This window comes from Paraburkholderia sp. IW21 (genome assembly GCF_041321145.1).
In the GTDB taxonomy this organism is placed as follows: Bacteria; Pseudomonadota; Gammaproteobacteria; order Burkholderiales; family Burkholderiaceae; genus Paraburkholderia.
On sequence record NZ_JBGGWA010000006.1, the window covers coordinates 346,030 to 403,700 of the forward strand.

Genomic DNA, 57,671 nt, shown 5'->3' on the forward strand with positions numbered 1-57,671 from the left:
GAAGCGGCAGTCGGCGAAAACGACGGCTAGGAAAGAACGGGAGGATCGCGAGGCCGGCCCGATGGAAACGCGGCGGCGTAAGGGACAAACGGGGGCGGTGCCGATACTTGCGCATCCGCCAGCAGTATTCTGGCAAAAAGGCCTGCCGGAGGGACGCTCGGAGCCGGTACTTGGTGAGCGATTAGATCGCAATACCCGCACGCCGCGAGCGGGTTCGGGGACACATGGTGTGCAGCGGGAGCGTCACTGTCGACTGCCGAACAAATGGCACCGACCGGCACATCGGCACGGGACGCAACGATCAACTGACTCACGAGCGGCGCGAAAACCACAAGCCACATGGCGATGAGGCCAAGCCATGCGACAGTGTGTTTGCGGATGCGCAGCTTCATGGTAGTCAAAAAATTTTCAGGATTCTATCCATGGGATAGCGGACGTGTACAGTGTTTTCCGCATGTCGGCTATCAGCTGGAAGGTCCTGGATTCTCTGGATGGATAGCTTGTCGGGTGCCTCAGCATCAGGAGTATTTCGAGCGGAACAGAAGGTACTCGAAATCAGATCGAAACGTTGATCGGCCGAGAGGGTTTGCGAAACTGTCGGTGCGAGCGTTGCCATCGCGATTGCAAGCAATCTGAGAATGCCGCCAATCTTCCAATGGAAAAGACGAGGCATGACCTTGACGGAGTTGCCGAACGATTAGTGTGATGCAGACGATTATCGCGTGCGCCGTCCACGGCTCCGATGGGTAGATGCCCTACAAAGGTGTTGGGAAGAACGGGTATGTCTTTCCGTTGCGCCGCGCGTCCACTTTAGTAGGCGGCTTTTGTTTGACACTGGCAATTCAATCCGGGTCTCTGGGCGCCTGGGCCCGTCGCGACGTCGATGACGACCTCGGCCTATGCCCTTCTCAGGCCTGGGTGGAGTTCCCTACCCACGCGGGAGAGTATTGACCCATACCGTGCTTTGTCGCTTGCCTGCACACTGCAGTTAAGCGGAGGTATGACCGGCGCCGACATCCGCTGACCCGCAATACTCCACTTGGTGAGATCATGGAACTGACTCACGCTTCTTCCGCTCGCCCCAAAATCGGTCCCGGTTCTGCGGCTGATTCCGATCTGTTCGACGAACGCCCGTTCCTGAAGCGCCTCGGCATCACTGACTGGCTGTTTGCGCTGGCGATGGTCGCGGGCGCGGGGTTCGCGCTGTCGCGCTATCACCCGTTCATGAATTACTACGACAAGCTGGTGCTGTGCTGCGCCGTGCCGGTGTTCGTCGTGCTCGGCTGGCGCTGGAAGCCGGTGCGTCCGCTGATGGTCGGCATCGCGGCACTGTCGCTGTTGGCGATTCAGATTTACCACGGCGATCTGACGCGCGCGGATAGCGCGTTCTTTCTGAAGTATTTCCTGTCGAGCCAGTCGGCGATTCTGTGGATGTGCGCGCTTTTCGTGTTCGCTACAGTGTTCTACTGGATCGGCTTGCTGTCGCGCTCGCCGACCGGCGCCGCGATCGGTTCGAAGATGACATGGGCCGCAGTGGTGATGGGCTTCGTCGGTCTGATGGTGCGCTGGTACGAGTCGTACCTGATCGGCGCGGACGTCGGCCATATTCCAATCTCGAACCTGTATGAAGTGTTCGTGCTGTTCAGCCTGATCACCGCGCTGCTCTATTTGTACTACGAGCAGCACTACAACACCCGCGCACTGGGCGCATTCGTGCTGCTGGTGATCAGCGCGGCGGTCGGCTTCCTGATGTGGTATTCGGTCTCCCGCGACGCGCAGCAGATCCAGCCGCTGGTTCCCGCGCTGCAAAGCTGGTGGATGAAGATCCACGTGCCGGCGAACTTCATCGGCTATGGCAGTTTTGCGCTGTCGGCGATGGTCGGCGTCGCGTATCTGGCAAAAGAGCGCGGCGTGCTGGCGGACCGCCTGCCGTCGCTCGACGTGCTCGACGACCTGATGTACAAGTCGATCGCCGTCGGTTTCGCGTTCTTCACGATCGCAACGATCCTCGGTGCGCTATGGGCGGCGGAAGCCTGGGGCGGTTACTGGAGCTGGGACCCGAAGGAAACGTGGGCGCTCATCGTGTGGCTGAACTACGCGGCCTGGCTGCATATGCGCCTGATGAAGGGGCTGCGCGGCGCAGTCGCGGCATGGTGGGCGCTGACCGGCCTGCTGGTGACGACCTTCGCGTTCCTCGGCGTCAATATGTTCCTGTCGGGGCTGCATAGCTACGGCAAGCTGTAAGTCCGGCCTCCCCCACCATCAGGAACAAAACGTCTCTTCACGACTGCGCCGGAAATTCACTTTTCCATGGCAGGCCAACAAGACTGCTCAAGCGAAACGTCGATCGTTTGACCTACCGCATCAATAGGAGGCTAACCCATACAAATCTGAGTCATGCGTGCACAGAATGAAATTGCGTGAAAGCCCTGTTGTCGTTAATGACGCCGTGCAGCGAGCAGCCCCGTCTTGTTAAGGAAGAGTGCGACTCGGTGTGACAGCGCAGAAGGAGAAACGATTATGACGGACGCTCTTGCCGGCAACCGGACGTTCTCTTGTATGCTTCGCCGCGCCTGGATCGCCGGGCTGGCAGCGCTCTGTTTGCTGCAGGCTTCTGCCGCCCTCGCGTTGCCCATATTCGCGCGCCAGACGGGGCAAAGTTGCGTGGCCTGTCACGCCGGTGGCCAATTTCCCGAACTTACACCCTATGGGCGACAGTTCAAGTTAAACGGTTATACCTTTGGCGAACGCACTATTCCGATCGCCGCTATGGCGACTGCCGATCTGAGCAAAACAAGGAACAACCTCGACTCAAACGGGATGCCCATCAATCCCAAAGATGGCCTGCCGATATTCGATGCGGCCAGCATTTTCCTCGCGGGGAAAATAACCGACAAGATTGGCGGCTTCTCACAGTTCACGTATTCGAATTACGATCACCAGGACGCCAACGGCCGATGGCAGGGTCACTGGGGATCGGACAACACCGACTTCCGCTACGTGGACAGGATCATCGGGGATGCCAACGACGTTGTGCTTGGCCTGACCCTCCACAACAATCCGACCGTGCAGGACGTCTGGAATAGCGCGCCGGCCTGGAGCTACCCCTATATTTCCTCGTCGATCAGCCCGGTTGCGCGCATCCAGAACCTGCCGATCATTGAGGGAGGATTGGCCCAGCAGGTCGTAGGCATGGGCGGCTACCTGTACTGGAACAAAACGATTTACGCGGAGTTGACGGCCTACAGCACCGCCGACGGCATCTGGTCGTTCCTGAGTCATGGCAACAAGCCCGGGGACCTGGCCCACCCGCAGATCTATCTGCGCGGCTATAACCCATACGCGCGCATCGCCCTGACTCACGACTGGGGGCCACATAGCGTCATGTTCGGCATGTTCGCCTTGAACGTGAACGTCTATCCCAACGACTCAAACGCGCTCCCCATATTCGACCAGGGTGTGACCCGCTATCGCGACTATGGCCTGGATGCACAGTATGAGTACCTGCTGGAGCCGCACACGATCACCGCACAAGCGCGCTATGTTCGAGAGAACATCCATGACCCTGACAATCTGGTTTTAGGCGATAGCACGTCGGGAAATCTGAACACGCTGCGGCTTAAGGCATCGTACGTCTATCAGTCGAAGTACGGAATAAGTCTGTCCTTCTTCAATACAACGGGCAGCCCCGACAGCGCGGCGTACGGCGGCAGCGCGAACTTCTCCCCTAACACGCAAGGCTGGACGCCCGAGATTTTCTGGATCCCGGTGCAGTACGTTCGGATTGGCTTGCAGTACACGCATTTCACCAAATACCTTGGCGTCACGACTAACTACGACGGTAATGGGCGCCACGCAAGAGACAACGACACGCTGTTTCTATACGTCTGGGCGGCGTCCTGGTGACACGTGCTTCGACATTATTGGCTTGCCCGGTCTCGACCGATTTTTCGTCACCTGAAGGGATCCTTCAGACTCACGGAATAAAAGCGCGGGCGAGTCGTTTAACGGTGAATGGATCGCGCAGTGTCTTGTCATGCAGCGGCGTCGGTCCCCAAAGCGGTAACGGCAGTTGGAGGCTCGTGACATGAAAAAAGTAGCGCAACTCATCTCTCTCGGGATGCTGCTTGTCGGATCGGCTTGTCACGACATCGAGCGGTCCCGATCGGTCGACAACCCCGCTGTCGCCGGAAAGACGATCGCCTTGCAAGTGTGCTCGAACTGCCATGGCGTGAACGGCGTTTCGGTGTCGCCCACCTTTCCCAAACTGGCGGGGCAGCAGCGAGAATACCTGATGAATCAACTGGCGGACTTCAAGACTCATAGCCGGGTCGACCCCAACGCCAAACGATTCATGTGGGGCTTCACTCATTTGAGCGACGGGCAAATCGAAGAGATAGCCACGTATTTCGCGAGCCAACACGCGATTCTGGGTGAGCCCGGCGATCCCATGCTCATCGACGAAGGGCAGAAAATTTATACTTCCGGTCTTTCGGACAAAGGCGTGGTCGCATGCGTTTCCTGTCATGGTCAGCGCGGCGAGGGGGCGGGCCCGTTTCCGCGCCTTGCCGGTCAGCATGCCGACTACATCGAGAAGCAGTTATTGATCTTCCAGCACAGCGACGACAGGCCTCGCGGCGCACCTATGAAGGCGGTCTGCACAAACATGTCGGAACACGATATGCGTGCCGTTGCTGCTTTCGTGGAGGCGTTTCCGCAGGCAAGCGGAATAGCGACAACCGAGCCCACCGACCAATGAGCGATCCACGATTTCCCGGCCACTCGTTTTGCGTGCCGCCGCGGTGGTGGGCACACACGGCGCGCTCGCACGCACGGCAGATCTCTACCCATTTCTGTCTGCGAACGTTCCCACTTGTTCCTGCGCTTGATCCGCGCAAGAATGTTTTCACGGGTCAGGATGTTCCCTGATTCACCGTCGGAGAGGTCGCCATGAGACGCATATATTTTCTGCTACCGAACGCGCAATGTGCGCGGATGATTGTGGACGAACTTCTGTTGCAGCGGATCGAGTGGCGTCATATCCACGTTATAGCCAACCATAATGTGCGGCTCGACGATTTGCCGGAAGCCACGCTTGTGCAGCGCAGCGACTTGCTGCCTGCGCTCGCACGTGGCACGGCGGCGGGTTGCGCGACGGGAATGCTGGCTGGGCTGGTTGCATTGGTCTTTCCGCCTGCGGGTCTGACCATTGCGGGCGGCGCTGTTGTAGCGATCACGCTCGCGGGCGCAGGCTTCGGTGCCTGGACGGCCACCATGATCGGTATCGATGTGCCGAGTACCCGGTTGAGGCGCTTCGAACACGCAGTCGAGCGGGGGGAACTGCTGATGATGATCGACGTCTCGCACGATCGCGTGGAGGAGATTGAGAAGATGATCAAGCTTCACCACGCGGAGGCAGATATCCAGGGAACGGATCCGACCATTCCTGCGTTTCCGTAATCTCTCTGTTCGCCCGGAACGAGAACCACCAACGAGGGGCCTGCCCGGCCCCCGCGCCAACGATCAGTAAGCGCCCATATAGTCGCGCTTGCCGATATCGACGCCGTTATGGCGCAGAATCGCGTAAGCCGTCGTGACGTGGAAGAAAAACTGCGGCAGGCCGTAGTTTTGCAGATAGGCGCTGCCGACCAGCTTCTTCTCTTTCGGCGTGCCCGGGCGCAGGACGATTTCCCTGCTCTCGCTACCGTCGAATTGGGCGGCGTCGAGCGTACCGATGTAGGCCAATGCCTTGGCGATAAGCGCTTGCAGGTCGGCAAACGTGACTTCGGTGTCGGGCCACGAGGGCACGTCCACACCGGCCAGCCGCGAGCTGATGCCCTTGGCGAAATCAGCGGCGATCTGCACCTGGCGCACGAGGGGGAACATGTCCGGGAACAGGCGCGCCTGCAGCAGCGCGTTCGGATCGATATTCTTTTCGGTGACGTGTGCTTCGGCTTTCTTCAGCACCTCGGACATTGCAGTCAGCATTTGCTTGAAAACTGGGACGGATGCGCTGTAGATGGAACTCGTCATGATCACTTTTTCGGTCGATGTTGGATGCCGGTGCGGAAAATGCCGCCCCGGCCGGTTTAACGTTGGCTGATTGAACGGATTAGCTAACGGAGGAGCGCTTCAGGCGTGCGGGAATCGCTGGACGGCGGCGACGGTATCAGCCGGATCCAGCCGTCGTGCGACATGCCCGCAGCGGGGGAAGATTACCACCGTGCTACCGGGAATATCCATGCGCGCGTGCGGCGCGGTCGAGAAAGGCGACCTTCCGCATGCTCATCGCCTTGCTGATTCACAGAAGCCGCTTTGCTTCGGCGACGACATGCCGAACCCATTGGCGATGCCCTGCCCGAGCGGACCCAACGCGAACTGGAGAGGTGAGGCGCGCGCTCAGGTCACTGCGCGAGCCGCGGCGTGACGTACGCGCCGTAATTGGGCCCCACGCCGGATGCGGAGGAAGGGATTCTGTAACCGCCGACGAAGTGCCCCTGAATGTATTTGCCGCTGCCCCCCACGGACGCATCGATGTGGAACGCAGCGAAAGCGACGATGGGAACGTACGTCTTGCTATTGATCTGGGTCGCGACAGGCATGACGACCGTGATGTCGAGCGGCACCGAGTTGTAGAGCGTCGTTTTCGCGCCGGGTTCGATCCAGATGCTGTCGCCAATGCTCAACGGCGACGGATTGCCGTTCGAAATCAGTGTCCTGATGGTCGGCACATTGTTCGCGTTGGTCAGGAACGACGTCCACTGCCCGCCCGAGCACACGCTGCCGTAGACCTGGCCGTTGGTGATCCGGAATTCGTAGGGCTGGCCTGTCGATGGATCGATCATCGGTTGATTGGTCGTCGCATTCCAGTATTGGTCGAAGATGCATTGGTCCAATACCACCGGAAATAGCCCACCCGAGCCGATCGTGCCGGGCGCGGCTGCCACCGCGACCGCTGTGGCGCTGCCGGGCGCACTCACCAGGTTCAACAACCCGCCAAGAAACAGGGCGATCGCGCCTCCGTTCTGGTTGACCGAGCGCGTCACGGAAACTTGCACAGCGGGCGCATCGTCGATGCCCGGCGAAATCGTCGTTGACTGAAGCCCTGCCGGACTGCCGGACAGGTTCCAATAGCCGGTCAGAATCGTGCCCGCTTTCAGCGTTTGGCCGTCGGAGCGGTTCAACAAGACGCCGTTGCTGGCAGCGGTTTTCGCGAGCGCCCAGTTCGGCCCGCTGCTGGTGGTGGCCAATAACGCGGACGCGCCGGCGAGAGCCGCGGCGTCCGCGTCGTTTTGCAGTTCGTTGCGCGCCACGCTCACCCGTGCGAGGTCGACGGCGAAAGCACCGAAGCTCAGCAAGACGACGAGGAACAGCAGAAAGAGGAGTGCGATAGAGCCGTGTTGCCCGCTTACCCGCCGAGGTTCCCGATTCCGGGAGAGCGCGGCACCGTGGGATCGGGCTGGTCTCACTCGTAGCCCATTACGGTTTTGGCCGTCAGCGTGACGGGGCCGGTCAGTGAACTGAAGGCCGAGCCGAGAACGAGGCCCTGATATTGATAACTGACCGTGACCGTCAACGGGTTGCCGGGAGACGTGCCGCCGGATTGGTCCACGGTGACGGTGGGCGTTGTCGCCGTGCCACCCGTCACCAGATTTTTTTGCATGTAGTTCAGCGCGACATTGCTAATCTGGCTAGGCGACAATTGTGGAATGCGCACAACCACACCGGCGCGGGTCGCCTCCCGACAGGCATTGGTGATGACCGCCTTGTCGCACAGCAGGAGGCTGACGTCGATAATGCCGAACAACACCAGCATGAGGAACGGAAAGACCAGCACGAACTCGAGTGCGACCGCTCCGCGCTCGCCGACACGCGTCGCGCGAGGCGCCCCTCCTCGGGCACCCGATCGTTTGGCGCCGGCGGCATGCGAATTCATTTCGGCATCCCGATGGTGAGGGGGGCGACGCCTGTCACTGTCGTCGCCGTGGCCGCCGTGGCCGCTGGATCGGCATGCGTTGCCCCTGCGCTGTAGCTGGCAAACCTGTCGCGCAGCACCTGATAAAAGCGCAGGTCATCTTCCGCCGTAGAAGGCGGAAGGTCGGCGAGCAGAATTCTCTTCGCGGCATCGGCATTCCCCAGCAGGCCATACGCAAGGGCGAGATTCTGGCGCGCCTGAATCGGAGCGTCCGGCAGGCCCGCGACGTCGAGCAGGGTATTCGCGGCTTCGCGTGGCTTGTTGTCGAGAACGAGCGAGAGGCCGAGATTCACACGCAAGCCTTGTACTTCCGGATGGACCGCCAGCGCCGCGCGATAGACCGCTTGCGCGTCGGCATGGCGGCCCTGCAGGTCCAGCACGGTGCCGAGGCCCTCGCAGACCACCGGATTGTCAGGCTGAGCGGTGAGCAGCCCACGGTATAGTGCCGTTGCATCGCCAAGCCGGCGCTGCCGCAGCGCGACCCGCGCGAGACCGAGTTGCGCGGCCGGCCGCACTGGCGTCTGCAACGCTGCCTGCTGGTAAAGCGCGCGCGCGCGCTCCAGGTCGCCGGCCTGATACATGGCGTCGCCCAGGCCCAGCTGAGCATCGAGCGAGCCGGGGTGCGCCGCGAGGGTGCGTTCGAATAGCGTGGCGGCGAGTTCGAAGTCGCCGGCCTGCAACGCACTCTCCGCGATGCGCAGGTCGCTCGCTCCGGGCGTGTTGCGTTGCGAGGAGATGGGCCGGGGGTTGAAGCTCCCTCCGCTGACGCAGCCGGTCAGCAGACCACTGCCGAGCAGCAGCGAGATCGCAAGGGTATGCCGGAGGTTTGCAAGATTTTTCATTTGAAGACCGCTATCAGGCGAATCACCGCGGGACCGGCCGCAATCAGGCCGACCGTGGGCAGAATGAACAGCATCATGGGCAGCGTCATCTTGGTCGCGAGTTTCGCGGCCTTTTCCTCGAGCGCCATCATCTGCGCGGTCCGCTCGGCTCGTGACAGCATGCGCAGCGATTGGGTAATGGGCGTGCCGTATTGTTGTGACTGAACCAGGGTGGTGACGAGCGCGCGCACCGACGGCAGGCCGATCCGTGCCGCGAGGTTGCGCAGCGCGACAGCACTATCGCCGCCGATCTGCAACTCGTCGCCGGTGGTGGCAAACTCGTCGGCGAGCGGCGGACAGATCGTCTTCAGTTCGCGGGCCACGCGCTTCACGCCCACCACAAGACTGTTGCCGGCATTGGTGCAAATCACCAGCAGGTCGAGCGCATCGGGCAGACCCGAAGCGATTGCCTTCTGTCGGCGGCTGATCATGGAACCCAGTGCGAACTCCGGCAGTATCATCCCGACAATGAACATGCCGCCCATCATCAACGCGCGAAACACAAAATACTCGCCGATTCGCGGCACGAACGGACCCAGAACAATGGCCGCCAGCGCCAACAGGGCGCCGACCAGAAGTTTGATGCCTATCATGACCGAGATCGCCTTGCGCTCGCGAAAGCCGGCCCGGACCAGTTGCTCGCCCAGCTTGGTGCGCTGCGCCGAATCTCCCAACGGCACGCGTTCGCCCAGCGACGCGAAGCGCTTCAGGAGCCGTTGCCAGAGGTCCGCCACCTGTTCGTCCGTGCGCAACGCGTGCTGCGCGTCCGCGCGCATCGCCGCGTGACGCGCGCGATGCGCGATGCGATGACGGGCGCCCCGCGGCCATTTAAACGCGAGCAGCAGTCCGCCGCACAACAGGAACAGCAGCGCCAGATCGCGAGCCGTATCGGTGTTCATGAAATTCATCGCGATGTGTCCAGCCGGGAGATTTTTTGAATCATCGAGAGGCCGACGACGAGAAGCACCGTGGCCAGCGTCAGCATCTTGTGGCCGGCGCGCGTGTGGAATAGCAAATCGACGTACGGCCGGTTGACCACATACAGGAAGCCGGTGATGACGAATGGCACCGCCGAGATAATCTTGCTCGCAATGCGTCCCTCCGCTGTCAGCGCTCGGGTTTTCAGGCGAATGTCCCGGCGGGTGCGAATGATGGTTGAGAGGTTCTCGAGGGTTTCTCCGAGATTCCCGCCCGTTTCACGTTGCAACAGCAAGCAGACCGCGAAAAAAGAAAAATCGGCGATCTGCAGGTGTCCGACCGCTTTGTCGAGCACTTCTTTCAGGTCGGCACCCAACAGCAGGCTGTCGCCCATCGTCCGGAAAGCCGAACGAACCGGTTCTTCCGCTTCCTGCCCCGCGGTGCTGATCGCCTGCACGACCGGGATACCGGCGCGCACCGCGCGGATGATGAGATCGAGCGTGTCAGGAAACACCTGGAGAAACCGCGTGCGAAAGCGCGCGATCAGAACGCGGTACGTGAGCCTGACCGCGATGAGGGGTGTACCCAGATAGATGAACGGATACGACCACCCCGGAAGCGGTGCGAACCGCACCACGACAGCCGCAATCAACGCGCTGACAATAAAGCCCCCGCATACAAGGCGAATACCGCTCGCCCCACTGACTGCCTTGATCCGTTGCACGCGTCGCTGGAACCACGTCTGGAACATGCCATAGTCTTTTGGCCGTTCGAACAGCTCGCCGCTCGCATCCGCGGTCTCGGGCTGAAGGCTTGCCACGCGCATCCGGTGAAGCTGGGTCATCCGGTCCTGAATGAGGCGCCGGGGTCGACGGCGTGCCAGATCGCGCAACGACGAGATCAGCATGCCTGCCAGCACGATCGCGACAAACGCGCCCGCTGCGACGATGTCCGCCGGGGTCATGGCCGCAGCGCCTCCATGAGTGCCGCTTCAACCCCATAGTAAGCAGCGCGCGTGGCGAACACCGGTCGCAGCGACGAGGATTCAAATGTGCCCTTGACGTCTTCCTGGTAGGCGCTTGCGTCGTAGCGGAATGCAAACAGATCCTGCGTGATGATCACATCGCCTTCCATGCCGGCCAGCTCGGTCACGCGCGTGACGCGGCGCACGCCGTCGCGCATGCGTTCGATTTGCAGGATCAGATGAACGGCGCTCGCGATCTGGCGCCGAATGGCCATCAGCGGCAGATTCCCGTTCGCCATCATCACCATGCTTTCGAGGCGGGTGACCGCGTCACGCGGCGTGTTCGCGTGAATGGTCGTCATCGAGCCGTCGTGGCCTGTGTTCATCGCCTGAAGCACGTCGAACGCCTCGGCGCCGCGTGTTTCACCCAGAATGATGCGGTCCGGCCGCATCCGCAACGCATTGCGCACCAGGTCTCGCTGCGACACCGCGCCGAGCCCCTCGCTGTTTTCCGGGCGCGTTTCGAGGCTTACCACGTGCGGCTGTTGCAGTTGCAGTTCCGCGGCGTCCTCGATGGTCACGATACGTTCGTGCTCGTCGATGTGATGCGACAGTGCGTTGAGCAAGGTCGTCTTGCCCGAGCCTGTCCCGCCGGAGATGATGATATTGAGGCGGCATGCACTGGCAATTTTCAGCACGCGGACCATCTCCGGCGACATGTTGCCCTGCTGGGCCATGCGGGCAAGCGTGATATTGCGCCTCGAGAACTTGCGAATCGAGATCGATGCGCCGCGCAGCGCGATGGGCGGCAACACAACGTTGACCCGGCTGCCGTCGGCGAGCCGCGCGTCCACCATCGGGCTGCTTTCATCGACGCGTCGGCCTACCGCCGCCGCGATACGCTGCGCGACGTTGATCACATGCGCGTTATCGCGGAACTTCAGCGGCGTCAGTTCAAGGCGGCCGTGCCGCTCGGCATAGACCTGATCGGGGCCATTGACCAGGATATCCGTCACCGTGTCGTCGGCCAGAAGCGGTTCGATGGGCCCGACACCAAACATGTCGTTGAGGATTTCGCTGACAATCAAGGCCTGTTCCGTGGGCGCGACGTTCAGCTGTTCGCGCGCCACCGCCTCCACCGCGATTTCCTCGACACCGGCGCGCACCTGGTCGCGGGTCTTCATCAGCGCCGCAGACATGTTCATGGATGCAAAGACCATCGCGCGGATTTTCTTGAAGTTGTCCGAACGGATCAGCGCCTCGTGTCCATCGACCGGCGTGCGAGGATGCACCGGCGCCGGCGGGGGCGTCGCGGATTGCGTCGCCCCCGCGTCGGTGCGGGGAAGAGACTCGGGAACGTGTTTCCTGGCGCCGAACATTATGCGGACCTCCCGAACTTGCTCAGTCGTACATACCAGGGAACCGGCGGCGGAGACTCGCGGCCGGTGAGGTCGTTCGAAATGCGTTCGATCGCGGCGGCGAACCCGGGTTGTCTTTTGCGATCGACCACCGGCTCGCCGAGGTTTTCCGCCCGGGCCAGCGTCTTCGGGTCGTAAGGCAATTCGTGCAGTACGCCGCGCCCGAGCGCGCGTTTGAAGTCAGCCGGCTGCACGCGCCCCGCGACGGGTTCGAGCGGATTGTTCAGCAGCAGCGACACGACCGGATCGCCTGAGCGCTCCCCGGCAAACCGTAGCAGGCGCATGCATTCGCGCGCCGCATAGACAGAAGGATCCGCCACAATGCAGGCCACCTGGGACGCATCGAGCGCCTCTTCCACCATGCGGCCGCCGCGGTCCGGCAGATCGACCAGGACATAGTGGAAGCGGCGCTTGAGCGTGTTGATCATGCCGGCGATCGCGCCCGGACGTATCGCGAACTCGGCGTCATAGGGGAGTTCGGACGACAACGTGAAGAGGCGATCGTCAACCCCCGCCAGCGCGCGATCGAGCGACTGGACATCGACTTCGCGCGCGTCCTGCAGCAACTGGGGCAAGCCGTTGCTGCTGCGCACCCCCAGCATCGAATCGGCCGCTCCGCCGTGCAGGTTCAGGTCGACGTAGACCACGTGTCTGAGCGTTTTATCGGTGAGATGGCGCGCGAGAGAAACAGCAATCGTCGTCAAGCCCACGCCGCCTCTTGCGCCGACGAAGCTGATCACCTTGCCCGTACGCGCCTGGGCTGAGGCATCCCGGCCCGCCAGCGCGCGCCGCAACAGTTCCGCGGTTACCGGCTTGACGAGGTAGTCCTGGATTCCGATCTCCAGCAGACTCCGAAACAGACCCACGTCGTTGCGATCGCCGATGACCACCACCGTGACCGATGGCGCACACACGTCGGCCAGACGCGCGAGGTCCGATAGCGGCATCTCGGACCCGGAGACATCGACGAGTAGTTGGCGAGGTGGCCGTTCGAGTTCCTGCAGAAGCAGGATCGCATCGTCGATGCCGCCGATCTGCGCGTGCGCGTCGGGAATCGCCTGATCGACGATCAGGCTCTTGACGGCGTCGACGCTGCTGGCGTCGGAGAAGACGGCGAGCAAATCCGCCACGCGTGCTGCGGCGGGGATCGTGGGACGAAGAATTTTCAGGGCGTTCATGGCGGATCGTGCCCGTCAGTGAGTCAATTGCGTCGTGGTCGACGTGGCGTTTGGCTGCTGCACGCGGCCTTCGTGGAAACGGCGAACGGCGCCCGCCGCGGTTGCGGCATCGGCGCCGCCGTATGGGACCGGATCGACGAGATCAGCCGGCCGCGCGAGCATGACCGCGAGATTCGTATAAGTCGCGCAGCCGAACGGCATGCCCGGGCGCTCCACTCCCGCGTCGGTCAGGTGCGACGGCTGAACCAGCGTGGCGCAGTTCGGCGCCATGGCCGCGCGGCCGTCGAATCCAATGATCGATGCGTCGGGCAGACCGAGTGGCGGGTGGGCGGACATGCATCCAGACAGCAGGAGCGGCAGCAATCCAATACTGATCAATCGAAGGAACATGGCGGAATTTCCCATAAATCAGTAGACGAAGCCCGCGGCACCAACCAGGCGCGGCACATTGCCCGACAGGGGGTCCAGTCCCAGCTTGCTGTGCAGCACATACTCAATGTCGCTGCCCGGCTGGGTCACGGTATCAAGCGGTTGACGCAGCCGGCCCGGGTCCGTGGGCTGCACGATGTAAGGGGTGACGATGACCACCACCTCGGACTTGTTGTTCAGGTAGTTCTTCGATGAGAACAGTTTGCCTAACACCGGCAGACGCGCCAGACCCGGGAGTTCCGAAAGCACGTCACTGGTATTGCTTTGCAGCAAGCCGCCAATCGCGAAGCTTTGTCCGCTCGCCAATTCGACTGTCGTCTCGACACGGCGCACGGTAAGCGCGGGGATCTTGATGCTGTCGATCACCACGCTGTTGGTTGGATCGATCTCGCTGACTTCCGGACGCACTTTCAGGCTGATCCGGTTATCCGCGAGCACCGTGGGCGTGAAATCGAGCGACACGCCGTAAGGCTTGAACTGGACTGTGATCGCATTGTTCTGGCCCTGCGGAACCGGAATCGGGAATTCGCCGCCCGCAAGAAAGCTGGCTGTCTCGCCGGACATCGCCGTGAGGTTGGGTTCCGCGAGCATGGTGATCAACCCTTCCTGATCGAGGGCGTCGAGTACGCCGTCAATGGCCCATTTGCCTGCGTGGAACGCGCCGAGGATCGAGTACGCCCCCGTTGAGGAAAGGATCGTTCCGGCCATTGACGGAAGAACCGTCGCTGGTGACGGAAAGGTCGTCCCGCCCGTTATCGCGCGGCCATTGAACAGGCCGCCGATAAAATTCCCGCTCTGGCCGAGCGCACTCCAGTTGATCCCGAGCTGCTGCGTGACGTTGCGGTCCACCTCGGTGATACGCACGCGCAAATTAACCTGGATTGGCCGCGTGAGCGTCAGCCGGTTGACGAGCGTTTCCTTGTCGTGAAGATAGGGATTGAGGGACTGCATGACAGCGTCGGCGTCGGCGGCGTCCGGCACGCGCCCGGTCACCATCAGCGAGCCCGGCGCGGACGTCACTTTCAGCTGAAAGCGAGGAAAGCGCGCATCGAGCATGCGCTGCATGGAAAGCGTGTCGACGCTCACCACCACGGTTTCGCGCAGGATGGTGCGATTGTTCGCGCCGAGTGCGAACAGCGTCGTGGTGCCGGCCTTCTTGCCGAACACGAATACGGTTTGCGAGGTCGGCACGTGCACGTCCGCGACATCCGGATCGGCGACGAACACCGCAACAGCGGGTTCGGGCAGATGCAGCATTTCCCCGCCGCCGGCGGCGATCGACATGGACGGATCGACGCTCGCCGCGAACGCGCCATGGGTCAGCGCGATCCACAGTCCGAATGCGATCATCAACCGCAAGCGGGTCACCGAATAGACACAATGCAACATGGATCCTTCCTGTCGAACAGGGGCCGCGATACCCGCGGCCCATTGCTTCAGCGTTGAGTAGTGGGCTGCTCTGACAATGTGCCTTGCCCAGCGATCGTCGTCGGCGGACCCGGCGGCAGCGGCGGCAGTCCGGCCACGCCCGTGCCACCCGGCGTATGTGAATTCTCCGACACGTCCGATACTTTCGAACCGCGGTAGACGATCACCGGGTGCGGCGCGGACGGCGCTGTGGCGACGCGCATGGCGACCCGCCCGCCCGACAATGCGCGCGAAACGTCGCCGGCCCACACGGGCGGCGTTTGAGGGAGCGCGTCGGTGCCGCTCACGGACGGATTGCGATCGCTCGTCGCAAAGCTGCGCAGTGCAAGTGAAAGCGAACCCAGGTGCGTCGCGACGGCGATCACCTGCGCGGTATGCGGCGACACTTCGAACGTGACGGTGCGCGCCCGCGTATTCGCGTCTGCCGCGTCCGGCTTGGGTCGCTGGAAAACCGAACCGACTGCGAGAACGCGGACCCGGCTGACCACCGTCTCGCTCTCGACTGCCCGAGCCATGGCGCCTGGTGTGCCGGCCGGGCCGCCGAGCTGCTGGGTCAGCAGCACGTCCACGTAGTCTCCGGGCTGGATGAGGCCCGCGTTGCCGGATACGTCGTCGATCGCGACTGAGGTGGCACGCATTCCCGGCTTCAACGCCGCGGCGAGAAAACCCGGCGCGTTAGGGGTAATGACATCGGCGATGCCTAACGGCGTGCCGCCTTTGACGGCATGACGCAGCACATCTCCTTTCAAGTCCTCGCCGTCGCCCGCGCCGCCTGGGTTTTTGACGAGCGCCTCCGGCGGTACTTGCTTGTGGGGCAGGTCTTTCCAGGCGAGGTCGCTGTCGCGCAACAGCATGCCTTCGGGCAGGTCAACGGCCGCGACCCGCACGCGATCCGTTACAGGGGGACGCGCCGGACCTGGCTGCGATGCCGCGATAAACAGCGCGCGGAAAGTAACCGCCCCGACGGCCGCGCAAATCACAAGAATGACGGTTTTCAATAGGCTGGGCATGGTCGCGTCAAGGAGTCCGACAAATTAACTACAGCGCGTTCAGCACGGGCAGCCAGACGGCCGCCATGCCGCCAAGCGCAAGCGGGACACCATATGGCATGCCGCGCATGGGCACAGGCTGCACCGATGCCAACCGGACGCCCGTCGAGCGGCTTCGGCACAGATCGATGGTCAGCATGGTCAGCGCGAGGACCAGACCACATGAAGACACGATGAAAAACACAGGCCACGCGAACGTGGGTCCAGCCCACAGGAAAACTGCGGCGGCCAGCTTGACGTCGCCGCCGCCCAGCCATCCGCATCGAAATAGCACGGCGAACAATGCAAAGGCAGCGACGGCAGCCGCCAGGTGGGCTCCCAGCGAGGCGACACTCGCACCGGCGATGGCGGCATCGAGCCCATACATACAGGCAACGAGCAACACGCTACGGTTGGGTAAGCGCCGGGCGCGGAGGTCGTGCACCGCCAGCGCGCCCAACACGAGACACGTGGCAGATTTCACTGCGTACAGCATGAGGTGCCTTCTCCGTGATAGGCGGCTGTCCGGCGGATGCCCGACGCCCATCGGGGCGTCAGGGCATCAGTGTGTCCGCGCGGCCCAGCACTTATGGAGGGTTTATGAGCCGTTTTGCGCGTTGGTCACTTTCGTGACCATATTCGAGAACAGCGTAGGCAAGCCGCCAGAGCCACTGAAGATTGCGCCGGCCGCCACCACCGCAATGACCACGATCCCGGCGAGCACCGCATATTCGAGCGCACTAACGCCGCGCTCGTCGCGTGACAGTAACTTCATAAATTGCAGCATGAGAACTCCGTATTTGAGGTGGACTTTGTATAAGTGCCAAAAGAACCGCGTCGCGTCGGAGAGCGATGAGACGGACTTTTGTTCAAGTGTTGAAGGCGCGGCCGCATCCTGATCCATGCGCGTTCATGGAACGCAATCAGCCCATAATTCAAACGTTTGCGCACTTAGAAATCGGCAAATATAGAGCCGTCAACACGAACCGATGTTAGGCGCGGCATGACACGGACAAATGGGAGAAATGAGGCCAAAAACATAGGCTATTCAATCTCATTTCTCTCAAAAGGTCATCGTCAAGGCGGCGGCACGACAGCCTGCCGTCAGAGTGATCGCATTACGCAAACATGAGTGCCAAACCTCTCGCGCAACGAGATTTCCGGCTGAGGTATGCGTGTGAGTTTTTTCGTTATGCAGAGGGTCAGGGCGTGGCGCGCACGCGCCGTCTATTTGTCTGACGTTACCGGCTAATTGCCTGGCACCAGTCATTGCGTCTCCTAACGATCGAATTTTACGTACGTATGACGAATAGCCGTTTTCCAATTAAAAAACATGCCTAGGGAAAATATCTATTCTTTCTGAAATCTCCGTCGCGTACTTTCAACACCACCTGAATCCCCGCACATCGAGCCTGTGCGCGACCGTTCTGAGGCCTGTCCTTCAGGATCGCCGGACCTTCGCGTGAGGTGCCGCGACATTCATATGTGAGCGCGCGGGGCATGGCTTCAACTTAGCGCGACTGTGGTTCCAGACCCACGCATTTTTAGGGAAACGATGACCACCGGAATTCGTGAAAGCGGTTTTTCCGCACTTGGGCCCATCTCGTGGGGCACCCATCTGTGTCACTTCTACGAATCGCGTAGTGAATTGCTTGGCGTCACCGCGGAATTCCTCCATGCCGGACTCGCGAATCATGAAGTGGGCGTGTGGGTTGCGCCCGCGTTACTGGGACCGGACAAAGCCCGCTATATGCTCACGCGGACCGCGCCTGCCCTCGCGGGTTTTATCGACTCAGGCCAGTTGCAGATTCTCGACGGCGCGCAGTTCTACGCGCGGCCGAGGAGCGGCTTCAACGGCGGCGCCACGGTAAGCTTGTGGTCGGCGGCGATCAACGACGCGCTGGGACGCGGCTTCGAAGGGCTGCGGGTGGCGGGCGACGCCGTCTGCAACGAAAACACCGATTGGGCCGCGCTGCTCGACTATGAAGCAACGCTGAAGCAGAAGCTCGCGGCGCAGCCGATCATCGGTTTGTGCACGTACTGCGTGCAACAGCTTCGCTCCGCGCAGACGCGCGAAATCGAGCGCTTGCACGATGCGACGATCGAGCCGCCGCATGGCGAACGCATCGGCCTTCCGCGCGCACAAGCCGCGCCGCCACACGCGACGACTCCGCGGATCGCGCCCGTGGGTGCCAGGCCTTACGATGAAGCAAACGAATCGCCCATCGGTCCGATGATCGGCCACGAGATCCGCAATGCAATCACGCCGCTGGGTCTGCTCGCCCGTCTGCTGAACACTCAGTATGGCCATGACGACCAATTGAAGCGGTTCGCACTGCTGCTCTCGCGGCAAGCAAACCTGCTGGGTCAGTTGGCCCAGCAGCTGATGACGCCGGCTCAGGATCAGCTCGCGAGTTCGCATGAACCGGTGCTCGAGGCGTCGTCGTACGCGTTACCCGACACGCGAACCGAGCATCCTTCGCAGGTGGATGTCGACGATCTGATCGCCCACTGCGTTCAGATTGCCGAAGCGGGCGTGCCGGGTCATGCGCCCATTCATCTGACGCAAAGCAATGTGCCGCTGCGGGTGCAGGGCGACTTCTGCAAGCTGACGCAAGTGTTCGTCAACCTGATGGTGAATGCGCTGAAGTACTCGGCGGCTGCGGATACCGTCAAGGTGGCGGCGTCTCGCGCCGGACGTTACTGCTATATCAGCGTGCGCGACAACGGGATCGGCATCGCGCCCGGCGAACTGGCAAGCATCTTCAAGCCCTACGAGCGCGGGCTCGCGGGTTGCGCGATGGGCGTGAGCGGTTTCGGGCTCGGGTTGTCGGTGGTTCGCGATATTGTCGCGAGCCTTGGCGGCACAGTTGAAGCGTTCTCCGACGGCCCGGGCAGCGGCTCGGAGTTTATGGTGCGCTTGCCGTTGGCGAGCATGGCCACGCCGGCCGATGCGACGACGCACGAAGCCGATGAGCGCGGCGTGGTGTGCGCCGCGCCGCCCGGCGAAGGCGTCGCCGCTTAGCGATCCGCGCTATCGCACTGAATGTTACGGGCGCCACGATTCGTGATCACGCCATCAGGCCACACACGTGCGGTTGCGGCCCAGCCGTTTTGCCGAATACAGCGCCCTGTCCGCGCCGGCTAACACGCTGCTTCCGTCGCCGCACTTGTCGTTGCGCTGCACGCAAACACCGAGGCTGATGGTGACGATGCCCGAGGCGCTCGGCGGATGGGGAAGCCGTAGCTTTTCCACGTCCTCGCGGATTTGTTCGGCGACTGCGCGTGCCTCATCCGCTTCGTCGGCCCCGAGAATCAAGGCGAATTCCTCACCGCCGTAGCGGGCCGCCATGTCGGTGCGACTTGCGGTGGAAGACGATATCGAGTGCGCGATGGTCCGCAGGCATTCGTCGCCTTTCTGATGCCCGAAGTGGTCGTTATAGCTTTTGTAATTGTCGACGTCGATCATGACGACAGCTATATACGTTCTGATATGCGGACCCTGCAGACAGCGCAGCTTGAGTTCGCGATCGAAGTAGCGGCGGTTGAATAGTCCCGTGAGACTGTCCCGGAACGCGAGGCCCTCCAGCTCGCGACGCTCATCGGCGTGGCGTTGCTCGATAGCCCTTTGTTCCGTCACGTCCCGAGCCGTCGCGGTGAGTCCTTTTAGTGTGCCGGACAGCGGATCGATCATCGGACGCATGTGGGTTTCTATCCATAGCGGCCTGCTTCCGCGTGGAAAACGGCTGATCTGCGATGTTTCGCTCGAGCCGGCCACCACCTGCTCGATCATCGCCATCAATGCGCCACGGTCGGCCGGATCGACGAGATCTGCGTACTGCAGGCCGATCAGCTGCTCGGGCACGCAGCCCCACGTCGTGAACGCGCGCGGGGACACGTACGTCAGCGTGCCGTCGAGCTGCATGCTCATCACCACGTCCGTGGCGTTCTCCGCCAACGTCCGGTAACGTTGCTCGCCGTCGCGAAGGAGCGCAATCATGCGGTTGCGTTGCATCTGGATCGCACTGATCGGCAACGCCACACCGAGTGCGGCCACAAAAAACAGCTGCAAAGCGAAAACGCGATGCTGCATGCTCTCGAACGGATAGGCCGATAGCGGGCCGGACCCGTGTGCCGTAAACCATAGACTGATCGCGAGACACTGCAGCAAGCCCAACAGGACGCCCGCAATCTCGGCCTGAAAGGCAAGCAACACAAGTGGCGGAAGTGTCCAGTACAACAAGGGAACGCCCTGCTGTAAACCGAATATGCAAGTCGTGACGACGCCCACCAACGCTAGTAGCGCGCAGGTCTTGACGCGACCGCCGCCGCGCAGAACCCGCGCAACCTCACCGTTCCAGAACACCACCGCAACGGGCGTGATGATGATGAGGCTCAACCCATCGGAGATGAACCAGGGTACTAGCGTAGGCAGCAGAAAATGGCCGATTTTGCCTTGCAGCGACAGCGTCGCCCAAAGCCCTGACGCGACGGGAGCAAGCAGCACGCCGCCGAACAGGAATTTGAGCAGCGGTTTGGGCCGGATCAACTCGGCCGCCGTTGTCGCACGCGGAGCAAACACGAACGCAATGGCGACCTGAAGCATATCCGCCGACATGAACGAGAGGGACGCAGGCAGGCTGCGTCCTATCAGCAGATTCGCGGTGAAGTCGCCCAGTGCGCCGCCGCAGAACACCCAGCGCCGTTGTCCCCGCGCCGCGACGATCAGCTGGGCGAGCAGTATGGCGTTGCTGAGCCACATCGGCGCAACTTGCCCGGTCATGGCTCGCAAGCCTCGGCTGGCCAGGAACGCGAGCGCGGTCACCGCCAGTGCGACGAGCAAGGCCGCCCCCTTCGACAGATACGCCGATGCGCGCAACCGTTCGACGATACGCGGTTGAGGCAGGGCGGCCCGTTTGGGGGATAAACCCGCTACGGCAAGGTCGGGCGTCCGTGTCTCGGATCGCGGGCGTGTCATAACCATTTTCGTTGCGCAACGCGCTGTCGCGGACTGTTAATCGCATAAGATGCCGATCTCATGCCAGTTTAACGGTTACCACGCGGCAAATCTTGAGCTCGTTGCGCGAAGCAAGCAAAAATGACTGAACGCTCCGGGTGGCCGATAGAAGAAAAAGGCAGCCAGCGCTTTTCGTCGAAGAGGGTTCTGCTCAGCGTTCGTCGTTGGCCAGTGAAGTGAGAATCCGGTATGCGGCAGTCACGCGTTCATCAATGGGGAAGTTCTTGTTGGCGAGGATGACGATCCCCAGCCGCTTCTTCGGAATGAATGCCACGTACGCGCCGAAGCCGTTGGTCGAGCCGGTTTTATTGATCCAGACGTCTTCCCGAGGAGGCTGGGGCGGTTCTATTTCGGTAACCGGCGTTGCGTTGAAGATCATCGCCGACGAATTACCGTCCAGAAGCGTCTTTAACTGGACGGGATACGGATATTGTTCCCATATCAGGTCCTGAGTCATCGCCCCTGCCTTGAAGTACCCGGTGTGCGTATCGGCGATCGCGCGCTGGAACTTCGGGTCCAGCGGGATCAGATTCATGTTGGCTTCCAGGAAGCGGGTCATGTCGGCGGCCGTGGTTTTGATGCCGTAGGCTTCAGAGGACAGCACCCCGGGCCTCATTCTGATCGGCGCACCTTCTTTCGTGTAGCCCTCAGCGTAGTCAGTCAACCTCGCAGCGGGAACGTTGATGTAGCTACTCTTCATGCCGAGCGCGGGAAACAGATGTTTTTCCATCAGCGCGTTAAAACCCTGCCCCATGCTCTTCGCCGTTATCAGACCGAGCGCGCCGATGCCGGGATTGGCATAGGTCCGATAGGTTCCCGGCGCATACGTGGGCTGCCACTGCTTGAAGTATTGCATCAACTGATCGTCATTGCGGATGTTGTCCGGCACCTGCAATGGGAGCCCACCGGGAGTATGCGTGCCCAGATCGAGGAGGCTGACATTGCCGAACTTGCTATTGCGCAGAGAAGTGAGGTATTTGCTCGACGGATCCGACAAGGATAGATAGCCGCTCACCTGCGCATAGGACGTCAGCGTCGCCGTCAACGTCTTGCTGACAGAACCCAGTTCGAACAAGGTGTCGCCCGTGACCGGTGTTCTGGTTTCCGTCGACGCCAAGCCATAGTTGAACACGTAGTGCTGGTCCCCCGCAACGATGCCAACCGCCATGCCGGCAATACCGTATTTCGACATGACCGGTTGTATAGCCCGGGTTACCGCGCTTCTGACTTGGTCCTGCTGATCGTCTGCCGCATGGCTAACGATCGTGGTGGCGCACGCACAAACGGTGACTGCCAGCAAGCTTATGGTTCTGAGATTCATTGCCCTAATTCGTCGATTATGTGTGGGTGGATTGCGTCCGGCCGGGTTCGCTGAGGAAGGAGTATGCAGGCTCATGGGTTCGTCGACCATCGACGATATCTTGCCCACGGCGAAAGAAAATCTTTCGCGCGAGCGGCGATATGCCCATCCGCTACTTGACGCGCGCTGCGCCGTTGGGGGCGTCAGCGCGCGTTGAGAGGCCATTCCATCGAGACGAATTCTGAGCGCGGCGTTACCCGACCCGCTTGTCAGGAAAGATGATGCACTTCCTGCAGGCCATAAACCGGCGTCGCGATTCCCTCCATGCGCGCCTTCAATTGCAAGGACAAATATTGGGAGTAGTGGCGCGACTGATGCAGATTACCGCCATGGAACCACAAGGCAGGCTGCCGCGTGGGCTTCCACATGTTGCGTTGCTCGCCTTCCCACGGCCCGGGGTCTTTCGTCGTATTCGAACCCAGCCCCCACACTTTGCCCACTTTATCCGCCACTTCACGCGAGATGAGATCGGCGGCCCAGCCGTTCATTGATCCGTAGCCGGTGGCATAGACGACGAGATCCGCCTCGAGCTCGGTGCCGTCGCTTAGCACGACAGAGTGTTCCTTCAGTTCAACCACATCGACACCGCTCTTCAACTTGATCTTGCCGTCCGCTACCAGGTCGGCTGCGCCAACATCAATGTAATAGCCCGATCCGCGCCGAAGATATTTCATGAAGAGCCCCGAGTCGTCATCGCCGAAGTCGAGCATGAAACCGCGCTTTTCCAGACGCTCGTAGAACGCCGCGTCGCGCTCTCGGATCGCGTCGAATACGGGCTTTTGAAACGTGTGCAGGATTTTGTACGGGATCGACGCAAACGTCATGTCAGCTTTCGACGTCGTCATGCCTGAGGACACCGCGCGCTCGGAATAGAGATCACCGAGCGCCAGTTCCATCAGCGAATCCGACTTCACGATATGTGTCGACGAACGCTGAACCATCGTCACGTCGACGCCCGCTTCCCACAACGCCGCGCAGATATCATGCGACGAATTGTTCGCGCCGATCACCACCACTTTCTTGCCCTTGTACGCGTCCGGTCCCGGATGTTTCGACGAATGATGCTGCTCGCCTTTGAACGCATCCATGCCTTTGAATGAGGGGATATTCGGCTTGCCCGACATGCCCGTGGCAAGCACGAGCTGCTTTGGCCGCAGCGTCAGCGTCTCGCCGTCGTGCTCAACCTCGACCACCCATTCAGCCGCCGCTTCGTCGTATCGCGCGGACTTGCAATTCGTCGATCCCCAATAGTTCAACTCCATGACCTTGGTGTACATCTCAAGCCAGTCGCCGATCTTGTCCTTGGGCGTAAAAACCGGCCAGTTATCCGGAAACGGCAAGTAAGGCATGTGGTCGTACCAGACCGGATCATGCAGACACAGTGACTTGTAGCGATTGCGCCAGGCATCGCCAGGACGTGGATTTTTATCGACGATGATGGTCGGCACGCCCAGCTGGCGCAGACGCGCGCCCAGTCCAATCCCACCCTGCCCTCCGCCCACGATCAAACAATAGGGCTGCTCCGCGCGACCCAGCGCCTGCGCCTCGGCTTCGCGCCGCTCCTTCCAGCTCGTTCGATCCATGCGGGCGCCATGTTCCGCCCCCATCGGACGGCGATTGCCTTTGGGTTCTTCATGGCCTTTCAGTTCGCCCATGGTGGTAAGCAACGTCCAGATCAGGCCGTCCTTCACGCGGATAAAGCCGCTCCCGCGTGCGACCTCCGTTTCAAAGGTGATCCACGCCTGCGATACGCCGCCGGCTTCGGTCGGCGCTTCATTTTCAGCAACCCTCAGCTTAGTGGGCTTAATATCGTCGAGTTGTGCGTCGAGCATGGCGCCGATCTGCTCCCGGCCTTCCATGGTTTTGATATTCCAGGTGAACGCAACCAGATCGCGCCAGTAGCACTCCGGTTGAAACAACGCGACGGCCGCCGCGGTGTCACCCTGTTTAAGCGCTGACTCCAAGGATTCCAGAACGTTGGTGATAATCAGGTTTGCATTATTTTCAGGCATGGTCGCTCCTCCATTCAATACGGATCAATGAAACGTCGAGGTAATGCGCGGGTTCTCGGCCCGCTGAGTCAATGCGGACCGCTATCGTCGGTGAGGCGGGACAATACCGAACTTCGCGATCCGTCTATATAGTGTCGCGCGCGAGATGCCCAAGGTCCTGGCCGTCTCGACCGGACGCCATTTCGCATCCGTCAAGGCTGCGACGATGCGGTCGCGCTCAAGGGCGTCGACATCGGTGAGAGTGGGTTGCGCATGGGGTGCGGGATTTCGCGGCTGCGGCGTCGATTGCCGTTGCGCGCGAATAACAGGCGGCCGAACGCGCGCATAAAGCGGCGAGCCGTTGGCCGCAAGTTTCATCGAGACCATGTCCCGTCCGGGCCTGACATCCAGAAGACGTTCGGCGCGGACGTCGAATAGCTCGGAGACGGATCGCGGCAACCGGTCAAGGCCCGGCACGCACTCTTTCGCCCGGCGATTTGCGGCGATTGCGTTTCCGTGAGCGTCGAAGGCGATCAGAATCTCGGGCTGGACTTCCACGAAATGGCGGTTGCGGTGCGCGAGCAACACCCAGCAATGGGTGGTCGCGTTGAGAAAGAAACTGTCTTCGATCAACACCGCGCTATGACGCACGATGTGATTCACGAGTCGCTGGCTTTCGCGTTCGTCGGGCGAGCGGATCGCCGATGCGTCCAGCACGCCGATCAGTTCGCCCTCCAGACCGAAGATGGGCGAAGCGCTGCAGGTCAGCGTGGTAAAAGCGGCGCGGAAATGATCGGTTTTGTGAACCGTGATCGGTTGTGAATCGAGCAGCACCGTCGCGATGCCACAGGTTCCCTCTTCCTGCTCGGACCAGCAGGAGCCTGAATAGAGTCCCGCTCGTTTGAAGTCGTGGCGCCGATCCCGGTCGACGCGATAATCGATCGTCACGCCCTGCGCGTCAGTGAGCATCACGCAGTAGTCCGCTTCGCGAACCGTCTCATGCAGACGCGAAAGGCACTGTCCGGACGCCCGTAGAACCGATTCTTCCCGGCTTTGTACGTCGCGCAATTCCGGCGCGGTGAGAATGCGCGGCCCTTTTGTCAGACCAGGATCGAGATGATATTGCTCTAGCGAGCGCCAATACGACGAAGCCAGCCGCTTGGCATCGCCGCCGCGATCGGACATTCGGCCTTCGATCAACCGGCGGATCCGGTCGATATGTCTCACCTGCGGAACGTAAGGCATGAATGTCTCCTTCGGTAGGCACGATGCGCATCGCAGCGCCGTGGCACGCTTAGGATGACTTTTAGCATGCGGGTTCCGGAAGAGCACACTGCAGCGCAGCATCAGACCGGATGAGACTTTTGTCTCAGCCTTCTTTATGGCCGGGTGCTCGTTCACTCGCCCACGAATCACTTTTGCCCCTCCGAACGACCGCCGCCCAGCGCCTCGAGCAGTGGCCGCAAGGCATCCAGTTCCGCGCCGAAGCCGCTCCAGTCTCCCGCCTTCAATCGCTCGATCGCACGGTCATAATGTGCAAGCGCCTCGCGGGCACGCGCGTCCGCGGTGCCCTGCGGCGGCGATAGGAGCGGGGCACTTTCCTTGAAGAGCGCCGCCAGCGCTTCGCCCAGGGTTTCTTTCATCACCACCCGGTCTCCATACGCGGCGATCACCCGCTTCAACTCGGGTAACTGACCCGACGCCGCACGCAGGTAGAGCGGGGAGATGTAGAGGATGGAGTTCTCAATCGGCACGACGAGAAGATGGCCGCGAATGACGCGCGACCCCATCTGGTTCCACAGCGAAATCTGCTGCGAAATCTCGGTGTTCTGCTGGATGCGCGCCTCGATCTGGAACGGCCCATAGACGAGCTTGTCCTTCGGGAACGAGTAGACGATGAGCTTGCCGTAGTCGGGCGGATCGCAACGCGCGGCGAGCCACGCAATCATGTTGTCGCGCTGGCTGGGCACCATCGGCAGCATCAGGACGAACTCCGCGCTCGGCTCGTCGGGCAGCCGCATGATCATGTAGTAAGGCGTCATCGGCGTGCCGGGACTATTCCCACCATCAATGCCGATCAATTCCCTGGGGAACTGCCACAGATCCTCGCGATTGTAGAAGACCTCCGGCGCATCCATGTGGTAAGCCCGATAAAGCTGCGCCTGGATCAGGAACAGATCTTCGGGGTAGCGGATATGTTGCTGCAGGTCTTGCGGCATCGCCCCGAGAGACTTGAACAGGCTCGGGAAGATGCGCTGGTAAGTCCGCAGGATCGGATCGGCCGGATCGCTGACATAGAAATCGACCGTACCGTTGTAAGCGTCGATCACCACCTTGACTGCGTTACGGATGTAGTTGGCGCCGTCGTCGAAACCCGGTTGGGCGTAGGGGAACCAGTTGCTCGTCGTATAGGCATCCTGCATCCAGAAAAGGCGCCCGTTGCTTGCGACGAGATAGGGATCATGGTCGAGCCTGAGGAACGGGGCGATCGTGCGCACCCGGTCCTGAATGTTACGGTGCAGCAGGATGCGGCTAGCGTTCGTGACGTAGTCGGTTAGCAGAATGTTCGGATCGTCGAACTGCCAGGCGAAGAGGCTACGGCGCGCGGTGCTGCCGATGGCAATACCGTCGCTCCCGCTGTAAGTGGTGTAAACGTTGTCCTTACCTTTGGGGTAGTCGAATTCGGGGACGCTGCCTTTTACGATGACGTAGCCTTCACCACCTTCACCGAAATACAGACGCGGCTCGCGAATGGCCGGGCCGCCGTGGGCAACGGGGGGAATATCCTGCAGATAGAAGGAGGGCAAACCTTCTGTCGATTTTTCGGTGACGGGCGACATCACGACGCCGTTGCCGTGCGTGAACAGGAGGTGCAGGTTCACCCATGTCTGGGCGTTCGGGGGAAGCATCGACGGCTCCAGTTCGCGGGCCGACAGCATCACCTGCCGGTAACCGGCGTCAAGCCGGTAGCGGTCGATGTCGACGGAGAGAAATTTGTAGTAAGTCCTGATCTCCTGCAACTGCGCGTAGGTATCCATCAGCGGCTGCACATCCCACAGGCGAATGTTGTCGATGGTCGCGCGATTGGCCTCGAGCGAGGCGAGATTCAATTCCTGCTCGGCCGGAAACGGCTTTACCGCGATCTGGTTGAGGCCGTAGGCCATTCGCGTCAGCGCGATATTGCGTTTGATATAGGGCATCTCCAGTTGCAGCTCGCTCGGCTTGACATAGAGGCGTTGGAACAGCGCTGGGTAGATCAGGGCGAACACGAACGACGTGCCGAACACCAGTAACACCGAGGCGGCAGGAATGCGATAGTCCAGCCGGCGCATATTGACCCAGGACGCGACGGCTGCGGCACTGGCAATGCCGATGAGCACCCACAAGACCGGGAGCTCGACGTGAATCTCGGTGTAGCCGGCGCCGACCACGACGCCGTTATCGCCGTACAGCAGCAAAAAGCGGTCGAGTGCGTAGGACCAGGCCTTCAGGACGAAGAACGCACCGAGCAGCGCTGAACCATGAGCGGCGGCGGCAGCCGAGAGTCTGCACGGCGGCCGCTCGAACGTGATGTCGCCGCGTACCCCGTAGACCACGCCTGCAACGATGGCACTGCAAAACAGCACCTGCAGCAACCAGTTCTTGAACGCAAGATAGGCGGGCAGCGAGAACAGATAGAAGCTGATGTCCTGGCCGAAGACAGGATCGCGGTCGCCATAGGGCACCTGATGAAGGAAGCGCAGCGCCAGGTCCCAGTTGGAGATTTCGCCGGCGGCGATGATCAGCCCCAGGACGACAGCACTGCCGGCAATGCTGGCGCGCCAGGGAATGCGCGGCGCAAGCTGGTCTGCCAGTTCACTGATGAACTCCGGCGTACCTGACAGACGGGCCGCTTCCACTTGCCAGCTACCGGGACGCTTCGCGTAACGATGCGCAAGGAACCCCGATGCGGCTATTACGCTCGCCGACGCTGCGAACACGGCGGCAAAGAGGAGCGCCTTGGCGGAGACAACCGTCCAGAAAACGTCGACATAACCGATTGAAGAAAACCACAGCCAGTCGACCACGACACCGGTGATACGCCCGACGACGATCAGGCCGACCACGACGACCGCAACCGTGATTGCGGTGCCTTTGAAGTGCATGCGGGAGCCTGGTTGCCAATGCATCGCCCCTCCTTTGCCGGGACGCCACTCGTGGCTGGCTGCGATCGGGGCTGCTTAAACCGCTGATCTGCCGTGAACCTGGCTGACCGGCTTGTCAATGCGCCCGTCGACGCCCGCGCGCGGCCAACGCATGATTAGGGTCATATAAATAATTGTAGTCGAACATCGGAATTGCCAGACGGGACATAGCGCGCCATTCCTTAAGCGCACACGACGACGATCAAGGTGACATCGCCGTCGTTTTACTTGCCCCATCGTTGATAACGGAATCGATCGCGCAGATCGACAACCGCCGCTAGCGTCTCAACTCGGAAAGAATCTTCTCCGCCAGAAAATCGCAAGGCGGCCGCTTTGAGCCCGTGCTACGCGCGAGCACCATTTCGAGTGCGGCGATCTCGGGCAAGCCTTGCGCCGGTCCGAGGAGCACGAAGTGCTTTGGGACGGCACATCGCGCAAGCGGCACGATGGCAAGTCCTGCTTCGGCCATCGACAGCAGGCCGAGCAGGCTCGGACTTTCATACGAAGTCCGGTAGGTGATCTTCGCGTGCTCGAGGCTACGAATCGCGTTCTCCCTCGCTACGCTGCCCGGTAGGAAAACAGCGATCGGCAGCGGCCTTTCCTGCCATATTTCGTGGGCGCTCGGCGCCGCTGCCCATTCCATCGGCTCGAACCGGATGAACTCCCCCGACAAGCCCTTCACACGCGTAGCGCACACGAGGTCGACGGAACCGTCTTTCACCATCGGCGCAAGCGCAACGCTCGGCAGCCCAACGACCTGAATCTCGACCTTCGGATAGGTCGCGGAAAATTTCTTGAGGATCGGTGGCAGGAGCGACGAGGCGTAATCGTCCGGCACGCCGATGCTCACCCGCCCGGTCACATCCGGTCGAACCACGGCAGCCCAAGCCTCGTCGCGCAATGCGAGCATGCGGCGAGCGTAGGTCAACAGGACCTCGCCGTCCTGTGTCGGGACGACATTTCTCGGCTTGCGAACGAAAAGCGGCTTGCCAAGCGCGGTTTCGAGCGTCTTGATCTGCATGCTCACCGCCGATTGCGAGCGATGCACGAGTTCTGCCGCCCGGCTGATGTTGCCGGTGTCGGCGACCGCGACGATCATTGTCATCACATCCAGATCTAGCGCTTTCAATTTTGCTGGTATCAGAAAAATAGATGGGTTTGATCAATATTACGCGATTTTCCAAGTCAACGACATCGGGCATAGTGGCCGCAAAGGAGCCAGTCAATGAACGCCCGAACCGACCTCTCAGTGCTCGCCGTACCCGACATGTCATTTGCGACCATTGCATCTGGCATTTGCCTGCCGTACATCGAGTGCGGAGAAGGTGAGCCGCTGTTATTCGTGCACGGGTCGCTTTGCGACTATCGCTACTGGAGCGCGCAGACTGCAACGCTGTCACAGCATTTCCGCTGCATCTCGGTGAGCCTGAGCCACTACTGGCCGGCGAGCGAGGCGTGCATCCAGGGCGAGTTCGGCTGGCAGACGCACGTCTCGGAACTGGCCGAGTTCGTCGAGGCGATCGACCTTGGGCCCGTGCATCTGGTGGGGCATTCGCGCGGCGGCTGTGTGGCGTTTCATGTCGCCCGCGAACATCCCCGGCTCGTGAAGACATTGACGCTTGCCGACCCGGGCGGGCCGCTGCAGATGGACGGGATGCCGGACACGTCGCTGGCCGCCGGGACCAATGTGCTGCGAGCGCGCGTCGCTGAACTCATTGAAAGCGAGCAGATCGACGCGGGCCTGGAGCTTTTTGTCGACTCGGTGAGCGTGCCCGGATCATGGCGCAAGAGTCCGGCAGCATTTCGCACAATGGCAATCGACAACGCGGGCACGCTGCCCAAGCAGTTCCGCGATCCGTTGCCTGCCTATTCCCATGAAACGGCACGCGACGTGAAATGCAGGACGCTGCTCATTGAAGGGCAAAGGAGTCCTCGCATGTTTCGGAACAATGTCGAAAAGCTCGCGGAGTGGATCCTCTATGCCGAGCGGCAGACCATCGCCGGTGCGTCGCACGGGATGAATGTGTCGAATGCAGGTGCTTTCAACCGGCTCGTGCATGCCTTCGCAAGTTTCTAACCCGTTCAATTCTCCGACGCCGCAAATGACTGCAACGGAGCCATGCCCGGTCATTCCGTAGCGCCGGACGACTGTCTCTTCGTGGCCGGTTTGCGCCTAAGTGATCCCCTCGAATCGTTACAATGCTGCAGATGAGTCCCCTCCTCAACTGCATCGAGTGCGAGACATGCTGACCTCCCATTTCTGGAGCGGCGACGCCATGCGCAGTCGAGGCGTGAGCGACATCGTGCTATCAGGCACGGTCGACGTGCCTGTGCCCCCGGCACGTCTGCTCGCGGATTGGGAAAGGGAAACGTCGTCGCGCATGGTCCTTGAGGCCGGTGACGTCGAGGTCATGCCTTTGGCGCGAGCGCGGGCACGCTGGCCGGACTACACGCGCTGCGTGCAGGCAGTGTCCGATTGGACGAACGCGCTTGGATTGCCCGCGGTGCTTGCCTTCAGTGACGTAGCGCTCATGGCCTGCCGCGGCGCGAAGTACCACCATGACGGTGCGCAATATGGCGGTGCGGCCTTTTGCAATCTCTTCCTGAGCGAGGACAGGGGACTGGACCTGCATTTTCCCTCGTTGGACCATCGCATCCCTCTGACCCGCGGAACGGTTGTGATATTCGACACTGGCCAGCCTCATGGCGTGATTCAGCGCGGCGCCAGCGGATTTAATGCGGCCGACTTCGCGCCGGACCAGGATTGCATCCAGATATTCCTGACGTGGGAGCTTCCTATCGAAGATGCTCATGTTGGGCACGCACTTAAGGTCGCCTTCGACATCGCCCCCGCAACCTCGTTGCAACTGGCTGAAGAGCAAGTCTTGCTGAACGGCGAACCGGTCATTGTGTGCCCGGATTCCGGTCGTTGGTGCCGGGCCGACTAATCGTCCGCTGGATAGCGACTCGGCGTGCGTTCGCGTATCAACGTGGCTGTCACATCGACCCTGCTTTTCCACGGTTGCTTCCCTATACTTTGAACAATCAAGGCAGCAAGCCAATTATCTGATCATTGATTCGGCTTGAAGATCGATTGCGCGAACACGCGCCGATCTGTTCCACGCGATGCGGCAGCACATCGAGCGCGTCGCGGTGCAGGAGCGCCAACTGGAGCGAGACATGAGCCTGACAGCACCTGCCGCGTCCGAGGGCGGCCGTCCCGGCGAGCACGCGCATCGCCGGCCGGCGTTGCACGTGCTCGCGCTTGCGGCTCTGGGTGTCGTGTATGGCGACATCGGCACCAGCCCGCTGTATACGCTGCAGACGGTGTTCGACCCGCTCAATGGGCTGCCCCTGAATGCGCTGAATGTCGTCGGCATCGTATCGTTGATCGTCTGGTCGCTGACCGTCGTCGTCTCGCTCAAATATGTCGCGCTGATTCTGCGCGCAAACAATCACGGCGAGGGCGGCATCATGGCGCTGCTGGCGCTCGCTGCCTCATCGGTGACGGCCCGGCCGCGGCTGCGCCGTACGCTGCTGGGCGTCGGCATCATGGGGGCTGCGCTCTTCTACGGCGACAGCGTGATCACGCCGGCGATCTCGGTGTTGAGCGCGGTCGAAGGTCTGGAGGTCGCCGCGCCGTTTCTGAAGACGTGCGTGATACCCGTAACGCTGGTTGCGCTCGTCACGCTGTTCCTGATGCAAAAGCGCGGGACAGCCGGCATCGGCAAGATTTTCGGACCGGTGATGGTGCTCTGGTTCATCGTGCTCGCCGTGATGGGCGTCATCAACATGGCGAAGGCGCCTGCAATACTGGTGGCGCTCAATCCATTTGCCGGCCTCGCGTTCTGCCTGCACCACCGGTGGCTGGCCTTCGTTGCCCTGGGTGCGGTCGTGCTGTCGCTGACGGGCGCCGAAGCGCTCTATGCCGACATGGGTCATTTCGGCGCGAAGCCGATCCGGCTCACGTGGTTCGGCATGGTCTTCCCTGCGCTTGCGTTGAACTACCTGGGGCAGGGCGCGTTGCTGCTGGCCGAGCCAGGCGCCATCCAGAATCCGTTCTACCGGATGTTCCCTCAATGGACGCTGTATCCGATGATCGTGCTGTCGACGATCGCGACCGTCATTGCCTCCCAGGCCGTCATCTCGGGCACGTATTCGATGACCAAGCAGGCGATGCAACTCGGCTTCCTGCCGCGGATGAATGTCATCTACACGTCGGAAAGAGAAATGGGGCAGATCTACGTGCCAGGCATCAACTGGACGTTGCTGGCTGCCGTCGTGGCCGCGGTACTCGGCTTTGGCTCTTCGACCGCGCTCGGTTCCGCATACGGTATCGCCGTGACCGGCACGATGTTGATCACGACGATTCTGACGTTCTTCGTCGTGCGCTATGCGTGGCATTACAACTGGTGGCTGTGTGTCTTTGCAACGGTGTTTTTCTTCGTCATCGACGCGACGTTCTTCTCCGCCAATCTGCTGAAACTGATGCAGGGCGGCTGGTTCCCGCTGCTCATCGGCCTGATCATCTACACGATCATGGCAACATGGGGACGCGGCTGGGAACTGATGCGCGCCGAAGCGAGCGTGAGGGCCGGAACGACACCGCTCAAGCCATTTCTCGCGACGTTGCTGGCGCGCTCGCCGACGCGGGTCGGCGGTACGGCGATCTTCCTCTCGGCTGATCCCGATGGCGTGCCGCACTCGCTGATAAACAATCTGATGCACAACCGCGTGCTACACGACCGTGTCGTCTTCCTGACGGTGAACAATGAGGAGATACCGTGGGTGTCGGCGAACGAGCGGGTGACCGTGCATCGGCTCGACTCGGGCTGCTACCAGATCACGATCACGTATGGCTTCATGGACGAGGTCGATCTGCCGCGTGCACTGGAGGTATGCAAGGCCTCGGGCCTCACCTTCGAGCCCACGGAAACGTCTTATTTCCTCAGCCGCGCCACCGTGGTGCCGACGCGCGACAAGGGCATGGCCATGTGGCGCGAGCGGCTGTTCGCGGTCATGCTGCACAACGTGGGCAACGTCGCGGCTTATCTGAAGCTGCCGGCCAATCGGGTGATCGAGGTGGGTACACGCGTGGAAATCTGACGCACCATCTTTCCCTGCCCCAGCTGTCTGGATGCCGGGATGGTAGTGAAACGGACGAACATGTCACCGACTGCCAGTTCAATGGCACGCTCGCGAGGTCAGATCACCCTTTCGTTCCCGGCACCCTTACCCACCCCTCCATCAACACTCTCGCACTACGGCTCATCATCGCCTTGGTCACCGTCCACTCCCCGCCATCCTCCCGAGCCTGCGCCCCCACCCGCAAAGTCCCCGACGGATGCCCGAATCGCACCGCATCCCGCGCGCCACCACCAGCCGCAAGGTTGACCAACGTCCCCGAAATCGCAGCCGCCGTCCCGATCGCAACCGCGGCCGTTCCCATCATCGCGTGATGCAGCTTGCCCATCGACATCGCCCGCACCAGCAGATCGACGTCGCCCGCGGCAACACGCTTGCCGCTCGAAGCAACGTAATCAGCAGGCTTCGCGACGAACGCGACCTTCGGCGTGTGCTGCCGCGTCGCGATCTCATCGATATTTTTGATGAGCCCCATACGCACCGCACCATGCGCGCGAATGGTCTCGAACATCGTCAGCGCCTTCTCGTCGCTATTGATGGCGTCCTGTAGTTCGGTGCCCTTATAGCCGATCGCTTCCGCATCCACGAAGATGGTCGGGATACCGGCATTGATCATTGTGGCCTTGAGCGTGCCGACACCGGGCACGTCGAGATCGTCGACCAGGTTCCCAGTCGGGAACATCGCGCCGCCTGCACCCTCTTCCTCAGCGGCGGGGTCCATGAATTCGAGTTGCACCTCCGCAGCGGGAAACGTCACGCCGTCGAGCTCGAAGTCGCCGGTTTCCTGCACCGCGCCATCGGTAATCGGCACATGCCCGATGATCGTCTTGCCGATATTCGCCTGCCAGATACGCACCATAGCCACACCGTTCCGCGGAATCCGGCTCGCATCAACAAGCCCGGCGCTAATCGCAAACGGTCCCACCGCAGCAGAAAGATTGCCGCAGTTGCCACTCCAATCGACAAACGCCTTATCGATAGAAACCTGCCCGAACAGATAATCCACATCATGATCGGGCCTGCTGCTCTTCGCGATGATGACCGTCTTGCTCGTGCTCGAAGTCGCGCCGCCCATACCGTCGATCTGTTTGCCGTACGGGTCGGGACTGCCGATCACGCGCATCAGTAGCGCATCGCGTGCGGCGCCCGGCACCTGGGCCGCTTCCGGCAAATCCTGCAATCTGAAGAACACGCCCTTGCTGGTGCCGCCGCGCATGTACGTCGCCGGAATCTTGATCTGAGGTGTGTGGGCCATGAATGTAGTGTCCTGATGAGGGCGGGCGGAATGGCGTAGCACGCTGCACCATTCCGCCCAAATCCGCGTTACGTTCGCCGCTGAACCGGCCAAGCCGACTAAATCGACAAAGACAATTCAAGCGGCAGAATCGACTTGAGAGGCGTGAAAACCTTAAGCCGCCGCCTTCGTCGATTCGAGAAAGTCCTGCGCAAAGCGTTGCAGCACGCCGCCGGCTTCGTAGATCGACACCTCTTCCGCGGTATCGAGCCGGCACGTCACCGGCACCTCCACACGCTCGCCGCTCCTACGATGAATCACGAGCGTGAGGTCGGCGCGCGGCTTGCGTTCGCCGATCACGTCGAAGGTTTCGGTGCCGTCGATCGCGAGCGTGAGGCGGTTCACGCCTGGTTTGAATTCAAGCGGCAACACGCCCATGCCCACCAGATTGGTGCGGTGAATGCGCTCGAACCCTTCCGCAACAATCGCTTCCGCACCCGCGAGACGCACGCCCTTCGCGGCCCAATCACGCGACGAACCCTGACCGTAGTCGGCCCCGGCAATCACGATCAGCGGCTGCTTGCGCTCCATGTAGGTTTCAATCGCTTCCCACATACGTGTCACCTTGCCTTCGGGCTCGATACGCGCCAATGAACCGGCCTTCACGGTGCCGTTTTCCAGCACCATCTCGTTCTTCAGCGTCGGATTCGCGAAGGTCGCGCGTTGCGCGGTCAGATGATCGCCGCGGTGGGTCGCATAGGAATTGAAGTCCTCTTCCGGCAAGCCCATCTTGGCGAGATATTCACCAGAGGCACTGTTCGCCATGATCGCGTTGGACGGCGACAGGTGGTCGGTGGTGATGTTGTCACCCAACACAGCCAGCGGACGCATGCCCTTGAGCGTGCGCGCCCCGGCAAGCGCGCCTTCCCAATACGGCGGACGGCGGATGTACGTACTCATCGGACGCCAGTCGTAGAGCGGATCGGCCTTCTCGCCCGTGTCGACGGACACGGCGAACATCGGCTCATACACCTTGCGGAACTGCTCCGGCTTCACGCTCGAAGCGACGATCGCGTCGATCTCTTCATCGGTTGGCCAGATGTCCTTCAGCTTGACCGCATTGCCGTTCGCGTCGACACCGAGTACATCCTTCTCGATATCGAAGCGAATCGTGCCCGCAATCGCGTAAGCCACCACCAACGGCGGCGAAGCCAGGAAGGCCTGCTTCGCATACGGATGGATACGGCCGTCGAAGTTGCGGTTGCCGGACAGCACGGCCGTGGCATACAGATCGCGATCGACGATTTCCTTCTGGATCACCGGGTCCAGCGCACCCGACATGCCGTTGCACGACGTGCACGCATAAGCGACCACGCCGAATCCCAACTGCTCCAGTTCCGGCAGGAGGCCCGCCTCTTCCAGATACAGCGTGACCGCCTTCGACCCCGGCGCGAGCGAAGTCTTCGCCCACGTCTTGCGGGTCAGTCCGCGCTGGTTCGCGTTACGCGCCAGCAAGCCGGCGGCGATCATGTTGCGCGGATTGTTGGTGTTCGTGCAGCTGGTGATCGCGGCGATGATCACCGCGCCGTCCGGCATCAGGCCGGGTTCGTTCTCCACCTTGCCGCTGATGCCGCGCGCGGCCAGTTCGGAAACCGGCAAACGGCGATGCGGGTTGGACGGACCCGCCAGCGTGCGCACGACAGTCGACAGATCGAATTTCAGCACGCGCTCGTACTCCGCGTGCTTCAGCGTATCGCCCCAGAGGCCCGTTTCCTTCGCGTAGGTCTCGACCAGCTTGACGAGTTCGTCGTCACGGCCGGTGAGCTTGAGGTACTTGATGGTCTGCTCGTCGATGTAGAACATCGCGGCCGTGGCGCCGAATTCGGGCGCCATGTTGGCGATGGTCGCGCGATCGCCGAGGGTCAGCTTGGCCGTGCCCGCTCCATAGAACTCGAGGTAAGCGCCGACCACTTTTTCCTTGCGCAGGAATTCGGTCAACGAAAGCACGACGTCGGTCGCCGTGATGCCCTCGCCCGGCTTGCCCGTGAGTTCCACGCCGACAATGTCCGGCAGCCGCATATAAGACGCACGGCCCAGCATCACGCTTTCGGCTTCGAGACCACCCACGCCGACGGCGATCACGCCGAGTGCATCCACCATTGGCGTGTGCGAGTCAGTGCCGACCAGCGTATCAGGGAACGCCACGCCGTCTTTCACCTGCACCACCGGGCTCATGCGCTCCAGGTTGATCTGGTGCAGGATGCCGTTGCCCGGCGGAATGACGTCGACGTTCTTGAACGCGCGCTTGGTCCAGTTGATGAAGTCGAAGCGGTCTTCATTGCGACGATCTTCGATCGCGCGGTTCTTCGCAAACGCATCCGGATCGAAACCGCCGCACTCGACCGCGAGCGAATGGTCCACCACGAGCTGTGTCGGCACGACCGGGTTGACCATGGCCGGGTCGCCGCCTTGCGCCGCAATCGCATCGCGCAGGCCGGCGAGGTCGACCAACGCGGTTTGGCCGAGAATGTCATGACACACCACACGCGCCGGGAACCACGGAAAATCCAGCTCGCGTTTGCGTTCGATGATCTGCTTGAGCGACGCCGTCAGCGTCCCCGGATCGCAGCGGCGCACGAGGTTTTCCGCCAGCACGCGCGAGGTGTACGGCAGCTTGTCATAGGCGCCTGGCTGGATCGCGTCGACGGCAGCACGCGTGTCGAAGAAATCCAGCTGGGTGCCGGGAAGGCGTTTGCGGTTGGCAGTATTCATGGCTTAGGGAACAACACAGTAATGATCCGGGACGCAGTGGAGCAGAAACACGTCAGCTTTGCTCCACCACGTTCAAAATACGTTCAAAGGCCTTTGGCGCTTTTCAAACTTCCTCGGACGCCCTTAGACACGCTTGGCGAGCGGCACGAACGGCAGATCATCGGGGCCGGTGTAATTTGCGCTCGGACGAATGATCTTGTTGTCGATGCGTTGCTCGATGATGTGCGCGCTCCAGCCCGCCGTGCGGGCGATCACGAAGAGCGGCGTGAACATCGCCGTCGGCACGCCCATCATGTGATACGAGACCGCGCTGAACCAGTCGAGGTTCGGGAACATCTTCTTCGCTTCCCACATCACCGCTTCCAGACGCTCGGCGATGTTGAACAGCTTGGTATTGCCCGCTTCCTTCGAGAGCTTCTTCGCGACGTCCTTGATGACCTTGTTGCGCGGGTCGGAGATCGTGTACACCGGGTGGCCGAAACCGATCACCACTTCCCTGTTTTCGACGCGCTTACGGATATCGGCTTCGGCTTCATCCGGCGTCTGATAGCGCGACTGGATTTCGAACGCGACTTCGTTCGCGCCGCCGTGCTTCGGGCCGCGCAGTGCGCCGATGGCGCCGGTAATCGCCGAGTAAATGTCCGATCCCGTGCCCGCGATCACGCGGCCGGTGAAGGTCGATGCGTTGAATTCATGTTCGGCGTACAGGTTCAGCGACACATGCATCGCGTCGACCCATTCCTTCGACGGCTCTACACCGTGCAGCAGATGCAGGAAATGGCCGCCGATCGAATCGTCGTCGGTTTCGACTTCGATGCGCTTGCCGTTGTGCGAGTAGTGGTACCAGTACAGCAGCATCGAACCGAGCGAGGCCATCAGCTTGTCGGCGACGTCGCGTGCGCCCGGCAGGTTGTGGTCGTCTTTCTCAGGCAATACCGTGCCGAGGACCGATACGCCGGTGCGCATCACGTCCATCGGGTGAGCGGCGGCCGGAATCCATTCGAGCGCGGCTTTCACGTTCGCGGGCAAACCGCGCAGCGCCTTGAGCTTGGTCTTGTAGGCGGTCAGTTCGGCCTGCGTCGGCAGTTTTTCATGCACGAGCAGATACGCGATTTCTTCGAATTCGCACGCACTGGCGATATCGAGAATGTCGTAGCCGCGGTAGTGCAGGTCGTTGCCGGTCTTGCCGACCGTGCACAGCGCGGTGTTGCCGGCCGTCACGCCGGACAGGGCCACGGATTTCTTCGGTTTGAAGGCGCCTGCGTTCGGCGTGGTGTTATCGGCTTCACTCATGATTTCGTCTCCAACTGTGGGGTTGCGTTCGTGCGGCAAGCAGCGCGCCGAGCTTGTCTTTCAGGGTTTCAATGCGGTGACCGGCGAAAATGGAGGCATATAACGCAAAAAATGGGCCATGCGGAACACGAGCCGCTAAGTGCCTGATTTAACAAAAAATCATCTCCCGGCTCTACTGCCTCATGATTTCATAAGTGAAACCCTGATTTCAAATTCGAAAATGACGGGCGCATAATAAGCGACCTTCTCGCCTTTTTCACCTTGTAACGAGCCGCCTTGCCGTGAGCACGCCCCCCTTCGACCCCACCCAGCGCCCTCGCATCTGGGCTGTCAGCATCAGCCGCTTGCGCGATCTGTTCTTCGACATTGCCGGCGAGTATGTCGAACGCGCGGATCTACGCATCGTATCGCACGGCTTCGAAGATGCCGTGCACGAGGTCGACGTGGTCGGGACCGGGCGTCCGGATGTGGTGATCGCAGGCGGCTCCAACGGCGCGTATCTGAAAACACGTGTCGGCGTTCCGGTGGTGCTGATCAACCCAACCGGCTTCGACGTCATGCATGCGCTCGCACGAGCACGGCGCGACGGCGCGAAGGTTGCCCTCGTCACGCACGGCGACACGCCCGACGAAGTGCGGCGCTTCACGGCCGCGTACGGAATCGACGTGACGTTCGCTTCGTATCAGTCGGCCCAGGACGCGGAGAGCGTCGTTCTCGATCTGCGCGATCGGGGCATCGACGTCGTGGTCGGCCCCGGACTCGTGACCGACCTTGCCGCGAATGCCGGCATGGGCGCGGTGTTTCTCTATTCACGCGCATCGGTGCGCGCCGCGTTCGACACCGCGCTCGAAGTCGCGCAGGCAACCCGCCGCGAAACGATTCGCCGCCAACGGCTCGACAATCTGCTGCAGCATCTGCGCGACGGCGTCGTCGCGCTCGATGCGCAAGGGCGTGTCGAAGCAATGAACCAACGCCTCGCCAGCGTGCTCGGCATCGATGCGGCACACGCGGTGGGCCGCGCCCTGCTCGACCTTGCCCCCGATCTCGCGGGCAGCTTGCCGGACGCGGACGGCGACGCGTTCTGCACGGTGCGCGGCGTGAGCTACGTCGTGCATCGCGGGCCGCTGGCGAGCAGCGGCGCGGCGGCCGGCACCGTGCTGACGTTTCAGGAATCGCGTGCGGTCGAACGGCTCGACCGCACGTTGCGCTCGCGGCAGCGCGTGCAGCAGTTCACTGCGCGTTACCGGATTGGCGATATCGTCGGCGCATCCGAATCGATCGAACGGGTCCGCACACTCGTGCAGCGCTACGCCAAGTCGGATGCCACCGTGCTGATTCTCGGCGAAAGCGGCACCGGCAAGGAAATGGTTGCGCAGAGCATGCATCAGCTGAGCGCGCGGCGTGACTTCGCCTTCGTCGCCATGAACTGCGGCGCGTTTCCCGAGGCGTTGCTCGAGAGCGAATTGTTCGGCTATGAGGAAGGCGCGTTCACCGGTGCGCGCAAAGGCGGCAAGGCGGGGTTGATCGAAGTGGCGCACCGCGGCACGCTGTTTCTCGATGAAATCGCCGAAATGCCGTTGTCGCTGCAGAGCAGGCTTTTACGCGTGCTGCAGGAGCGTGAAGTCGTGCGGCTCGGCTCGACGGAGCCGACGCGGGTGGATATTCGCGTCGTCGCGGCGACGCATCGCGCGTTGACCGAGGGCATCGAGGCGGGCAGCTTCCGCGCGGATCTTTACTATCGGCTCAACATTCTGAGTATCGCCTTGCCGCCGCTGCGCGAGCGGCCGACCGATCTGCTGCCGCTCGCCGCGGAACTGCTGCTGCAGTCCGCGGCACGCGAGCCGAGGCTGGCGGCTCGTTTACCCGATGCGGACGCCGCTCGACGCGTTGTTACAGGTCTCAGTGAACCGCTACGGCATTATGCGTGGCCTGGCAACGTGCGCGAATTGCAGAATGTGATCGAACGGATCGCGGTTGAACTAGCAGACGCGGATTCTTCCGATGGCACCGCGCTAGAAACCGTGCTCACGCGCGACATACTGCGCACGGTCGCGCCTGAAATTTTCGAGCAGCCCCTGGCGCGTACGAAGAAAGCGGCGTTGACGTTGCGCGAACGCAGCCGTCACGTGGAAGCGGACGAAATCCGTGCCGCCCTGGCCGCGTGCGACGGCGATCGCGACGCGGTATGCCAGGCGCTCGGCATCAGCAAGACGACCTTATGGCGGAAACTGAACGCGGCGCAGTAGGCTTAACGACGCCGCCATGCTTCGCCGCGTTCGCCCCGGCGCGCTCGATAAACATGCTGGGCGTCATCCCACAGCATCGCTTGAAATGCCGTCCGAAATGGCTCTGATCGAAAAAGCCGACCTCGGTCGCGACGACCGACCCAGGCACACCTTCGAGCAACAAGGTCTGCGCCCGCTGAATCCGCAGCCCGCAGAGGTAACGGTACGGCGATGAACCGTACTGCTGACGAAACACCGTCGCGAAGCGCGACACGCTCAACGCGGAGAGCGCGGCGAGTTGCGCGAGCGTCACCGGTTCGTCGAAATGGGCTTCGATAAACGCCCGGGCGGCATTGAGGCTAAGGGTCTGTTTCATGACGTCGCGATGGTCGAGCGGGGCGCAGCTTGCTTCGCGAACCGCGTGACGGAAAACACGTCGAGCGGAATCTCCGTACTGCCCGTGTCGACGAGTTCGGCCAACGTTTCACCGACGCCCGGCCCGATCTGGAAACCCGAACCGCAGAAACCGAACGCGTAATAAAGACCGTCGACCTTGCTGCTCGGACCGATCACCGGTTCGCCGTCGGGCAGATAGCTTTCCACGCCGCTCCATACGCGAATCACATGCAGCGGCGCCGTCGCGGGCACGAGCCGTCGCAACTGCGCGAGTTGACGCACCGTGTTGCGGGGCAGGACCGATGCGCGGCACGTCACGGCGTCCGCCGGCCCACCGGGACCGCCGCCGAGAATGATATTGCCGCGCGGAATCTGGCGAAAATAGATGCTCTCTTCCTTGATCGATGTGAATACACCCATCGACGACTTGAACACATACGGCACCGGCTCGGTCACGGCCATCTGCGGCCCGCTTGTTGTCAGCGGAACAGGTTCATCGAACTGTTCGGTGAGGCGGCTCGCCCAGGCGCCCGCGCAGATCACGAGTCGCGCCGCCCAATACACGTCGCCACGTGCGCTCTCCACGCGAAACCGGGCGCCGTCTTTTTCGACGCGCACGATCTCGGTGTTCTCGATCACCCGCGCACCGAGCCGCGCGGCAGCGCGCCCGAATGCAGGTGCGGCGAGGCGTGGGTTCGCGTGACCGTCGAGTGGTGAAATCGATGCCGCCAGCACCTCGCGCCCGAGAAACGGAAAGCGTTGGAACATGGCCTCGCCATGCAGCACGTTGAGGTCGAGATCGTAGGTGCGGGCGTCGATCGCATACTGATCGAAATTCTCTACGTCCTTCTGGTGGTAGCACACGCGCGTGTGACCCGACGCGAGAAACTCGATGTCTTCGCCGAGCAGTTCCGACGCGCGTTGCCAGGTGCGCAGCGCGCGGTTCGCCATCGCCAGTTGCGGCAGCGCGCGGCCCTGCCGACGAATGCCGCCGAAGTTCACACCGCTCGCCTGCTGCCCGGTGAGTCCACGCTCGAGCAGGATCACCGAACGGTTACGCTGACGCAGGAAGAAGGCGGTCGTCGTGCCCATGATGCCGCCGCCGATCACGATGACATCGGCTTCGTTCGCGGGTGTCGCGCTCATTCGCCCACCTCCTCGGCAAGCGCCACAGGCAACGGTTTGACAGGTGCCTGGCCGCGCAGCCGTCCCACCGAGGACAACGGCACCGAGGCCGCCGCCGCGATGATTTCCGCGCCGGCGTGGCCGCAATAGCGTCCCTGGCAACGTCCCATGCCGACGCGCGAAAACGCTTTCGCGCGATTGGCTTCCTGGGCGCCGATCGCATGCACGACACGGCGCAATTCACCGGCCGTTATCGCCTCGCAGCGGCAGACGATCGTTTCATCCGGGAGCGCAGCGGCGAATTTCGCGGGCCACGGGAAGGCTTCCCGCAAGCCTGCGGCGAAGCGCGTGAAGCGCGCGAGTTCGGCGCGCAAGCGCTCCACGCCTTCGACGTGGATGCCGTGATCGCGCAATACTGCCAGCGCCGCAAGGCGCCCCGAGCGTTCGGCTGCATCCGCACCGCGTACTCTTGCGCCATCGCCCGCCAGATAGACGCCCTTGATGCTGCTGCGGCCGTCGTCGTCGATTTGCGGAAGCCACTGCTGCGTGTTGTCGTCGAACAGGAAGCGGCACCCTGCAAGGTCCGCAAGCTGCGTTTCGGGACGCAGGTGATAACCGAGTGCGACCGCATCGCACGCAAGCGCTAACCGCTTGCCGCCGGGCAACGCAACCTCGACGCCGCTTACCCCGTCTTGTGGCGAACCTTTGATTTCCAAAGGTTGCACACCGCGATGAACCGGCACGCGCGCGTGGGCGAGCACACGCGTCAATGCAACGCCCTTCTTCAGCGCGGCAGGAATCGCCAGCAAACGGGGCAGCGCTGAAACGCGCTGCATGAACGTCGACGTATCGAGCACCGCCGCCACCTGCGCACCCGCCTTCACGTATTGCGCCGCCACGAGATACAGCAGCGGACCGCTGCCCATCATCACAATGCGCGAGCCAATCGCACAGCCCTGCGATTTCAGCGCGACCTGCGCACCGCCGAGGCTGTATGTGCCGGCCTGGTGCCAGCCCTTGACCGGCATCAGCCGGTCCGTCGCGCCACTGCACACAATCAGGGAATCGAACGTCAGCGTCTGATAGTGCGGTCCGCGCGCCAGATGCACGGTGTTCGGCGAGATATTCCAGACCAGCGTCTCCGGCAGATAATCGATACTGCCTTTGAGCGCATCGAAGCTCTGATGCAGCGACGCGGCGCGCTCAGCCTCCGTGCCGTACAGCGTCGCGTAGCTGCGCGAAAACCCCTCCGGTTGCCGTCGATAAATCTGGCCGCCGTCACGCCGCCCTTCGTCGATGACAGTCGGCCGCAGCCCGGCTTCGACCAGCGCCTGCGCGGCGCGCACGCCCGCTGGCCCGGTCCCGACGATCACTACACGCGGGGCCATACACCCTCCCCGGCAACAGCCAGCTTCGTGACGATCGACATGCCAGGCACAGCGGCCGTACTGCATGCCCGCATGCGTTCGCCTTGCGCCGTCCAGACCCAGCAGTCCTGGCATGCACCCATCAAACAGAAACCGGCGCGGCGGCCGTCGCCGAATTCGGAATCGCGCAACGTGCTCACCTCGGTCAGCAGCGCGACCATCAGCGTGTCGCCCTCGGCGGCCTCGCGCACGACGCCGTCCACGGTAATCGGAAAGGTCTTGCGGCCCGTCTCCGCGAGCCGTACAAATCGTCCGCTCATACCGGTGTCGCCTCCTCGGTCTGCAAGCGATTCAATTCCGCCGTCGGATGATGGCAAAGAATTTCCGCGCCCGAGGGCAGCTTCTTCATGGACGGCGGCGTCATATTGCACATCCCGTCGATGCGCACCGGGCAGCGCGCGCGGAACGAGCACAACTCGGGATTGTCGACACTCGGCCCCAGCGGCGGCAGCGCGGCAGAACCGATCACGCGGCGTGCGTCGAGCCAGCCGGGTTTCAAAGCGGGAACCGAATCGACCAGCAATTCCGTATACGGGTGATATGGGGGCGCCGCGAGCACGTCGCGCTGCCCCGCTTCCACACGATGCCCCGCATACAGCACGATCACTTCGTCGCAGATCGCGCGCACGGTCGAAATGTCGTGGCTGATGAACATGTAGGACACGCCGAGTTCGCGGCGCAATTCGGCCAGCAGGTCGAGGATCGCCGCGCCGACCACCGTATCGAGCGCGGACGTCACTTCGTCGCAGAGGATCAACGCGGGATCGGCGGCGAGCGCGCGCGCCAGATTGACGCGTTGCTTCTGGCCGCCGGAAAGTCCGGCCGGCGTGCGCATGGCGATCGACGCCGGCAGTTGCACCAGATCGAGCAGTTCCAGCATGCGCTTCTTCGCCGCCGCGCCACGCAGATGATGGTAGAACGCGAGCGGCCTGCCCAGGATATCCGCGATCGAATGGCTCGGGTTCAGTGCGGTGTCGGCGTTCTGGAACACGATCTGAATCTGCCGGTATTGCTCCGGCGTGCGGCGCGACAGTTGTGCGGGCAACGGCTCACCGTTGAAGAACACCTCGCCCCCTGCGCGGTCAACCAGGCCTGCCACCACGCGCGCGAGCGTCGTCTTGCCGGAGCCGGATTCGCCGATCACGCCGAGCGTGCTGCCGCGAGGGATCGACAGGCTGACGTCGTCGAGTACACGCACGGCGGGCGCGCCGAAGCGATCGATCCGGCCATAGCCCGCCGACAGGCCGCGGATTTCGAGCAGCGGCGGGATGAGGTTGCCAGTGGCCACGGGCGTGTCCAGCGCGCCTTCAGGACGGCGCGTGGCGGCCAGCAACTGACGCGTGTAGGCATCCACAGGCGCATCGAGCACTTGCGCGACCGCGCCGTTCTCCTTCACCGCGCCGCCGTTCAACACGACGATGCGGTCCGCCATCTGCGCGACCACGGCAAGGTCATGCGATACATACACCGCGGTCGTACCCAATTCGCGGATCACTTTCTTGAAGGCCGCGAGCACTTCGATCTGGGTGGTGACATCGAGCGCGGTGGTCGGCTCGTCGAACACGACCACAGCCGGGTCGGTGATCAACGCCATCGCGGCCATCAGACGCTGCAACTGGCCGCCGGACACCTGATGCGGATAGCGGTCGCCGATCGTCTCCGGCGCAGGCAGCGCGAGCGCGCGAAACAGGTCGATCGCTTTCGTGCGCGCGGCGTCTTTCGTCATCAACTGATGCAGCAAGGCCGGCTCGGTGACCTGGTCCATGATGGTGCGCGACGGATTGAAGCCCGCCGCCGCACTCTGCGCCACATAAGCAACGGTCCGCGCCCGCAACGCGCGACGTCCCTTCGCATCGAGCGACAGCACCTCCACATCGCCGATGCGCACCGAACCGCCGCTGATCGAGCACCCCGCACGCGCATAACCGAGCAGGGACAGCGCGATAGTCGTCTTACCCGAGCCCGACTCGCCGATCAGCGCGAGCACCTCGCCCTTCTTCACCGAAAAATCGACACCCTTGACGATCTGCGTCACCGGCCCCGGCGCCGCACCGGCGACGACCCGCAGGCCCTTCACTTCAATCATGTCCCGGTCAGCCATCATGCACCCCCATGGCTACGGCCACGACGCCGCAGGTTGTCGATCAGCAGATTCATGCCGATCGTTAGCGTCGCAATCGCGACGGCCGGCATCAGGACGGCGGGTGCGCCCTCGGACAAGCCGCCAATGTTCTCGCGCACGAGCGAACCCCAATCCGCGTTCGGCGGCTGCACGCCGAGGCCGAGGAAACTCAGCCCGCTCAGCAACAGCACGATGAACACGAAGCGCAGGCCGAAATCGGCGAGCATCGGATGAATCATGTTCGGCAGCACTTCGACCCGCGCGATGTAGAGAATGCCCTCGCCGCGTGCTCTCGCCACCTGCACATATTCGAGGCCCATGAGATTCACCGCGAGCGAGCGCGAAATGCGGAAGGCGCCGGGGATATAGGCAAGCGCGGCAACGGTCGTCAGCATCGTGATCGACGAACCGAACGCGGCGATCACGACGAGCGCGAGTACTTTGCTCGGAATCGAGATGAGCGCATCGAACAGACGGCTCAGGATTTCATCGACCCAGCGTCCGGACACCGCGGCGAGCAAACCGAAAAACGTGCCAATCACGCTGGCGAGCACCGCGGCAGCCAGCGCGAGGCCGACCGTGTAGCGCGTGCCGTAGAGAATCCGGCTCAGCATGTCGCGGCCAAGATAGTCGGTGCCGAGCGGATATGCCGCACTATAGCTGCCGAAAATTTCTGTCGACGTCAGCGCGCCGCCTTTATACGGCGCGACCAGCGGCCCGATAAACGCGACCAGCAGCCAGAAAGCCACCAGCACGAGACCGATCAGGCCGAGCACGGAGAAGCGGTGCACCAGCCTCTTCAACACGCCCTGTTTCAGCGCGGCCGCGTCTACTGCTGGCGGCTCGACGGCGGGTTGATCGCGGCTCATGTCGTACAGCTCCGTGCCGGGGTGAGGAACGTGGGGATTGGTAGGTCGGCTCATCATCGACGCAGCCTCGGGTTGGATACGATTTGACACAGGTCAGCGATCAGCACGAGTGCGAGATACGCCGCGCAGAACACCATCACGCAACCCTGCACGAGCGGCATGTCGCGGTTCGTGACGGCGTCGACCATCAGGCTCGCCAAGCCCGGATAGTTGAAGATCGACTCGACGATCACCACGCCGCCGAACAGATACGACAGGCTCAGCGCAACCGCGTTGGCAATCGGCCCGATGGTGTTGGGCAATACGTGCCGCAGCACCACGCGCGCGGGCGAGGCACCCTTGAGCACCGCCATTTCGACATATGACGAGTTGAGCTGATCGAGCACCGCGGCGCGCGTCATGCGCGCCATCTGCGCGACGATCACGCAGCACAGCGTCATCACCGGCATCGCGTAGATGCGCAGCAGCGCGCCGAACGAATGCACCTCGGAGAGATACGACAGCGCGGGCAGCCAGCGCAGCTTGACGGCGAAGATCAGCACGGCGATCGTCGCGATCAGGAATTCCGGCACCGCCACCGTCGAGAGCGTGAGCACGTTGAGCGTGCGGTCGAGCAGCGAACCGCGAAACATCGCCGACGAAATGCCGATCAGCAATGCCACCGGCACCGAGACCAGCGCCGTCAGACCGGCCAGCACCAGCGAGTTCGGCAGGCGCGTGGCGATCAGCTCGCTGACCGGCAAGTTGTTCGACAGCGAGGTGCCGAAGTTGCCGCTGACAATATGAATGAGCCATTCGACGTAGCGTTGCAGCGCGGGCTGGTCGAGGCCGAACTGATGCCGCAATGCCGCGACGGCTTCGGGCGTGGCTGCCTGGCCGAGGGCCTGTTGTGCGGCATCGCCGGGAAGCAGCCCGGTGATGGCGAACACGACCGCCGAGACCAGCAGCAGCGTAAGCAGCGCGAGGCCAAGGCGCGCGGCGATGAGTCGTTGCGCATGTGCTTTCATCGAGAGTCGCCTTCCAGGTTGAAGCCGCACGCCGCTTGATGCGCGGCGCGCGTGTTGCCGGGTTCAACTTTCCAGTTCGCCAGACTGGAAACCCTTCGTTACTGCTAGTCAGACGGGGCCGGCTCAGGCCTCCAGCCAGACGTTTTCCGCGAACATGAAACCCATCAGCCCGGCCAGCGGAATCGAGCCGAGGCCTTTGAGTTTCGTCGTGTAAGCATCGAGCGAACTCTGGAACAGCGGAATGCCGATGCCGCCGGTTTCATGCACCAGCACCTGCATGTCGCCGTAAATCTTCTTGCGCTTCGCATCGTCCGGTTCGCCGCGTGCCGCAACCAGCATCTGGTCGAACTTCGGGCTCTTCCAGTTCGCTTCGTTCCACGGCGCGTCCGACTTGAAGAACTGCGTGAAGATCACGTCGGCGCTCGGACGCGCATTGACCGAGCCGAAACCCAGCGGATGCTTCATCCAGTGGTTCGACCAGTAGCCGTCGGACGGTACGCGCGACACCTGAAGATTCAGACCGGCTTGCGGCGCCACCTGCTGAAGGAACATCGCCATTTCAACCGACCCTTCCGCCGCCGGCGACGCGAAAATCTGGATCGGCGCGCTGCCGACTTTAGCCTTCTGGAAATGGAACTTCGCTTTGTCCGGATCGAAGGTACGCTGCGGCAAACCCGCCAGGTAGTACTTGTTGGTCGGATCGATAGGCTGGTCGTTGCCGATCGCACCGTAACCCTGAAAGATCGCCCGGCGCATCTGCTCGCGGTCCTGCAGGTACATCATGCCTCGACGAAAATCGTCGTTGCTGGTAATACCGCCTTCGTCGCGAACAATCAGGTCGGTGTACTCGCCCGTCTTCGTCTCCAGCACGGCGAAGCCACCGGCGCTCTTGATCTGGGCGGTCGAGCGCGGGCTCACCGCGTTGATCAGTTGCACGTCGCCCGAGAGCAACGCGTTCACGCGCGCCGATTCGTCGCCGATACCGATCAGTTCGACTTCGTCGAGGTGCGGCAGACCCGGTTTCCAGTACTTCTCGTTCTTCACGCCGACCGTGCGCACACCCGGCAAGAATTCCTTGACCTTGAACGGGCCGGTGCCGACCGCCGTTTTGAAATCCTTGGTGCCGTCCTTGATGATCTGGAAATGCGACGTGGCGAGAATCACCGGCAGATCGGCGTTCGGACCTTCCAGCGTGATCGTCACTTCGTTCGGGCCCGTCGCCTTGACTTCCTTGATCTGATCGGCAAGCGTCTTCGCTTTCGACGCCGTCGCCGGATCCTTGTGCCGCATGATCGAATACACGACGTCCGCGGGCGTGAGCGGCTTACCGTCGTGGAACTGCACACCCGTGCGCAGCTTGGCGACCCACACCGTCGCATCTTTCGTATCGAGCGAGGTGGCGAGCGCCATCTTCGCGCCGAGATGCGAATCGAGTTCAGTCAGGCAGTTGTAGAACATGAAGCCGCGGACATAGTCCGTTCCCAGCGCGCCCTTCGCGGGATCGAGCGTGTCGGCGGCCGATGCGGACTGCGTCGCCACACGGATCTTGCCGCCCTGCTTCGGCTTCGCCTGCGCAAAAGCCGCACCGCTCGCGGTCAACAAGCCGGCGCCTGTTACCGACATCATGCCGGCCGCGGCCATCGCGCGCAGCACGTCGCGCCGCGACGCGCCTTTTGACGTCAATCGCTCCAGCCCGGTGTCGAGTTGAAGAGCGTCATATTGCGAGTTTTCCTTATTCATCGAACTTCTCCGCGAGGGTGACAGGGATAGCTGCGTGGTTTTTAACGGCAAATACAACAATGAAGAATCAATAGAAAATGTCTTTGATGCGGTAGTACGTCCCCACCAGCGGCAAGAACCAGGGTTTGCCGGTGTGGCCCGGAATCGCGGGCCACTCGGACTCGCGCCACGGATTACGCTCTTCGTGGCCGTCCATCACGTCGGCCATCACCTGGCCCATGTGCGTCGACATCTGCGTGCCGTGGCCGCTGTATCCCAGCGAGAAGTAAATCCCGTCGTGTTGCCCGGCATGCGGCAGACGGTCGGCGGTCATGTCCACGAGGCCGCCCCAGCAGTAGTCGATGCGAGCGTGCGCCAGCATCGGGAACATCGCGGCGAGACCTTGTTGCAGAATCCGTCCGCTCTTCGCGTCGGAGGGCCGCTCGGACGCCGTGAAGCGCGCGCGGCCACCGAACAGCAGACGCGAATCGGGTGTCACGCGGAAGTAGTTATGCATCAGGCGCGTGGTGGTGTACGCGCGCCGTTTCGGAAATACCTGTATCAACAGGGCGGGCGGCAAGGGCTCCGTCACGACGATGAACGAACCCACCGGCGCGAGACGCCGCCGGTACCAGCCGAACGGACCATGCCGCGACGGACCGGTGGCGATCAGCACCTGCTTCGCGCGCACTTCGCCGCGTGCGGTGGTGACCTTGAAGCCGCTGCCGTCCTTCGCGATAGCGGTGACCGCGGCATTTTCGTAGAGCTTCGCGCCATGGCGCACTGCGGCATCGGCGAGGCCGACCGTGAACTTGCCCATATGCATCTGGCCGCCATGCCGTTGCAGCAGTCCGCCGTAAAAACTGTCCGACTGGATTTCGCTGCGGATACGCTCACGACCGATTAGTTCGATATCCGTATCGACTTCGCGCCGGATCAATTCCGCCGTCTTCTCCAGATGCGCAAAGTGATGCGGTTTCGACGCCAGCTTCAGCTTGCCGGTGGCGATGTAATTGCAGTCGATGTTTTCCTCGCGAATCAAACGCTCGACCGTGTCGACCGCATCCGAAAACGCGCGGTAGCAGGCACTCGCCCGCTCCACACCGAGTTGCGCGACCAGCGCGACGAAATCCTGCGCGACGCCGGTATTGACCTGGCCGCCGTTGCGCCCGGATGCGCCCCCGCCGATCCGCCCCGCGTCGAGCACCGTCACCGAGGCGCTGCGCTTACCCAACGCCTGCGCCGCCGACAGCCCGGTGAAGCCGCCGCCGATCACGGCGACATCGGCCTGGCCTTCGACCGGTCCTTCACACGCCGAAACGAACGGCGGTGCGGTGTCGAGCCAATAGGAATCGAGCTTCATCCGGTCTGTCCTTGAGATGGGCAATGAGCGAGGCGGTAGCGAGTCAACTGTGCGCGCAACCGGCGCTTACAGGCCGAGTTCCGCAGCCAGATGCGGAATGTCGTTGACTTCGTAGTATTGGTAGTACGGCGTCGATGGTTCGTGGCCGCGCTTGACGAACGCCTTGTGCTTGATACCCAGGTCGTGCGCGGTCATCAGGTCGTAGCGCAGGCTCGACGACACGTGCAGCACGTCTTCCGGATTGCAGTTCAGCTGGTCGAACATGTATTCGAAGCCTTGCATGCGCGGCTTGTACGACTGCGCCTGCTCGGCGGTGAAGACCGCATGGAACGGCGCGCCGAGCTTGTCCACGTTGCTCTGGATCTGGTTGTTCGATGCATTCGACAGTATCACCAGCTTGTACTTCTTAGCGAGACGCGAGAGACCTTCCGGCACGTCCGGATGCGGACCCCAGGTCGGCACGGCCAGGTAGATCTTCTCTGCTTCCTTTTCGTCGAAGTCGACGTTCAGGCGCTTGCAGGCGCGGCGCAACGCGTTGACCACCACGTCGCGATACGGTTTCCATGCGCCGAGCACTTCGTCGCGGCGATAGCCCGCGTAGAACGCGACCAGTTTCTCCAGATCTTCGGTGTTCAGCACGTGGCCGAACATTTCGCGCGTCATGTCGGCCATACGGAACTTCGTGAGCGTGCCATAGCAATCGAAGGTGATGTATTTCGGTTCGAATTCGATCATGGTGCAGTCCTATCGTTGGGGTGAACTCGCGGTGAGCTCAGTGGCGAAAACAGAGCAACTTTGTTGCATGGGACCGGAGTAACAAGCTTTGCATGGGATCGGAGTAACGCGCTAACTCCGGTCGACAAAGCTCATTCCTGTAAAAGATTTAATCAGCGCAAAAACATAGATGTTCCTGATTCGAGCGCCGCCTGCGATACAAACCATGCGTTTTGAGGCCGTTGCGCAGCACAGTCTGCGGTAGGCGGCTGGAAGCCCTGCCGGTGCTGGCTTTGCGGTGCGCACACCGAAAGCCAGCACGCATTCAAGGCCGCAAATCGATCAGCACGCTCTTGAAGCGCAGGTTCGCCTCGTAGGCCTCGTGGCCGAGGTCCTTGCCGACGCCGGAGCGCTTGTAGCCGCCCGTGGGGATCATGAAATCGGAGGTGCGCCCGTAGCGATTGACCCAGACCGTCCCCGCTTCAAGGCCGCGCACGAAACGCAGTGCCCGGCCAAGGTCGGCTGTATGCACGCCGGCGGCGAGGCCGTACTCGGGATGCTGGGCGAGCGCGAGCGCCTCTTCCTCGGTGTCGAAGGTTTGCAGCGTCAGCACCGGACCGAATATTTCTTCGCGCACGGCTTCGGAGTGGGCGGTGACGTCGGTGAGCAGCGTTGGGGTGTAGAACACGCCGGCGACACCGCCGTCGGCCCGCACGCCGCCATGGCGCAGCGTCGCGCCCGCATCCAGCGTGCGCCCGACGATCCCTTCGATACGCGCCGCCTGCGGCTCGGAGATGATCGGCGAGAGTGTCGTACCGGCGGCCCACGTCGCGCCGGGTTTCAACTCGGCAAAAATCTTGCCGATGCGATCGGCTAGTGGCTCCGCAAGGCTGCGCTCGACCAGCAGACGCGAGCCCGCCACGCACACCTGGCCGGCATTGCCCGTGATGGCGCCGGCGATCCGGCGCGCCACATCGTCAAGACGGCGCGCGTCGGCGAAAACGATTTGCGGGCTTTTGCCACCCAGTTCGAGCGTGACCGGCTTGGTGCCGCTATTGGCGCAGGCCGCCATGATCGCGGCGCCCGTCCGCGTGGAGCCGGTGAAAGTCACCTTGCTGATCTTTGGATGGCGCACCAGTTCGTCACCGGTGACACGGCCATCGCCCTGAATCACGTTGAAGATGCCGGCCGGCACGCCCGCCTGCACGGCCAGTTCGGCGAGCCGCAACACCGAGAACGGCGTCATCTCGGAAGGCTTCAGCACAACTGCGTTACCCGCCGCCAGTGCGGGTGCAATCTTCCAGGACGCCATCACAAGCGGGAAATTCCACGGCGCGATCGCACCGATCACCCCGTAGGGTTCGGCGATCGTCATGCCGAGATGATCGTGATCGGTGGCCGCCACGTCGCCGCCCAGCTTGTCGGCGAATTCGGCGTAGAAGCGGATGCCCTCGGCGGTGAACGGCACGTCCCAGCCGATTGCCTGAGCGATCGGACGTGTCGAGCCGAGCGCTTCCAGACGGCCTAGCGCGGGCGCATCGGCTTCGACCAGATCGGCGAACCGGCGCAGAATCTTTGCGCGTTCGCGCGGCGCCATGCGCGCCCAGCCGCTGCTTCTGAAAGCCTGCCAGGCGTTCTCGACTGCGCGATCCACCCTCTCGGCGTCGGCGAGCGGCACGGATGCGTAGATCACGCCGTCCGAGGGGCGCGCGACCTCGATGCGGCGTTCGCCGCCCCGCATGTCAGCATCTACATACTCGCCGCCGATGAAATGCCCGCTGCGAATCGCGACGTCGTCCGGATTGAAGCTATCCATAAGAAAGGTTTCCTGTGTGACTGGCTGGGGGTCCCTCGCGGCGCGTCTTTACAACGCCGCCGCCATGACAAAATCGTAGAGCCGCGGGCGTGGCATATGTCGCCGACAAAAATCCCCGCGCAGCAGAACACGCTTGTAATGCGTGCCCAGACTGGGCGTTTTGCATCGATTTGCGATGCGGCCCTTTCGAGCGCACCGGATAAAAAGATCGTCCTAGTCACACCGCGCACCGGATGACACAGTGACGGCGTAAGTCTTTAGTCATTCAGGGAGTACGGCGTGTCCGATTCGATTACCTATAGACGCTTCACCCACGACGACGTCGCCGCCGCCCACGCGCTAACGGTTGAACTCAAATGGCCGCATCGCGCGGACGACTGGAGATTCGTCGCGCAGTTGGGTGCCGGCTTCGTCGCGGAGGACGCGAGCGGCGTGATCGGCACGGCTCTGTGCTGGAAATACGGCACCGACCGGGCTTCGCTCGGGATGGTGATCGTGTCGCCCGCCCAGCAAGGGCGTGGCATCGGCAGAAAACTGATGGATCTGGTGCTGGAAGAACTCGGCAGCCGGGTCACGTTTTTGCACGCCACCACCGCGGGCCAGCCGTTGTATGAAAAGCTCGGCTTTCGCACGGCCGGCACGCTGGATCAGCATCAGGGCGCGGCGTTTCAGCCGCCGCTGGTTTCCTTGCCACCAGGCGAGCGCCTGCGCCCGCTCGGCTCGAACGATACGGCGCGGCTGGTCGAACTGGCCTCGCAGGCGAGCGGCCTGGACCGCGGCGAAGTGTTGCCCGCGCTGTTGAGCGCGGCCGATGGTATCGCGCTCGATCGCGACGGCGAACTGGTCGGCTTCGCTCTGTTCCGCCGCTTCGGCCGGGGTTTTGCGATCGGACCGGTGGTCGCGCCCGCGTCGGAGGATTCGAGCCGCGCCAAGGCGCTGATCAGCCACTGGCTGGCGCTCAACGAAGGCGTGTTCGTGCGCATCGACACGCCGGGCGAGAGCGGGCTGACCGAATGGCTGGAGCAGATGGGGCTGCCGCGGGTGGATACGGTCGTCAAAATGGTTCGGCATGCCGCACCGGTGGATCTCGCGGGCGGCGGCGGCAAAGACGCGCCTTATCTGCAATACGGCATCATCAACCAGGCGATCTGCTGATCCATCATGGCCTTCCTTTATAAAGCCGACCCGGCGCGCGGCGCGCAATGGGCGAAACTCTTCGCGCAAAAGGCGCCGGATCTGCCGTTCCATATCTGGCCCGATCTCGGCGATCCGGCCGAGATCCGCTACCTGGCGGCCTGGCAACCGCCGGAAGATGCCACCCGCAGCTTCCCTAACCTGGAAGTCGTGTTCTCCGTCGGCGCGGGCGTCGACCAGTTCGACCTGTCGGGCGTACCGGCGCATGTGCCGGTCGTGCGGATGATCGAACCGGGCATTGTTGAAGGGATGGTCGAGTACGTCACGCAGGCTGTGCTGACGATTCATCGCGATCTGTTCGACTATGGTCTTCAGCAACAGCAGCAGATTTGGCGTGAACTGCCTCTGAAGCCGGCCAGCGGCCGCCGCATTGGCGTGCTCGGCCTCGGCGTGCTGGGCACGGCCGTGCTGGAGAAGCTGCGATTATTCGGCTTTGCATGCGCGGGCTGGAGCCGTTCACTGCGTGAGATCGAGGGCGTGGATTGTTATGCGGGTGAAGGCGCGTTGGACGAATTTCTCGCCCGCACCGACATCCTGATCTGTCTGCTGCCCCTGACGCCTGCCACGCGCGGTCTGCTCGATGCGCAGTTGTTCGCGAAGCTGCCGCGCGGGGCGTCGCTGATTCAAACGGGGCGCGGTCCGCATCTGAATCAGCACGACCTGCTCGCGGCGCTGGACAGCGGCCACCTGCACAACGCGATCCTCGACGTCACCGATCCCGAGCCGCTGCCCGCCGGGCATCCGTTGTGGATGCATCCGCGCGTACGCATCACGCCGCATATCGCCAGCGCGACGCGGCCTGAAAGCGCCGTCGAAGTGGTGCTCGACAATCTGCGCCGCCATCGCGAAGGCCTGCCGATGCTCGGTCAGGTTGACCGGACCTTGGGATATTGAGCGCGGCGCGGACTAAATTGCCCAGGCGCCGTAGCTTTTCAGCGTCCGCAGCAGAAAATGCTAATGCCATGCATCAAAACGCGTCGTGCGCGCTTTTCAGGCAATTGTTTAGGTGAGCAGGCAATCGTCGTGGGTCAGTAGTATGGAACGGTCAACAGCCCCTTTCCGCGACGAGAAACCACCATGCCGATTCATTCGCTCATCGAAGCCGACCGCAAGCATCTGATCCACCCGGTTATCAATTACCGCGCGCACGAAGCCCGCGGTGTCACCATTCTCGAGTCCGCCAGCGGCGCGTTTCTGCGCGACGCGGCGGGCAACGAATTGCTCGACGCCTTCTCCGGCCTGTGGTGCGTGAATGTGGGCTACGGCCAGCAAAGCATTGTCGACGTCGCCACCGAGCAAATGAAGAAACTGCCCTACGCGACCGGCTATTTCCATTTCGGCTCGGCGCCGGCGATCGAACTGGCGCAAAAGCTGGTGGATGTGTCGCCCGCTTCGCTGCAGCACGTCTATTTCACGCTCGGCGGTTCCGATGCCGTCGACTCCGCGATCCGTTTCATCACGCACTACTTCAACGCCACGGGCCGTCCGTCGAAGAAGCACATCATCGCGCTGCAACGCGGCTACCACGGCTCGTCGACGATGGGCGCGGGGCTCACCGCGCTGCCCGCATTCCACCGCCATTTCGATCTGCCGCTGCCGAACCAGCACCATCTGCCGTCGCCTTACGCGTACCGCAACGATTTCGCCGACGACGCCGCGCTGATCGCCGCCTCGGTGGCCGCGCTCGAAGCGAAGGTGGCCGAGCTCGGCGCGGATAACGTCGCGGCGTTCTTCTGCGAACCGATTCAAGGCTCGGGCGGTGTGATCGTACCGCCGGTCGGCTGGTTGAAAGCGATGCGCGAAAGTTGCCGTAAGCTCGGCATTCTGTTCGTCGCCGATGAAGTCATCACCGGCTTCGGCCGCACCGGTCCGCTGTTCGCCTGCGAGGGCGAAGGCGTCGAGCCGGACATGATGACGGTGGCAAAGGGCTTGACTGCGGGTTATGCGCCAATGGGCGCCGTGCTGATCTCCGACGAAATCTATCAAGGCATTGCCGACGGCGACGCCGAAGCGGTTGTCGGCCATGGCCACACGTATTCGGCGCATCCGGTCAGCGCGGCGATCGGTCTCGAAGTGCTGCGTCTCTATCACGAAGGCGGTCTGCTCGCGAACGGCGTGGCGCGCGCACCGCGTTTTGCCCGCGGCCTCGACGCGTTGCTCGCGCATCCGCTGGTGGGCGACTCACGTCACCGCGGCCTGCTCGGCGCGCTCGAACTGGTATCGGATAAAAACAGCAAGGCGGGCTTCGATCCGTCGCTGAAACTGTCCGAACGGATCGCCGCCGCCGCATATGAAAACCGCCTGATTTTCCGCGCGTTCGGCGACAATATTCTCGGCTTTGCGCCCGCGCTGTCGTACACCGAGGCGGAGTGCGATCTGATGTTCGAGCGCCTCGAAAAAACCCTCGACGACGTTCTCGCGCAAGCCGATGTCCGGGCCGCGCTGAAGGTCAAAATTCATGCCACTGCGTGCTAGAGTA

46 protein-coding genes are annotated in these 57,671 nt (G+C 62.3%); 12 read left to right on the forward strand and 34 right to left on the reverse strand.

Going from position 1 to position 57,671, the window contains the following annotated elements; genetic code table 11:
• Positions 1–26: 26 nt before the first annotated feature.
• Positions 27–392 carry a DUF2946 domain-containing protein gene (locus ACAX43_RS17275; protein ID WP_370709621.1) on the reverse strand — a complete coding sequence of 122 codons (366 nt, stop codon included), beginning with the start codon at positions 390–392 and terminating at the stop codon, positions 27–29.
• 658 nt (positions 393–1,050) lie between these two features.
• On the opposite strand from ACAX43_RS17275, the gene ccsB reads away from it, so the two are divergent.
• The 4 genes from ccsB to ACAX43_RS17295 all read left to right on the forward strand — a co-directional run bounded on the left by ccsB (position 1,051) and on the right by ACAX43_RS17295 (position 5,460).
• A complete protein-coding gene (gene ccsB, locus ACAX43_RS17280) occupies positions 1,051–2,244 on the forward strand; it encodes a c-type cytochrome biogenesis protein CcsB (RefSeq protein WP_370709622.1) in 1,194 nt (397 codons plus the stop codon).
• A 276-nt stretch (positions 2,245–2,520) separates the two neighbouring features.
• Positions 2,521–3,906: a cytochrome C gene (locus tag ACAX43_RS17285; protein ID WP_370709623.1), complete on the forward strand. Its 1,386-nt coding sequence runs from the start codon at positions 2,521–2,523 to the stop codon at positions 3,904–3,906.
• A gap of 181 nt (positions 3,907–4,087) precedes the next feature.
• A complete protein-coding gene (locus ACAX43_RS17290; RefSeq protein WP_370709624.1) occupies positions 4,088–4,759 on the forward strand; it encodes a cytochrome c in 672 nt (223 codons plus the stop codon).
• 191 nt (positions 4,760–4,950) lie between these two features.
• Entirely contained in the window at positions 4,951–5,460 is a 510-nt protein-coding gene (locus ACAX43_RS17295; protein WP_370709625.1) for a DUF1269 domain-containing protein, read from the forward strand.
• 63 nt (positions 5,461–5,523) lie between these two features.
• Here ACAX43_RS17295 and ACAX43_RS17300 read toward each other — a convergent pair whose 3' ends face one another.
• The 13 genes from ACAX43_RS17300 to ACAX43_RS17360 form a co-directional block, all read right to left on the reverse strand.
• Complete coding sequence (locus ACAX43_RS17300) at positions 5,524–6,033, reverse strand: DUF1993 family protein (RefSeq protein WP_370709626.1); 510 nt, start codon at positions 6,031–6,033, stop codon at positions 5,524–5,526.
• 371 nt (positions 6,034–6,404) lie between these two features.
• Positions 6,405–7,469, reverse strand: a complete 1,065-nt coding sequence (locus tag ACAX43_RS17305; protein ID WP_370709627.1) for a pilus assembly protein TadG-related protein — start codon at positions 7,467–7,469, stop codon at positions 6,405–6,407.
• Positions 7,466–7,936, reverse strand: coding sequence for a TadE/TadG family type IV pilus assembly protein (locus ACAX43_RS17310; protein WP_370709628.1), 471 nt, complete (start codon positions 7,934–7,936; stop codon positions 7,466–7,468). Before ACAX43_RS17310 ends, ACAX43_RS17305 begins: the two co-directional genes overlap by 4 nt.
• The gene (locus ACAX43_RS17315) at positions 7,933–8,817 is read right to left on the reverse strand and encodes a tetratricopeptide repeat protein (protein WP_370709629.1); all 885 of its coding nucleotides are present in this window, start codon (positions 8,815–8,817) and stop codon (positions 7,933–7,935) included. Before ACAX43_RS17315 ends, ACAX43_RS17310 begins: the two co-directional genes overlap by 4 nt.
• Positions 8,814–9,764 (reverse strand): type II secretion system F family protein, encoded by a 951-nt coding sequence (locus tag ACAX43_RS17320; RefSeq protein ID WP_370709630.1) that lies wholly within the window; start codon positions 9,762–9,764, stop codon positions 8,814–8,816. The genes ACAX43_RS17315 and ACAX43_RS17320 overlap by 4 nt, the downstream gene beginning before the upstream one ends.
• Positions 9,761–10,738 carry a type II secretion system F family protein gene (locus tag ACAX43_RS17325; protein WP_370709631.1) on the reverse strand — a complete coding sequence of 326 codons (978 nt, stop codon included), beginning with the start codon at positions 10,736–10,738 and terminating at the stop codon, positions 9,761–9,763. Before ACAX43_RS17325 ends, ACAX43_RS17320 begins: the two co-directional genes overlap by 4 nt.
• The gene (locus ACAX43_RS17330) at positions 10,735–12,117 is read right to left on the reverse strand and encodes a CpaF family protein (protein ID WP_370709632.1); all 1,383 of its coding nucleotides are present in this window, start codon (positions 12,115–12,117) and stop codon (positions 10,735–10,737) included. The genes ACAX43_RS17325 and ACAX43_RS17330 overlap by 4 nt, the downstream gene beginning before the upstream one ends.
• The gene (locus tag ACAX43_RS17335; protein WP_370709633.1) at positions 12,117–13,334 is read right to left on the reverse strand and encodes a CpaE family protein; all 1,218 of its coding nucleotides are present in this window, start codon (positions 13,332–13,334) and stop codon (positions 12,117–12,119) included. The genes ACAX43_RS17330 and ACAX43_RS17335 overlap by 1 nt, the downstream gene beginning before the upstream one ends.
• 15 nt (positions 13,335–13,349) lie before the next feature.
• Positions 13,350–13,724 carry a CpaD family pilus assembly lipoprotein gene (locus ACAX43_RS17340; protein ID WP_370709634.1) on the reverse strand — a complete coding sequence of 125 codons (375 nt, stop codon included), beginning with the start codon at positions 13,722–13,724 and terminating at the stop codon, positions 13,350–13,352.
• An 18-nt stretch (positions 13,725–13,742) separates the two neighbouring features.
• On the reverse strand, positions 13,743–15,152 hold the full coding sequence (locus ACAX43_RS17345) for a type II and III secretion system protein family protein (RefSeq protein WP_370709635.1): 1,410 nt from the start codon (positions 15,150–15,152) through the stop codon (positions 13,743–13,745).
• A gap of 47 nt (positions 15,153–15,199) precedes the next feature.
• Positions 15,200–16,201: a Flp pilus assembly protein CpaB gene (cpaB, locus tag ACAX43_RS17350; protein ID WP_370709636.1), complete on the reverse strand. Its 1,002-nt coding sequence runs from the start codon at positions 16,199–16,201 to the stop codon at positions 15,200–15,202.
• Positions 16,202–16,229: 28 nt separating this feature from the next.
• Positions 16,230–16,715, reverse strand: a complete 486-nt coding sequence (locus ACAX43_RS17355; protein WP_370709637.1) for a prepilin peptidase — start codon at positions 16,713–16,715, stop codon at positions 16,230–16,232.
• Between the two features lie 102 nt (positions 16,716–16,817).
• Positions 16,818–17,006 (reverse strand): Flp family type IVb pilin, encoded by a 189-nt coding sequence (locus ACAX43_RS17360; RefSeq protein ID WP_370709714.1) that lies wholly within the window; start codon positions 17,004–17,006, stop codon positions 16,818–16,820.
• Between the two features lie 768 nt (positions 17,007–17,774).
• Between ACAX43_RS17360 and ACAX43_RS17365 the strand changes: the two genes are divergently transcribed.
• The gene (locus ACAX43_RS17365) at positions 17,775–19,244 is read left to right on the forward strand and encodes an MEDS domain-containing protein (protein WP_370709638.1); all 1,470 of its coding nucleotides are present in this window, start codon (positions 17,775–17,777) and stop codon (positions 19,242–19,244) included.
• A 54-nt stretch (positions 19,245–19,298) separates the two neighbouring features.
• Here ACAX43_RS17365 and ACAX43_RS17370 read toward each other — a convergent pair whose 3' ends face one another.
• From ACAX43_RS17370 to ACAX43_RS17395, 6 genes are all read right to left on the reverse strand, one after another.
• Entirely contained in the window at positions 19,299–21,197 is a 1,899-nt protein-coding gene (locus ACAX43_RS17370) for a diguanylate cyclase (protein ID WP_370709639.1), read from the reverse strand.
• Between the two features lie 190 nt (positions 21,198–21,387).
• Positions 21,388–22,566 carry a class C beta-lactamase gene (ampC, locus tag ACAX43_RS17375; protein ID WP_370709715.1) on the reverse strand — a complete coding sequence of 393 codons (1,179 nt, stop codon included), beginning with the start codon at positions 22,564–22,566 and terminating at the stop codon, positions 21,388–21,390.
• A 239-nt stretch (positions 22,567–22,805) separates the two neighbouring features.
• Positions 22,806–24,608: an NAD(P)/FAD-dependent oxidoreductase gene (locus ACAX43_RS17380; RefSeq protein ID WP_370709640.1), complete on the reverse strand. Its 1,803-nt coding sequence runs from the start codon at positions 24,606–24,608 to the stop codon at positions 22,806–22,808.
• A gap of 81 nt (positions 24,609–24,689) precedes the next feature.
• On the reverse strand, positions 24,690–25,832 hold the full coding sequence (locus ACAX43_RS17385) for a GAF domain-containing protein (RefSeq protein ID WP_370709641.1): 1,143 nt from the start codon (positions 25,830–25,832) through the stop codon (positions 24,690–24,692).
• Positions 25,833–25,999: 167 nt separating this feature from the next.
• The gene (locus tag ACAX43_RS17390) at positions 26,000–28,756 is read right to left on the reverse strand and encodes a UPF0182 family protein (RefSeq protein WP_370709642.1); all 2,757 of its coding nucleotides are present in this window, start codon (positions 28,754–28,756) and stop codon (positions 26,000–26,002) included.
• Positions 28,757–29,048: 292 nt separating this feature from the next.
• Entirely contained in the window at positions 29,049–29,870 is an 822-nt protein-coding gene (locus tag ACAX43_RS17395) for a LysR substrate-binding domain-containing protein (protein WP_370709716.1), read from the reverse strand.
• A gap of 126 nt (positions 29,871–29,996) precedes the next feature.
• On the opposite strand from ACAX43_RS17395, the gene ACAX43_RS17400 reads away from it, so the two are divergent.
• The 3 genes from ACAX43_RS17400 (at position 29,997) to ACAX43_RS17410 (ending at position 33,877) form a co-directional block, all read left to right on the forward strand.
• Positions 29,997–30,848 carry an alpha/beta fold hydrolase gene (locus tag ACAX43_RS17400; RefSeq protein ID WP_370709643.1) on the forward strand — a complete coding sequence of 284 codons (852 nt, stop codon included), beginning with the start codon at positions 29,997–29,999 and terminating at the stop codon, positions 30,846–30,848.
• Positions 30,849–31,014: 166 nt separating this feature from the next.
• Entirely contained in the window at positions 31,015–31,719 is a 705-nt protein-coding gene (locus ACAX43_RS17405) for a hypothetical protein (RefSeq protein ID WP_370709644.1), read from the forward strand.
• Positions 31,720–31,951: 232 nt separating this feature from the next.
• Positions 31,952–33,877, forward strand: a complete 1,926-nt coding sequence (locus tag ACAX43_RS17410) for a potassium transporter Kup (protein WP_370709645.1) — start codon at positions 31,952–31,954, stop codon at positions 33,875–33,877.
• Between the two features lie 103 nt (positions 33,878–33,980).
• Here ACAX43_RS17410 and prpF read toward each other — a convergent pair whose 3' ends face one another.
• The 3 genes from prpF to prpC form a co-directional block, all read right to left on the reverse strand.
• On the reverse strand, positions 33,981–35,171 hold the full coding sequence (prpF, locus tag ACAX43_RS17415) for a 2-methylaconitate cis-trans isomerase PrpF (RefSeq protein WP_370709646.1): 1,191 nt from the start codon (positions 35,169–35,171) through the stop codon (positions 33,981–33,983).
• A 153-nt stretch (positions 35,172–35,324) separates the two neighbouring features.
• Positions 35,325–37,922 (reverse strand): Fe/S-dependent 2-methylisocitrate dehydratase AcnD, encoded by a 2,598-nt coding sequence (gene acnD / locus ACAX43_RS17420; RefSeq protein WP_370709647.1) that lies wholly within the window; start codon positions 37,920–37,922, stop codon positions 35,325–35,327.
• 123 nt (positions 37,923–38,045) lie between these two features.
• A complete protein-coding gene (gene prpC / locus ACAX43_RS17425) occupies positions 38,046–39,215 on the reverse strand; it encodes a 2-methylcitrate synthase (RefSeq protein WP_370709648.1) in 1,170 nt (389 codons plus the stop codon).
• A 281-nt stretch (positions 39,216–39,496) separates the two neighbouring features.
• Between prpC and prpR the strand changes: the two genes are divergently transcribed.
• A complete protein-coding gene (gene prpR, locus ACAX43_RS17430; protein ID WP_370709649.1) occupies positions 39,497–41,461 on the forward strand; it encodes a propionate catabolism operon regulatory protein PrpR in 1,965 nt (654 codons plus the stop codon).
• Here the strand turns inward: prpR and ACAX43_RS17435 are convergent.
• From ACAX43_RS17435 to ACAX43_RS17485, 11 genes are all read right to left on the reverse strand, one after another.
• The gene (locus ACAX43_RS17435) at positions 41,418–41,816 is read right to left on the reverse strand and encodes a helix-turn-helix domain-containing protein (protein WP_370709650.1); all 399 of its coding nucleotides are present in this window, start codon (positions 41,814–41,816) and stop codon (positions 41,418–41,420) included. The two genes, prpR and ACAX43_RS17435, sit on opposite strands and share 44 nt — an antisense overlap.
• A complete protein-coding gene (locus ACAX43_RS17440) occupies positions 41,813–42,982 on the reverse strand; it encodes an NAD(P)/FAD-dependent oxidoreductase (protein ID WP_370709651.1) in 1,170 nt (389 codons plus the stop codon). Before ACAX43_RS17440 ends, ACAX43_RS17435 begins: the two co-directional genes overlap by 4 nt.
• Positions 42,979–44,349, reverse strand: coding sequence for an FAD-dependent oxidoreductase (locus ACAX43_RS17445; RefSeq protein ID WP_370709652.1), 1,371 nt, complete (start codon positions 44,347–44,349; stop codon positions 42,979–42,981). Before ACAX43_RS17445 ends, ACAX43_RS17440 begins: the two co-directional genes overlap by 4 nt.
• The gene (locus tag ACAX43_RS17450) at positions 44,334–44,648 is read right to left on the reverse strand and encodes a (2Fe-2S)-binding protein (protein WP_370709653.1); all 315 of its coding nucleotides are present in this window, start codon (positions 44,646–44,648) and stop codon (positions 44,334–44,336) included. The genes ACAX43_RS17445 and ACAX43_RS17450 overlap by 16 nt, the downstream gene beginning before the upstream one ends.
• Positions 44,645–46,489, reverse strand: a complete 1,845-nt coding sequence (locus tag ACAX43_RS17455; protein WP_370709717.1) for an ABC transporter ATP-binding protein — start codon at positions 46,487–46,489, stop codon at positions 44,645–44,647. The genes ACAX43_RS17450 and ACAX43_RS17455 overlap by 4 nt, the downstream gene beginning before the upstream one ends.
• Positions 46,489–47,436, reverse strand: a complete 948-nt coding sequence (locus tag ACAX43_RS17460; protein ID WP_370709654.1) for an ABC transporter permease — start codon at positions 47,434–47,436, stop codon at positions 46,489–46,491. Before ACAX43_RS17460 ends, ACAX43_RS17455 begins: the two co-directional genes overlap by 1 nt.
• Positions 47,433–48,386, reverse strand: coding sequence for an ABC transporter permease (locus tag ACAX43_RS17465; protein ID WP_370709655.1), 954 nt, complete (start codon positions 48,384–48,386; stop codon positions 47,433–47,435). Before ACAX43_RS17465 ends, ACAX43_RS17460 begins: the two co-directional genes overlap by 4 nt.
• Positions 48,387–48,509: 123 nt before the next feature.
• The gene (locus ACAX43_RS17470; RefSeq protein WP_370709656.1) at positions 48,510–50,126 is read right to left on the reverse strand and encodes an ABC transporter substrate-binding protein; all 1,617 of its coding nucleotides are present in this window, start codon (positions 50,124–50,126) and stop codon (positions 48,510–48,512) included.
• 67 nt (positions 50,127–50,193) lie between these two features.
• Positions 50,194–51,468, reverse strand: a complete 1,275-nt coding sequence (locus tag ACAX43_RS17475; RefSeq protein ID WP_370709657.1) for an NAD(P)/FAD-dependent oxidoreductase — start codon at positions 51,466–51,468, stop codon at positions 50,194–50,196.
• A gap of 66 nt (positions 51,469–51,534) precedes the next feature.
• Positions 51,535–52,203: a haloacid dehalogenase type II gene (locus tag ACAX43_RS17480; RefSeq protein WP_370709658.1), complete on the reverse strand. Its 669-nt coding sequence runs from the start codon at positions 52,201–52,203 to the stop codon at positions 51,535–51,537.
• 304 nt (positions 52,204–52,507) lie between these two features.
• Entirely contained in the window at positions 52,508–53,998 is a 1,491-nt protein-coding gene (locus tag ACAX43_RS17485; protein WP_370709659.1) for an aldehyde dehydrogenase, read from the reverse strand.
• A 279-nt stretch (positions 53,999–54,277) separates the two neighbouring features.
• On the opposite strand from ACAX43_RS17485, the gene ACAX43_RS17490 reads away from it, so the two are divergent.
• From ACAX43_RS17490 to ACAX43_RS17500, 3 genes are all read left to right on the forward strand, one after another.
• Complete coding sequence (locus tag ACAX43_RS17490) at positions 54,278–55,153, forward strand: GNAT family N-acetyltransferase (RefSeq protein ID WP_370709660.1); 876 nt, start codon at positions 54,278–54,280, stop codon at positions 55,151–55,153.
• Between the two features lie 6 nt (positions 55,154–55,159).
• On the forward strand, positions 55,160–56,086 hold the full coding sequence (locus tag ACAX43_RS17495) for a 2-hydroxyacid dehydrogenase (protein WP_370709661.1): 927 nt from the start codon (positions 55,160–55,162) through the stop codon (positions 56,084–56,086).
• 183 nt (positions 56,087–56,269) lie between these two features.
• A complete protein-coding gene (locus ACAX43_RS17500; RefSeq protein ID WP_370709662.1) occupies positions 56,270–57,667 on the forward strand; it encodes an aspartate aminotransferase family protein in 1,398 nt (465 codons plus the stop codon).
• The last annotated feature ends 4 nt before the right edge of the window (positions 57,668–57,671 follow it).

Excerpts from the sequence above, each read along its gene's own strand:
- ACAX43_RS17275 (WP_370709621.1), bottom strand. The coding sequence starts at position 392 with ATGAAGCTGCGCATCCGCAAACACACTGTCGCATGGCTTGGCCTCATC.
- ccsB (WP_370709622.1), top strand. The coding sequence starts at position 1,051 with ATGGAACTGACTCACGCTTCTTCCGCTCGCCCCAAAATCGGTCCCGGT.
- ACAX43_RS17285 (WP_370709623.1), top strand. The coding sequence starts at position 2,521 with ATGACGGACGCTCTTGCCGGCAACCGGACGTTCTCTTGTATGCTTCGC.
- ACAX43_RS17290 (WP_370709624.1), top strand. The coding sequence starts at position 4,088 with ATGAAAAAAGTAGCGCAACTCATCTCTCTCGGGATGCTGCTTGTCGGA.
- ACAX43_RS17295 (WP_370709625.1), top strand. The coding sequence starts at position 4,951 with ATGAGACGCATATATTTTCTGCTACCGAACGCGCAATGTGCGCGGATG.
- ACAX43_RS17300 (WP_370709626.1), bottom strand. The coding sequence starts at position 6,033 with ATGACGAGTTCCATCTACAGCGCATCCGTCCCAGTTTTCAAGCAAATG.
- ACAX43_RS17310 (WP_370709628.1), bottom strand. The coding sequence starts at position 7,936 with ATGAATTCGCATGCCGCCGGCGCCAAACGATCGGGTGCCCGAGGAGGG.
- ACAX43_RS17315 (WP_370709629.1), bottom strand. The coding sequence starts at position 8,817 with ATGAAAAATCTTGCAAACCTCCGGCATACCCTTGCGATCTCGCTGCTG.
- ACAX43_RS17320 (WP_370709630.1), bottom strand. The coding sequence starts at position 9,764 with ATGAATTTCATGAACACCGATACGGCTCGCGATCTGGCGCTGCTGTTC.
- ACAX43_RS17325 (WP_370709631.1), bottom strand. The coding sequence starts at position 10,738 with ATGACCCCGGCGGACATCGTCGCAGCGGGCGCGTTTGTCGCGATCGTG.
- ACAX43_RS17330 (WP_370709632.1), bottom strand. The coding sequence starts at position 12,117 with ATGTTCGGCGCCAGGAAACACGTTCCCGAGTCTCTTCCCCGCACCGAC.
- ACAX43_RS17335 (WP_370709633.1), bottom strand. The coding sequence starts at position 13,334 with ATGAACGCCCTGAAAATTCTTCGTCCCACGATCCCCGCCGCAGCACGC.
- ACAX43_RS17340 (WP_370709634.1), bottom strand. The coding sequence starts at position 13,724 with ATGTTCCTTCGATTGATCAGTATTGGATTGCTGCCGCTCCTGCTGTCT.
- ACAX43_RS17345 (WP_370709635.1), bottom strand. The coding sequence starts at position 15,152 with ATGTTGCATTGTGTCTATTCGGTGACCCGCTTGCGGTTGATGATCGCA.
- cpaB (WP_370709636.1), bottom strand. The coding sequence starts at position 16,201 with ATGCCCAGCCTATTGAAAACCGTCATTCTTGTGATTTGCGCGGCCGTC.
- ACAX43_RS17355 (WP_370709637.1), bottom strand. The coding sequence starts at position 16,715 with ATGCTGTACGCAGTGAAATCTGCCACGTGTCTCGTGTTGGGCGCGCTG.
- ACAX43_RS17360 (WP_370709714.1), bottom strand. The coding sequence starts at position 17,006 with ATGCTGCAATTTATGAAGTTACTGTCACGCGACGAGCGCGGCGTTAGT.
- ACAX43_RS17365 (WP_370709638.1), top strand. The coding sequence starts at position 17,775 with ATGACCACCGGAATTCGTGAAAGCGGTTTTTCCGCACTTGGGCCCATC.
- ACAX43_RS17370 (WP_370709639.1), bottom strand. The coding sequence starts at position 21,197 with ATGACACGCCCGCGATCCGAGACACGGACGCCCGACCTTGCCGTAGCG.
- ACAX43_RS17380 (WP_370709640.1), bottom strand. The coding sequence starts at position 24,608 with ATGCCTGAAAATAATGCAAACCTGATTATCACCAACGTTCTGGAATCC.
- ACAX43_RS17385 (WP_370709641.1), bottom strand. The coding sequence starts at position 25,832 with ATGCCTTACGTTCCGCAGGTGAGACATATCGACCGGATCCGCCGGTTG.
- ACAX43_RS17390 (WP_370709642.1), bottom strand. The coding sequence starts at position 28,756 with ATGCATTGGCAACCAGGCTCCCGCATGCACTTCAAAGGCACCGCAATC.
- ACAX43_RS17395 (WP_370709716.1), bottom strand. The coding sequence starts at position 29,870 with ATGATCGTCGCGGTCGCCGACACCGGCAACATCAGCCGGGCGGCAGAA.
- ACAX43_RS17400 (WP_370709643.1), top strand. The coding sequence starts at position 29,997 with ATGAACGCCCGAACCGACCTCTCAGTGCTCGCCGTACCCGACATGTCA.
- ACAX43_RS17405 (WP_370709644.1), top strand. The coding sequence starts at position 31,015 with ATGCTGACCTCCCATTTCTGGAGCGGCGACGCCATGCGCAGTCGAGGC.
- ACAX43_RS17410 (WP_370709645.1), top strand. The coding sequence starts at position 31,952 with ATGAGCCTGACAGCACCTGCCGCGTCCGAGGGCGGCCGTCCCGGCGAG.
- prpF (WP_370709646.1), bottom strand. The coding sequence starts at position 35,171 with ATGGCCCACACACCTCAGATCAAGATTCCGGCGACGTACATGCGCGGC.
- acnD (WP_370709647.1), bottom strand. The coding sequence starts at position 37,922 with ATGAATACTGCCAACCGCAAACGCCTTCCCGGCACCCAGCTGGATTTC.
- prpC (WP_370709648.1), bottom strand. The coding sequence starts at position 39,215 with ATGAGTGAAGCCGATAACACCACGCCGAACGCAGGCGCCTTCAAACCG.
- ACAX43_RS17435 (WP_370709650.1), bottom strand. The coding sequence starts at position 41,816 with ATGAAACAGACCCTTAGCCTCAATGCCGCCCGGGCGTTTATCGAAGCC.
- ACAX43_RS17440 (WP_370709651.1), bottom strand. The coding sequence starts at position 42,982 with ATGAGCGCGACACCCGCGAACGAAGCCGATGTCATCGTGATCGGCGGC.
- ACAX43_RS17445 (WP_370709652.1), bottom strand. The coding sequence starts at position 44,349 with ATGGCCCCGCGTGTAGTGATCGTCGGGACCGGGCCAGCGGGCGTGCGC.
- ACAX43_RS17450 (WP_370709653.1), bottom strand. The coding sequence starts at position 44,648 with ATGAGCGGACGATTTGTACGGCTCGCGGAGACGGGCCGCAAGACCTTT.
- ACAX43_RS17455 (WP_370709717.1), bottom strand. The coding sequence starts at position 46,489 with ATGGCTGACCGGGACATGATTGAAGTGAAGGGCCTGCGGGTCGTCGCC.
- ACAX43_RS17460 (WP_370709654.1), bottom strand. The coding sequence starts at position 47,436 with ATGATGAGCCGACCTACCAATCCCCACGTTCCTCACCCCGGCACGGAG.
- ACAX43_RS17465 (WP_370709655.1), bottom strand. The coding sequence starts at position 48,386 with ATGAAAGCACATGCGCAACGACTCATCGCCGCGCGCCTTGGCCTCGCG.
- ACAX43_RS17470 (WP_370709656.1), bottom strand. The coding sequence starts at position 50,126 with ATGAATAAGGAAAACTCGCAATATGACGCTCTTCAACTCGACACCGGG.
- ACAX43_RS17475 (WP_370709657.1), bottom strand. The coding sequence starts at position 51,468 with ATGAAGCTCGATTCCTATTGGCTCGACACCGCACCGCCGTTCGTTTCG.
- ACAX43_RS17480 (WP_370709658.1), bottom strand. The coding sequence starts at position 52,203 with ATGATCGAATTCGAACCGAAATACATCACCTTCGATTGCTATGGCACG.
- ACAX43_RS17485 (WP_370709659.1), bottom strand. The coding sequence starts at position 53,998 with ATGGATAGCTTCAATCCGGACGACGTCGCGATTCGCAGCGGGCATTTC.
- ACAX43_RS17495 (WP_370709661.1), top strand. The coding sequence starts at position 55,160 with ATGGCCTTCCTTTATAAAGCCGACCCGGCGCGCGGCGCGCAATGGGCG.
- ACAX43_RS17500 (WP_370709662.1), top strand. The coding sequence starts at position 56,270 with ATGCCGATTCATTCGCTCATCGAAGCCGACCGCAAGCATCTGATCCAC.